Below are 57,671 nucleotides of genomic sequence, written 5' to 3' on the forward strand. Positions count from 1 at the left end.
CATCCGCCCGCTCGACCTTGCGCCACAGCTGCCAGCGGACGGCGCCCTCGCGCACCGGCTCGCGCGGACCGTCCACGCATCGGGCATGGATGCCACGCTGCACCTCGCCGCCGAACCGAGCCGCCGCGCGCTCGGCGTGGCGGCAGGCGCCGCGGCGGCCCTCGGCCTCCTGCCCTTCCATCTGCCGCTCGCCCGCCTCACGCCGGAGACGGAGCGCGACGGCTTTTTCCGACTGTGGCAGCGCGATCGCCTCGCGCTGCGCGGTGCGCTGCTCCTGTCCTTCGAGGAGCCGCCGGGCGAGTTCCAGCTGAGCGCGATCTGCCGGCTGATCGGCGAAGGCACCGGCCCGCTGTTCCTGATCGGCGCGGCGGGCCAGGCCATTGCCGAGCGGGCGCCCGGTGCGGTGATCCGCATGTCCCTGCCCAAGACCGACCCGCATGAGGTCGCCGACCATCTCGCCGCCAAGCTGGGCCAGGATGCCACGCCGGCGCTGCGCGACATCGCCGCCCGCTTCCGCCTGCCCCTGCCGACGCTGGAGAGCTGCGCCACCGTGGCGCGCACCAAGGCGGAGGAGACCGAGGCGCCGGCATCGCAAACGGCGATCCTGGACGAGATGCTGCCGCTGCTCCGCGATCAGGTGCGCGAAGCCATGAGTGGCCTCGCCGATCCGGTGCCGGTGCGGATGACGCTGGACAACCTCATCCTGCCCGAGGCCGCGCGGGCGGTATTGGGCCAGATCATCGCCCGCCAGCGCAACCGGGCGCGCGTGATGGAGGAATGGGGATTCGCCGAAGCGGGCGGCGGCGCGCAGGGCATGAGCGTGCTGTTCGCCGGCCCCAGCGGCACCGGCAAGACGATGGCGGCGGAGGCGCTTGCGCATGCGTTGTCGCTCGACCTGTTCCGGGTCGACCTGTCGCGGATCGTCGACAAATATATCGGCGAGACCGAGAAGCGGCTCGCGGCGCTGTTCGACGCCGCCGACATGACCGACGCGATCCTGCTGTTCGACGAGGCCGATGTGCTGTTCGGCCGGCGAACCGAAGTGAAGGATTCGCACGATCATTACGCCAATCTCGAAGTCGGCTATCTGCTCCAGCGGATCGAGGCGTTTCGCGGGATCGCGGTGCTCACCACCAACCTGGCGAACGCGATCGACGATGCGTTCGCGCGCCGCTTCGCCTTCAGCCTGCATTTCGAATTCCCCTCGCTCGACGAGCGCCAGCGTATCTGGCGGGGTGCCTTCCCGGCGGCGGCGCCGGCCGCCGGGCTCGATTGGGACCGGCTCGCGCGGCTGACGCTCACCGGCGGCCAGATCCGAGTCGTCTCGATCAACGCGGCGATGCTCGCCTCGGAAGAGGAGACCGCGATCTCGATGGGCCATATCGCCCGCGCGCTGGAAAGCGAATATGCCAAGCAGCGTCGGCGCGTGCCGCCGGCCGAGCTCGCGGACTGGCCGGCATGACCCGCCCGCCGCGCCCGCCCGCAAATCTCTCCGCGCCGATCGACGCGGCCATCTCCCGCGACCCGCGCGTGCGCGCCGCGCTGGCCCGGCTCGATGCCGGGCAGCGCGATCATGTCCGCCGCGCGATCGCCCAGGCGATCCGGGTAAAGCTGCGCGAACGCGGAGGCCCGCAATGACGCCCTATCCCAACAGCCCGCACATCCTGAAGGCCGCCCTGATCAGCATGGGCGGCACCATCCCCGTTCCCCGGCTGATCCTGCTGCAATATAATCCCGCCGAGCTCACCCGGCAGCTCCATCCCGATTTCGAGAAGACGGGGGACACGCCCACCGGGACCAACCTGCTCGCCGGCCCCGCGGTCGAGACGATCCAGATGACCGCGCGGATCAGCGCGGTCGACCAGCTCGAGAGCAACGACGCGACGGCGATGGCGTTCGGCATCCATCCCCAGCTCGCCACGCTGGAGATGATGCTGTTCCCGACGACCAGCTCGATCGTGCAGAGCCTCGCCCAGATGGCGCTCGGCGTGCTCGAGATCGTGCCGCCGGAATCCCCGCTCACCGTGTTCGTCTGGGGTCCGCAGCGCGTGATGCCCGTTCAGATCACCAGCTATAGCGTCACCGAGACGATGCACGACACGCGCCTGAACCCCATCGACGCGAATGTGACGATGGATATGAAGGTGCTGACCTATCAGGACTTTTCGCCGAGCCAGACCGGCTTCTACCTCTATCTCGCCAATCTCGCCGAGCGCGAGCTGATGTCGGCGGTGGGCACGGTGCAGAGCGGAGCCAGCATCATTTCGGGGGCGCTCTCGCTATGAACGGCCGCCGGCTCAGCCGCTACCCGACGCAGATCGAACATGCCGCCCCCGGCAAGCTGGTTCGCGTCCGCACGCGCCATGTGCCCGCGGCATCGTCCGCCACGTCCGGCGCCGATGCCGCGACGGACGCCGAGGATGCCGTTCCCTATCTCGCGCGTTCCATCCTGCCGCTTGCGACGACGTTCCAGCCCCAGACCAGCTACACGATCCAGGCCGGCGACCGGCTCGACAATATCTCGGCCAGGCTGCTCGGCGATCCCCTGCTCTACTGGATGCTGCTCGAGGCGAACAATGTCAGCGACCCCGCGACGCTGTGCGCGGTGCCGGGACGCAAGATCATCGTTCCCGCCGTGGTGGGCCAGGCCAATGATCCGTTCGACCAGCCCAAGGCCTCGCGCCGCGGCACCGCCGCCGCGCCCATTGACCAGACCGACGACCGCGAGGAGAGCCCATGAGCTTTCCCGTCGGCATCCAGCTCGCCGTGCTGGCGGGCACCCAGGAGGTCCCCACTCCGATCGGGCCCGGGCTGGCCGATCTGCTGATCGAGGCCGAGGTTACCGAAGTCGCCGACGGCCAGGCGGCATTCCGCCTCACCTTCGGCGCGCAGCGGACCGACAATGGCAAGGGCATGCAGGTCCAGGTGCTCGCCGACGGGCGCCTCTCCACGGGCAATCGCGTGCTGATCATGGCGATGCAGGCCGCGCTGCCGACGGTGCTGATCGATGGGCTGATCACCGATATCTGGCTCGATCCCGCGCGGAATCCGAACCAGAGCCGGGTCGTGATCAGCGGCGCGGACCTGAGCGTCGCGATGGACCTGACCGAGAAGATCCGCGGCTATCCCGACATGGACGACGAACTGATCGTGCTCGAGATCCTGGCCCAATATGAGCGGTTCGCGATCGTCCCGGAGACGATCCCGCCGGTCGAGGCCGATTTCCCCACGATCGTCCAGCGCACGCCGATCCAGTACGGCACCGATCTGGAGTATCTCTATACGCTAGCGAACCGATATGGTTATGTGTTCACGCTGCGCCCGGGCCCGGTGCCGCTCACCAACACCGCCTATTGGGGCCCGCCCAAGCGCGTCGGCATCCCCGCGCCCGCGCTCACCGTCGGCAACAGCACTTTCGCCAATGTCGACCAGCTGACCTTCACGCAGGACGGCCGCTCCGCCTTCCAGGTCTCGGGCCTGATCCCGGGGCCGCTCGAGGCCACGCCGGCATTGCCGGTGATGGCGCTCGAGCCGACGCTCCTGCCGCCGCTCGCGCTCAAGAGCCCGTTCCCGATCTCCTCGCTGCTCGGCATGAAGCTGCCGGCCGGATCGGACGGGTTCGACGAGATCCGGGCGATGGGCTTCGCGCAGGGGCGCGTCAACCGGTCGTCCACCACCGTGGCCAAGGCCGAGGGGGAGCTCAACGTCGAGAAGTACGGCTCGATCCTGCGCGCCGGCGGCCTTGTCGGCGTGCGCGGCGCGGGCACCACCTTCGACGGCAACTGGAGCGTTGCCGAGGTGCATCACAAGCTCAAGCGGAACGAATATAAACAGGCATTCAAGCTGGAGCGCGACGGCACCGATCCCCTGTTGCCGGTGGTCGTACCATGAGCGCGCGGCACGGCCAGGGAGGCAGGGATGAAGCAGTTCTGGGGCAAGTATCGCGGCGTCGTCGTCGACAACGAGGATCCGCTGATGCTCGGCCGGCTGCAGGTGCTGGTGCCGATGGTGCTCGGCGAAGTGGCGACGGCATGGGCGATGCCCTGCGTTCCCTATGCCGGGCTGCAGGTGGGCTTCTACATGATGCCGCCGGTGGGCGCGGCGATCTGGGTCGAGTTCGAAGGCGGCGACCTCGACTATCCGATCTGGGCGGGCTGTTTCTGGCGCGAGGGCGAACGCCCGATCGAGGCGGAGCTGCCGACGATGCGCATGATCCAGACCAGCTCGGGCAAGCTGCTGTTCAACGACCTGCCCGGCGAGGGCGGCTTCACGCTGACGGTGACCGATCCCGCAGTGGCGGTGCCGGTGGTGGTGAGCGGATCGAGCACCGGCGTGGTGATCAGCCTGGCGGAAATCCGCATCACCATGAACGAATCCGGCGTCAACATCCTTGCCGAGCCGGGCACGCTGGCCGTGACCATGGAAGGCTTCACGATCGCGCACGGCTCGGCGATGGTGGGCGGCGTCGAGCCCGAGGTCTCGATCAACGAGGGCGGGCTCACGGTGCTGTAGCCGCATCGATGGCGGGCAGCGGGCGGGAGGTGCGCGGATGACGGGCTATCTGGGCTTTCCCTATCAGATCGACGGATCGGGGCAGACCGCGACCACCGATCTCCCGACCTATGTGCAGAACCTGATCCTGCTCGTCTTCGAGACCAATCCGGGCGAACGCGTCAATCGCCCCGATTTCGGTGCCGGCATGCGCCAGCTGGTCTTCGGGGGCATGGACGCCGCGCTGGCCAGCGCGGCCGAGACGCTGGTGCGCAGCAAGCTGATCCAGTTCCTGGGCGACGCCATCTCGATCAACACGCTGACCGTGACGATGGGCAACGAGACGGTGACCGTCGACCTGACCTATTTCGTCACGCATACCCAGACCACGGCGGGCACGTCGATCACGGTGCCGCTGCCCGGCTACAGCGCGACGCCGCAGGGCGGCAGCACCACCGCCACCGCTTCGATTCCGGATTATTGAGCGATGGCGGACGACACCCAGCCCACCGTCGTGCATTCGGTGCAGAGCGCAGGCTCGCTGCAGCTGGTGGTGCAGGTTTCCCCGGCATCGGCGATTCCGGCCGCGCAGGTACGGGCCGCCGCTATCGCGATGGACGCGGTCACCGGCGACCCCGCGCCGGCCACGCTGCCCGCGCCCGCCCCCGCGCCCGACACGCCGCCGGTCACGATCGCCGACCTGTTCGGCACGCCGGCCGAAGTGGTGCGGGTCCATGCGCTCGACGCGGATACCGGGCTTCTCCACATCCAGGCGATCCCGCCCCCGGCCGATCCCGCGGCGGACGCACCCGCCTATCGGCTCACCATCGGCGAGGTCTCGACCTGGTTCGCGCCCGAATCCAAGGCCAATGTCGCCACGCCGAGCCGGCCGGTACAGGCGCCCCCCGGCCAGGCCGCGATCAACTATCTCGGCCGCGACTATGCCGCCTTCACTTCGCTGATGCGCTCGCGCGTGTCGCAGATCGTGCGCGACGATTCCGCCTGGGCGCTCGATCATCCCGCCGATCCGATGACGACGCTGATCGAGGCGCTCGCCTATGCCGGGGACCATCTCTCCTTCCGGCAGGATGCGGCCGGCACCGAATCCTATTTGCCCACCGCACGCCACCGCCTCTCGCTGCGCCGGCATGCCCGGCTGCGGGACTATGGCGTCAATGACGGGTGCAACGCGCGCACCGCCCTCGTCTTCACGGTGAAGAGCAACGGCGTGATCCCCGCCGGGCTGCAGGTGGTGACCCAGCAGCCGGGCATCATGACCATGAACCTGGCGGCGACGCAGGACCTGGCGGCGAGCACCACCGTGTTCGAGACCATGGCCGATCTCCCCGTATCGCTGCTGCGCAACAACCTTGCCTATCCGCTGTCGCGCTCGGCCGCCTACACCTTGCCCCAGGGCGCCATCCAGGCGCAGCTCAACACCACTCAGACCGGCCTGGTGCCCGGCCAGCTGGTCGCCTTCGTCCAGACCGCGGCGCCCGCCGGCGTCGCCCAGCCCTTCGGCGCACAGGTCGTGCGGCTGATCAAGGTCGAGCTGCTCCCCAACGGCAACAACCCGCCCTATGCCACCATGATCACCTGGCATCCCGAGGACGCGCTCACCAAGCCGCTGACCATGGCCGTGCAGAACCAGACGGGCATGGTGCAGCTCTACGGCAATGTCGGGCTGGCCGATCATGGCAGGACGATCGCCGTGACGCCGATGCCCGATACGGCGCCTGCCGGCCGCGTCTATCGCCCGATCATCGAAGTGGAGGACCCGGTGTCGGCGGCGCCGATGCCCGCATCGGTGGCGGCGTTCGACGGATCGCAGGACATCGCCGAGGCCGCGCTGCTGGTGCCCTCGGCCAAGGCGAGCCTCGCTCCCGATCCGGGGCAGGCGAATCTCTGCGTCAAGATGCTGGGCGAACGGCCCGGCATGGCCAAGGTCGCCGATCTATGGACCGCTAGGCAGGACCTGATGAGCACGCCGCCGGCGGGGCGCGCTTTCGCCGCCGCTCCCGAGGACGGCTATGGCGGCAACCGGCGTCACCTGTTCCTGCGCTTCGGCGACGGGGCCCAGGGCGAGGCACCGGCGCCGGGAACGACGTTCACCGCCACGGTGCGCGTCGGCGACGGGCAGAGCGGCCGGGTGCGCGCGAACGCGCTGGTCCAGATCGTGGGTTCCACTCCGATGATCAGCTGGGTCTCCAACCCCCTGCCCGCGACGCCCGGCCAGCCGGAGCTGAACGAAAGCGTCCGCCTGTTCGCGACGACCAGCTTCCGCACCAACCTGCGCGGCATCGATCCGGACGATTGGGAACGGCTGGCCCAGAGCGATCCGCTGGTGACCGAGGCCGATGCCCGGCTGGTCGACGGCTATGCGCCCTGCATCGTGGGCATCGCCACCACCACCACCACGCCCGACGGCTATACCTATCCGATCGCCAAGGCCCGGCTGATGGAATATGCCGTGCTCGGCGCGCCGCCGACGATCGAGCAGGAAACCGACGTGCCGATCAACGTCTCGCTGGTCGTCTATTGCTCGAGGAACGCCAATATCGGTGCCGCGCGCGAGCGGTTGCTGCGGCGGATCGGCGCCGGCGCGAAGACCGATGGCGGCCCGGCCCATTTTCACCCGACCGCCTGGCCGCTCGGCCGGCCGGTGGTGCTCGCCGATCTGATCGCCCTGCTGGGCGCGGATCCGACGGTGTCGCTGGTCGTCAGCGATCCGGCGATGGATCCGCGCGTGGTGTTCCAGACGGTGAGCGGCCGCGACAACACCGCGGACAACATCAAGGCCGGCCGGATCAGGATCGGCTCGAACGAGCGCGCGCGCGCCGGCAATGACAGCTTCCATCCCGAGCTCGGCATCGTCCGGCTCTTCGTGGCGGCGGCGAAATGAGCGGGAGCGGGAGCGGCCCCGACGACGAGATCTCGGCCGGGCTGGGCGACTATGCCAGCTTCAAGCAGGAGATGCTCGACCTGATCCCGCGCGTGGTAGTCAACAGCGGCGGGGAATCGGTCTCGCAGCCGCTGGCGCGGCTCGACCGCAATGTCCCCACCGATCCCACGCTGGCGCTGGTCGATGCCTTCGCCGAAGTGGCGGACGTGCTTTCCTTCTATCAGGATCGCGTGCTCAACGAGGGCTATCTCTCCACCGCGATCGAGTATCGCAGCCTCGCGCTGATCGGACGCGGGCTCGGCGAGACCACCGGCATGCATATCGGCGCGACGGCGGAGATCGCGGTGTTCGCACAGCCGGGCGATCCGGTGATCGTGCCCAAGGGCTCCGCGATCCAGGCCACGCCCCCCGCCTCGCGCGGATCGAACAGCGCGGCGACAAGCGGCCCGACCGGAAGCAGCGCCACCGCATCGACGGCCACGAGCAACCAGGCCACGGCAACCACACCCACCACCGCCGCCAGTTCCGGTAGCGCGGCGGCCGTCGCGGCGGCACCGGTATTCGAGACCGCGTCGCAGCTTACCGCCGTCTCGTCGCTCAACCAGCTCACGCCCCTGCAGACGCGCCCGGCCTGGGTCACCGCGGACGCGACCGAATTGCTGCTCGCCGGCACCGGGCTCGGCCTGCAGGTCGGCGACTTCCTGCTCTACAAGCGCGTCGACCCGGCACCGATCCAATGGGTGCGGCTCACCGTGTTCTCGGTCAGCGAGAACCATGTCCTCTCGACCACCACGATCGGCATCGGCGCGCCGATCGGCGAGCAATGGGCGGCGAGCGGCGCCACCGACCCGCTGCCGCCGAACGAGGCCAACGGGCTCGAGCTCTACGCCTTTGATCTCACCTGCCGGCTGTTCGGCTACAACGCGGCGTCCTGGTCGTCTCAATCGGCGGCGGTGCAGCGCGCCAACACGCCGACCGGCATGGTCCCGTCCGAATTCTCCGAATGGCCGGGCTATGCCATCGACCTGAACCAGCTCGATCTCCAGGCGGTCTATCCGAAGGTGCTGCCCGGCAGCCAGTTCCTGCTCGAGACGCCGGAGGACAAGACGCTCGGCATCATCGACGCGGTATCGCGGCAGAACATCTCCGAATTCAACATGTCGGGCCAGGTCACCCAGGTCGAGCTGGCGCCCGATCCCGCCACCCTGCCCACCGGCTCCGCGCTGATCCCCTCGCGCATGGGGCACAGCGCCACCACGCTCAGCGATGGCCGGGTGCTGCTGGTCGGCGGCATCGGCGTGCAGGGCGTGCTCGACAGCGTCGAGATCTACGATCCCGCCACCCAGCTCGTCAGCCAGATCGACCCGCTTCCCGAGCCGCGCGCGCTCCACACCGCCACGCTGATCGACGGGAAGGTCTATCTCGCCGGCGGCGTGATGAAGGACTGGTCGCTGGCGACGGATCTGCTCGTCCTCGATCCCACGTCCATGCGCTTCAGCGCGATCCCGAACGTCACGCTCGCGATCCCGCGCGTGGGCCATGCGGCCACGCTGCTCCCCAACAACCGCATCATGCTGAGCGGCGGCCTGACCCAGGCGTCGAACGATGCGCACGACAAGATCGAGGCGCTGTTCGCGGTATTGGAAGCCACCAAGTCCGTCGCCGTCTTCGATCCCGTTGCCGCCGACTGGCAGCCCTGTGCCGATCTTGCCCGGGCGCGGGCCGGGCACAGCGCGACCGTCTGCCCGGTGGTGAAGAATACGGCCGATGGCGGCGGGCCGGCGGTGCCGCCGGTCGCCAACACCGTGATCTTCGTCGGCGGGCATGACGGCGGCGCCGCGCCGCCGGGCTTTTCGGGCGCGGGCGCTGCCATCGGCACGGTGTGGGACGATGCCGAGGTCACCAATACGACCGACTGGCAGCCGACCGGCACGCTCTATCCGATCCCGCCGGGCCAGGGAGGCACGCAGGGCCGCTACGACCAGGTCGCGGTGGCGCTGCCCAACAACATGGGCTTCCTGATAACCGGCGGCCAGTCCGCGACCGGGCCGGTGGGCGAGGACTGGCTGATCGGCGCCTTTGCCGCGTATCAGGCCGATGGCAGCATCGATGCGGTGCCGACCTTCGTCGTCGCCCCGCCGCTGAGCGAAGCCCGCTCCAACCATGCCGCTGCGCTGCTGCCCGGCAGCAAGGTCGCGGTCGCGGGCGGCGTCGCGGGCACCAGGGTGCTTGCCACGGTCGAGACCTTCGCGGTGAGTCCGGGCGTGAGCATTCCCTTCAACGGCGGCAAGGTGCTGGCGCCCAGCATCGTCGGCGCGCCGCTGCCCAATCCACAGGGCTATCCCGCCTTCGCCGCGCTCGCCCAGGACTTCCTGCTGCTCACCGGCGGCATCTCGGCGCTGCCCGCCGAGCCCGACACCCCGCCCACCTATACCGGCGCCGTGGTCGCGCTCGATGCCGATGTCGGCACGTTCCAGACGCTGCCCGGACCAGTGCTGACCACGCCGTTCACGCTCGCGCCGACCGGCACGATCCTCCTCGCCGACGGCACGATCCTAATCGTCGGCGCAACCCAGCCGGAGCCCTTTCCGCAGCCCACGACGAGCATGACCGGCTTCGCCTGGACCTTCGACCCGACCACCGGCCTGTCGACCGCGGCCGGCGCGCCCATCGCGCCGCGCATCGGCGCGACGCTGTCGCTCCTCGCCAACGGCACCGTCCTCTATGCCGGCGGCTACGGCCTGGGCGATGACGGCTATGCCGTGCTCGATACCGCCGAGGTCTATGATCCCAAGAGCCGCACCTTCCGCAAGGTAGGCAACAAGATGACGACGCCGCGCTGCGGCCACAGCGCGACCGTGCTGACCGACGGCTCGGTGCTGCTCGCGGGCGGCTTCGCCGTTCCGCCGATCACCTATGATGTGCCTGGCCTCGAGGCGATCTACGTGCCCTCGCTCCATACGGCCGAGACCTTCGCCACCGCCACCCAGACCTTCACTGCGATCACCACCGTGCTCGACAAGGGCTTCGCCCTGCACTCGGCAACGCTGCTCGCCAATGGCGATGTGCTGATCGCCGGCGGTTTCAGCGCATTCCAGTCCGAGGCACCGTTCGACGAGATCCAGATCTGGCCGATCACTCAGGCCGCGGTGTTCAACATCGCCGCCCAGGCCTTCGCGACCATCGCGGACATGCCGGTGCCGCGCGCGATGCATTCGGCAACACTGCTGCCCGATGCCCGGGTGCTGATCGCCGGGGGCGCGACCGACTGGACCATGGAGCCCAGCGCCAGCAGCGTCCTGTTCGATCCCACCAGCTTCGCCTTCTCCGCCGGTCCCATGCTCGCCGCCGCACGCCGGTCGCAGGGAGCGGTGCTCGTCGAGCAGGGCGTGCTGATGCTGGGCGGCGACACCAATTCGACCTATGAGACCAATTCGACCTATGAGATCGTGCCCCCGAACGGCGGCGGCGCCCAGCCGGTCTATCCGCTGCCGATCGTGCTGCCGTCCCCGGGCTATCCCAATCTCGTGTCGCTCACCGAGGGGGTGAACCCGATCCCGCTCGCCAATCACGGCGTCTATGCCTTTGGCGGCCAGGTCGACGGCAACGGCAATTCGACCTGTACCGCCGTGCTCTATGTCGAAGCGCCGCCGCCGGCGGATTCGGACGCCCGGCGCCAGGCGCTGGTCTATACCCAGAGCCAGCAGCTGAGCCTCGCGCCGCCGATCGACGACGCGCCACTGCCCGGCAACACGCCGACGCCGGGCCATCCGGCCGTACCGGACGACACGCTGGTGCTCACCGGCCTGATCGATCAGATCGTGGTCGGCCAGGCGCTCCTGCTCGCCGGCAACCCGCCGCTTGCGACGACGGTGGGCAAGGTATGGCCGATCGGCGCGCCGGCCGCGCTGGCGGAAGGCACGCTCGTCATGGTCTACGGGCCCATCCCGCAGGGCAGCGCGAACCAGGACGGGAAATGGTGGTGGGCCAACATCCCCGACATCGGCAACCTCTCGCTCCAGACCGATCCGGCGGGCGAGCCGCCCTCGGACTTCGCCTATCTCTCCGGCAACGGCACCACGATCGGCAACGTCTCCTCGGAGCAGCTCGCGCTGTTCACCCGCCCGGTCCAGAGCGAGGCGGTGACCGTGAAGGCGATCGCGAAATCGTCCGGCGACAATACCACCACGCTGACGCTGCAGGAGCCGCTGCGCTACCTCTATGACCGCACGACCACCACCGTGTACGGCAATGTGGTGGAAGTGACCCAGGGGAGCACCGTCGCGGGCGAGGTGCTCGGAAGCGGCGACGGGCAGAAGCCGTTCCAGCAGTTCCTGCTCAAACAGGCCCCGCTGACCTGGCTCGAGGAGGCCGACGGGTCCATCGCGCCGCAGCTCAGCGTGACCGTGAACGGCGCGGTCTGGCAATGCGTCGAGGCGCTGGGCAGCACCGGCCCCGATGCGCGCGCCTATCAGCTCACCCAGGATGCCCAGGGCCGCGCGCAGATCACCTTCGGCGACAGCGTCCACGGGCTGCGACCGCCAACGGGCACGGACAACATCGTCGCCACCTATCGCGTCGGCGCGGGAGTGAACGGCAATGTCGCCGCCGGGAGCATCACGCGTGCGCCAATGGGTGTGGGCGGGATCAAGAGCGTGCTCAATCCGGTCGCCGCGAGCGGTGGGATCGGCGCGCCGCCGCGCAGCGCGCTACGCGACCTGATTCCGACGGGCGCCCAGGATCTGGGACGGATCGTCACGCGCCAGGACATGGTCACCTTCGTCCTCAACCGTCCCGAAGTGAGCGCGGCGGTGCTCACCGTCGCCCAGGGCGACGGCACCCTCCCGCGGGGCCGCCACTCGGTCTTCCTGCTCACGCTCGCCGCGCCCGACAATGCGGTGCCGGACATGGCGTCGCCGGCATTCAAGTCGCTCTCCGCCGCCGTCGACGCGGCCCAGGCAACCAGGCTCGACATTCGCCTGCTTCCCTTCGAGCCGCTGCCGTTCAAGGTGCAGGGCTGGTTCACCGCCGCTACGGGAGCGGACATCCATGCGATCCAGCAATCGATCAGCGATGCGCTTCGGGCAGCCTATGCGCTGCCGGCGATGGCGTTCGACGAGCCGGTCCGGGCCAGCGAGATCATCCGCATCGTGGAAGGCGTCAACGCCGTGACGAAAGCCGGTGTCGACAAGCTCTGGGCCCCCACCGAATCGGGCGGCTCCTCCGGCGCGCCGGACCAGCAGGTGCTGGCACCCAAGCCCGCCCAGCTCGATCCGGTGACGGGCGCGCAGATCCTGTACATCAGCGCCGATGCCGACGCGGTGACCTTCACCGAGCGGACGGGGGGCAAGCAATGAGCGACGACACCGAAGGCGCGCCGATCCCCGATGCGCTCTACGACCTGCTGCCGCCGATCTTCCGCATGGCGGACATCACGCAAGGCTATCCGCTGCTCGCGTTGTGCAAGGTCTTCGACCATGTGCGCGAGCAGATCGGCGATTCGGTCCGCGAGCTTGAGGACGACTGGTTCATCCAGACCTGCCCGCTCCATCTCGTGCCCTATGTCGCTGCCCAGCTCGGCCTCGAGGTGGCGCAGCCGGTGCGCCCCGAGCATCGCGCGCTGGTCGCCGACGCGCTCGGCTTCCGGCGGCGCAAGGGCATCGCCAGCGCGATCCCGCGCCGGGTGCGCGACGGCAGCGGCTGGTATTCGATCTACGCCCCGAACGAGACGACCCCGTCCGGAAGCTGGCCGCTTCCCGATGCCGCGCCCTCGCCCACCCCCACGCCTGGCCCCACACCCACACCGCCCTCGGCCTCGCCCGAACCCGAAGGCGAACCGGAGGATCCGTCGCGCACCTCGGTGGGCCTGTTGCGGGTCTGGCGGCTGCCCAGCTTTGCGATGACCGGCATCACCCCCATGGGCACGTCGACGCCCCGCCTATCTCACTTCAACCCGCTCGCGCTCACGCAACCGCTCTACAATCTCGCCAATGCGCCGCTCGATTGGGTCGCCGCGCCGCCGGTCACCGCGCTGCCGGTCCGCCTCACCACACAGATGCTGGCGGCCGACCTGGAACAATATAACCGGATCTGGACGACGCCGGGCACCGGGCCGGCAAGCTCGATGCTCTATGGCTCGGCACGCGGCTTCGTGATCCGCTACAAGCCGAAGAGCACGTCGGATTGGATTGCGCTGGGGGCGGATGGCGTGCGGGCGATGCCGCTCGACATCGGCGCGATTCAGCCGCCCGCGCCGGACTATCCGGTGCTCGAAGGCGGCTCGATCAACCTGCAGTCGATCACCGCGCAGACCAGCACGCTCAACCTGAATTATGGTGACGCATCCGCCGTGCTCGCGATGGACGTGCCCGCCAACCCCGCGATGAGCCAGTTGCTCGAGCTGCTCCAGAACGCGATCGCCACTTGCCCGGTGAAGGCCGGCACCCAGGTGACCGAGGCGGACGTGCGCGCGCTGATCTGCGGATCGCTGGGCAATACGCTGCTGATCGTGCCGACGGTGCCGACCGCATCGCTCTCGTTGCTGACGGCACCGTCGAGCACGGATCCCCTGCTGCTCAGCGGCAGCGCACGCACGGGCATCGCCGCAGCCACGCTGCCGCTCGACCAGAAGCGGCTCGACCTGCTCAATGACGCGGCGCCCGGCACGGTGATGACCTTCACCACGCCGACCGGAAAGGTGCTGAACGTCAGCCTGCCCTTCTCGCCGGCGGTCACCACGCCGGCCCAGGCCGAAGCGGCCTTCGCGGCGAAGCTCACCAGCTGCTTCGTCTGCCTGGTCAGCGATCGCGTGGTGATCGTGGCGCCAGCTTCGTCGCAGGCGCCGATGTCGCCGACCGCGCCGGCCTGGGAGCTGGGGCTGGTGCCCGCCGCCACCATCGACCCCGATCTCGGGCTGTTCAACTGGCCCGCGGCCTGGGCGGCTCCGGCCGCGCTGAGCGTCGACTATGGGATCGCCATGCCCGGCGCGATCGGCGGGATCGGCCTGCGTGCGTCGCTGCCTGCACCGGCGAATGCGGTGACCCTGTACGATGCGGGCAATACCGGCTGGATCGTCACTCAGCTGAGCCTGTGGGAAATGGCGCCCCAGCCCTGCACCGTGCTGGTGCTGCAATCGAGCGCGACCCGCTATCTCAATGCGCAGACCATCGTCCCGCCGCCGGGCGACAAATTGTGGATCGCCTCGGCGGCCGGCAGCCAGGCGCTGCTCTCGGTCTCCTATCCCGGCTCCTTCTCGCTGACCGGGCCCAGCTCGGGCACGCCCGGCACCTTCGGCATGTCGGCCATCCTGTTTCAGGGCGCGATCTGGCTCAACGGCGGCAATCTCGACCTCCAGCTGCTCGACATGACGCTGATCCCGAAGAGCGGCAGCGCGATCATGCCGGCGCCGCCACCTCCTCCTCCCCCACCTCCCCCACCGCCACCCACGCCTACCCCGGCACCAACCCCCACGCCGGCACCAACGCCGGCACCGGCACCCACGCCGACGCCGCCCTCCCCTCCGCTGCCGCCCCCGCCGCCGTTCAACGGCAGCGCGCGCATCGCGCTCGAGCGGACGATCGCCGCGCCGCTCGATTTCAGCCAGGTGCAGGGCGATGTCCGGTTCGACAGCTGCGTGCTGAGCCCGCTCCTCACGCCTCCGGCCGACATGGCGACGCCGGTACTCATGGTGCCGCTCGCCGCCGTGCACATCGCCCGGACGACGGTGATGGGCACGGCACAGCTCGGCGCGGGGGGAGAAGCGCTCGATTCGCTGTTCGCCGGCACGCTCACCTGCTCGGGGGCGATTACCTTCTCCAATTGCTATGCGGCCGAACTGGGCTACCTCTCCGGGGGAGGGGGAAGCGCCGCCGCCGCCGCGACCCTGGCCGCGCTGGCCGCTGCCCCGGCGACCGATCCGCCCAGCCTGATGGTGGCACGCTGCAAGAGCTGCGGGAAGATCGGCGGCGTCGGCGGCCGCAACGTGATGCTGCGCCACCTCGTGCTCGGCACGCCGGCCGACAATTACTGCGCCTGCACCGACGCCGCCGACATCGCCGTCACCGCGTGCACCACCTGCACCGACGCCGCCTGCGCCCTGACCTGCCCGGTGCGCTCGACCGGCGCCAGCTTCCAGTTCGGCACCGCGCCACCGGTCTTCGCCCCGGAAAACGCCTATCCGCTGCCCGGCTTCGCGCGCCTCGAGCCCTTTCCGCACAATCCGCGCATCATCACCGAAGGCGCGACCAACCGCGACGAGCTGGGAGCCTATAATCTGGCCGTACCGACCGCTCGGAGCACTGAATTGAAGGTCGCGCTGGAAGATGCGCTGCTCGAAGGCGTCACCCTCGACCTGCGCTACGAGAGCTGAACGCTATTTGATCCGGATGATCGGGATGAGCGCGACATAGCCCGGCGGGGGCACCGTGAACGCGCCGGCGGCAACGGTGTGATGATGGTTGCCGTCGTTCAGCCCGTCATTCTTGGCCAGCTCATAGCGCCAGGACGTGGTCGGTTGCTGCGCCTGGATGATGTTGTTCAGCACATCGTCGGACGATGACGCCGCGGTGGGCGAAGTGGCGAAGCTGCCATTCTGCCAGCCGCCGATGCCATATCCCCCGCTGTCGCCAACGGCGATATTGGCGCCCGAGCCGAGGATGAAGCGGTTGACGAGGTTCGGCAGCGCGGCGCCGTTGAACGGACTCTCCGGATCGTTGACGGTGCTCCCGTCGCACATCCGGAAGCCGGGCGGATAGACCAGCATCTTGGGCCCGGTCGGATCGTTCGGATTGGTCTGGAAGGCGGTCGGCGACGGATACCAGGAGATCACCGTGCCGACGGGCACCGCGTAGAGGATTTCCACGGGCGGCTGCGACGGAGTCGGTGTGGGGGCGGGTGTCGCCATGGCCCGGAGGCTATGGAGCGCACAGCGCGGCGGCAAGGCGAATTGCGTCCGAAAAGGCCCTATGATCGCGGCGCCCGCCGCCTTGCCATGGACAAGTTCCGGCACCGTCCATAAAGAACGCGCATCTCCCGCATCGAAAGTTGCCCGGTCCCGATGTTCCGACCCTTGTACGACTGGGTGCTGCGCATGGCGCATCACCGTCACGCGCTGCGCGCGCTGTTCACGGTCTCGTTCGTCGAGGCGAGCTTCTTTCCGATCCCGCCCGATGCGATGATGATGCCGATGGTGCTCGCCCGCCGCGATCGCGCGTTCCTGATCGCGGGCATCTGCACGCTCGGGTCGGTGCTGGGCGGCATGTTCGGCTATGCGATCGGCTATTTCCTGACCGACTTCGCGAACCAGGTGCTCGAATTCTTCAAGCACAACGCGTTCCAGGAATTCACCGAACAATACAACAAATATGGCTGGGCGATCATCCTGGTGAAGGGCGTGACGCCGATCCCCTTCAAGCTGGTGACCATCGCCAGCGGCCTGTCCCACTATCCGTTCGCGCTCTTCGTCCTGCTCGCCACGATCACGCGCAGCGCCCGCTTCTTCCTGGTCGCGACGCTGCTCAAGATCTATGGCGCGCCGGTGCAGGAGTTCGTCGAGAAACGCCTGGACCTGTTCGCCTGGGGTTTCCTCGGCCTCATCGTGCTGGGTTTCGTCGCCGTCGCGCTGTTCTGAACGGGGTGGTTTCTTTTCCTGAGCGCGCCAGCTTGCACGCCCGCTCGCAACTCGCTAGATACAGCCCCCAATCCGACAGCGTGGGTGGGTAGCGCCGGTTCCTTCGAGAAGGACCGGGCAGCGGACCCGTGCCCCGCAGCCGGCGAACTTTGAAGCGAGGGTGCCCAAGTGGCGAAGACCAGTCCGATCGAATTCGTGAAGCAGGTGCAGACCGAAGCCCGCAAGATCGTGTGGCCGACGCGCCGCGAGACCGTCATGACCGGCATCATGGTGATGATCATGACGACGCTGCTCGGCGTGTTCTTCCTCGGCATCGACTCGATCTTCGATTTCATCGTCAATTCGCTGCTGCGCCTCGCGCAGTAAGCCGCACCGCAGATAACGAGAGAAAGAACGAACGCATGGCGCGCTGGTACATCATCCACGCCTATTCGGGCTTCGAGGGCAAGGTTCGCGACCAGATCCTGGCCGACGCCACCCGCATGGGCCTCGATCGCCTGGTCGAGGCCGTCGAGGTTCCGACCGAGACGGTGACCGAGGTTCGCCGCGGCAAGAAGGTCCAGTCCGAGCGGAAGTTCTTCCCGGGCTATGTCCTCGCCAAGCTCGAGATGAACGACGACGTCTATCACCTGGTGAAGAACACGCCGAAGGTGACGGGCTTCCTGGGCTCGTCGGGCAAGCCGCAGCCGATCAGCGAGGCGGAAGCCGCGCGCATCCTGAACACCAAGGACGAAGCCGCCACCGCCGCGCCCAAGGCGAAGGTCAAGGTGGACTATGACATCGGCGACACGGTGAAGGTGACCAGCGGCAACTTCGCGACCTTCTCGGGCGTGGTCGAGGAACTCGATTACGACAAGAGCCGCGTGAAGGTCTCGATCTCGATCTTCGGCCGCGCGACGCCGCTGGAACTGGGCTTCGAGGATGTCGAGCGAGTGAAGTAAGCGCGCGCTTCGACTATCGGGATTTCAAGAAGGCCGGGGCGAAAGCTCCGGCCTTTTTTGTCGTCTGGTCGGCATCGGCCAGGACTGAAGAAAATGGCCAGCGATCGCTGCCGCCCTCGACCTCGCGCACCACATCATAATATTGAAATAGTTTTCGTAGATGAAATCTATTGCATCCGAAGGGCAATCCCCCTTTCGGGTGCCCAACGGTATTTCGCGAGACGCAACCACGCCGATCGGCACGGAGAATCATCCATACGCGCCGTGACTTGGACTGGCTCGCATCGACAAGGGACGAGGCCGCGCAGGGACTTGCATCATCCGTCAATCTCGAAGGAGACTGCGCATGTGGCATGAACTGACCGTAAATGAACTCGATCTGGTGGCCGGCGGACGCATCGCCGATGGTAAAGGCCATGTATGGCTTCCCGACGGCACCGTCGTCGTTGGCGACCTCGACTCCTTTGGCAGCGGTGGCGGCGGCCAGAACGGCGGCGCCGTCGACCCCGACACCGGCTGGGACCCCGATGGCGACGACAACGGCAATGGCGTCCCGAACCAGTACGAACCGATCGTCGTGACCGCCAACAAGATCAAGGTCGGCGACGACTACTTCGCCTATCACGCCGAAGGCGTCTACGTGATGTTCAAGGAATCCGACTGGCCCTGGAATTGGGGCGGTGATGGCTATGTGGGCACCTTCGTTCCCACAAACGCGACTGGGAGCCAGTTCACCGTTAGCAGCGACAGCCGCGTCGAGATAGACGGCAAGGCCGAAGGCGGCAAAGGGCCAGCATCGGGCAGCGCAGAGGTCAAAGTAATCGAAAACGACGGCACCATCAGCTACTGGAAGCGGGTTGACTAATAAGCGGTCCGTTCGCCTTGGCCTGGCCTTGGCAACGGTGGCGGCAACCCTCGCGGTTGCCGCCACCGCATTCCATTTCCTCGGGCGTCCGCGCATCTCTTGCGCATCCGGGATCGCCAGCCTGCGCCTCTCGGGCGCTGCAAGCTGCGAAACCGTCTCCAGCGGCTGGTGGCTCCGCTATGCCGGCTCCGAGGGCCTGTGGCTGCGCTATGCCGACGCCGACGGTCGCTCCAAATTCTTCGTCTTCCGCCCCGCCCTCCCCGCCCTGAGCGGCAAGGTGATCGTGCGCATCCCGGGCGGCCCTGGCGATCCGGTCCAGACGCCCTGGAACAAGGCGAAGGCCCGCTATCCACGTTGGCTGGTCTCGCTCGCCAGCCGCTGCCGCGCGCCGATCGTCAACCTTGCCTATACCGGAACCGCACCACGGCAGAATTATCCGAAAGAAGGCTTCTCGGCCGGCATCGCGGACGTGGCCACCCAGCGCGCCGAAATCGAGCGTGTCTATGGCGCGGAGAACGTCATCGTCGTGGCGGAAAGCATGGGGGGCCTGATGTATGCGGCATCCCGGCCTGATCCCGGAGCGAAGGCCATCCTGATCAACCCGCTCCTGATGAGTCCCGTTGGCTGGGACAAAGCGATGGCACTTTATGACGCGAAATATGATGCAAAGATCGTCTTCGGCAAACGCCTGCTGATATTGGATGATCGGACCGGCCGGTATGAGTGGAAGACAATCCGAAACGATGACCTTTGGGCATCCTATTTCGATCTTTCCCTCCCGATCGCGCGCAAATCCGCCTTCGATTATCTCGATGGTAAATATCCAAATATCCATGTGGTTTACAGTTCGACCGATGGGATACTGGGCGGAGACTATGTCGCGGATTTCCACGCGCGCGGCATTCGTGCCTTTCCGATCAGAGGCCTCGATCACGACCTTCTCTTCGACGGCAAAGCCACCAATCGCGCCTTTGCGATCCTGAACGAAATCACCGCGCGCTGGTGTCCTGCCGATTAGGGCGATGCACGACGATCTTGCCCGCTTTGTGGATAAGGCACGGATTGCCCTGAGATATTGCCCAGATCCTCGAGATCGTAGCGCTAGTGCAATGAAATTGCCCCATCCGCCCGCCATGACGCGCCCGGTCGCCTCACAAGAACAATGTTCGTTTCATCTTCGAATAGTGAGGATTGCATCGTGAGAATGTTGAACGCGTATGAAATCGATCTGGTGGCCGGTGGCTGGGGCACCACCGGGGCAACGCTCGACGGGATGATCCTGGCCAATGGCGACGAAATCACTGTCACCGGACGTCGCCTTGGTGGCTTTCCCGACTTCGGCTTCAGCTTGAGATATACGGAACCCGCAACCGATGTGAACTACTTCGCCGGCGGTGGTGGTGGGCAGCCCCCGGCACCGCCGGCCGGCCCCGCTCTCGAGATCGCCAAGTTCGTCGCCGAACTGATCACCAAGCTCCCCGTGGATATCTACTCGCAGGCCGAGATCGCCGCTCGCAATCTGACCTATTACTACAGAGGCGGGATCAATGGTGAGAGCGTGCGCCCCGATAGCCTGAATACCGTCACGACCTTGAATGGCGTGACCATCTATCAGCACACCAAGAGCGGGAATCTCTATGCCGATCGCGACGGCGAGGGATCGGTCGACACCGCCATCTGGTACAAGCCGTCGACCGGCATGGTGGGCCTGGACAAGGATGCGGACGGCAATCCGGACCAGATCCTGGGTGACGTCACTCCATAAGCTCCGTTTCCGACAACCCATCCGAAAACCGGGGCCGGCGGCGCGTTCGCCGGCCCCCCTCTCAAGGACCGGCCATGCGTTTCTGGTTCATTTTCGCGGCCTTGATCGTGTTGATGAGGGCAGGCCCAGCCTCGGCACAAGGCGCAGAGTCCGCCGCCACGGCCTTTGTCGGCGTTCAGCAGCTCAGCCTGTCGCCCGGGGGCAAATATGTTTTCGCAGTCGATGAATTCCACACCATTACCGTCGCCGAAACCGCATGTCTGGCGACCTCGGGCGGCGCATGCCGGGTGTCCCGGCTCTGGACCGAGAATTATTTCGAGGTGAACGAACCATATTTCAGTCACGACGACCGGTATCTCTACATGGGCGCGATGGGGATAACGCCCGAGAAAACGCCGAATGGAACGCTCACCATCAGCGAGATCGAAGTCGCCGCCCTGTTGCGCGGTGAGCGCACGCCACGCCGGACCTTCACGCTTCAACTGCCGTCGAGCCTCAAGCACAGCATGGATATCGAGACCGATGTCAGCGGCTGGTCGACGACAGCCGCCAATGCCTATTTCACCCGGATCACGCCGATCGTAGCGGCGGCGGTGCGCGGCGACAGCAAGCGGCCCGACAATGTGAGCAATGTGTTCGGACGCCTTTCGGGCGATCGCGCGATCGCCCTGCGCCGCGACGACCAGGACTATTTCGTCCATTGCAGCCGCAATGGCGGGCCCGAGCGACTGTTGTGGAAGAACGGCTCCGCATTTGAATCACGGCGCACCAATCTTCCCATCCGCTTCGACGGCAAGGATGCGATGGTACTGACGCGTGGCAGCGTGCTGCGCCTCACCGGCTGCTCGGTGCGCGACGAGACCAAGGGGTTGCCGCGTGCGCTGCTGATCCAGGGCGACGATCCTTCGGGCTATTACGGCTTCGCGACTGCCTTTGGAGCACGCCCCCGTCATGTCACCCCCCGGCTCGCCAGGCTCGTCGAGCGCGCGGTCGAAGCCGTGGCGGGCGAGCATGTCATGGGCATCGCGGTGAGCAACCGGCACGGATCGGCGATCGTCAGTCACGGCCCCTTCTTCCGCCAGGAACAGCGCCAGAGACCGAACGGAACTAATTTGGAGATCACCGTGGCCGGCTATCGGCACGATCTCTATTTCGGCGGGCGCAAGATATCGCTGATACCGCCGGGCAAGCCGATCGCCACCCACAAGGTGATCGCGGTGGATGGCGGCAAGCTGTTCGTCGAGCGCTATTCGCGCCCCGAGAACCGCAAGAACGTCGTCTTCCTCTATGGCGGGCCGGGCCTGTACGCCAATTTCGAGCAATATGCCTTTTCGGACATGCTGGCGATCCTCGACGCCGGGGCGAATCTCGACATCTTCCATTATGGCGGATCGAGCTACACCTTCGCACTGAAGGACCATCTCTATCGGGGCGGCACGGCCTCGCTCGCGCGCGACAGCCAGAGGCTCGAGGACTATGTCTTCGCGCACTACAAGCCGCGGGACTTCGTTTCGCTGCATCTGCGCAGCTTCGGCGGCACCTTTTATCGCTTCATGAGCCCCAAATTGCTGCACCGGTTCAACAATGTCGTGCTCGACGCGCCTGCGGGTTCCTATTCCGACTATCCAGGGTCGCTGACACCGCTTGCCTACAAGTTCAACCAAATGAACCTGGGCCAGGATACCGCCGCCGAAGCGCGGAAATATTATGCCGGTCTGACCGGCTGCCAGCTGGTGCGCAAGGTTACGCTCATCGTGGGAAAGAAGGACGACCTCGTCGATCCCGACTATGCCTATCGCTTCTGCAAGGAGACCGACAAGCTGGAGATAATCCGCCATGATGGCGACCATATGGAAGCAACACCGAACGCTTCGCCGGCCGACATGCAAGTCTATCGCCTCAACGCGGCGAAGCTGACCGCAGATTCCTGAAATCGTCGCGCTAGTGCAATGAAATTGCCCCATCCGCCCGCCATGACGCGCCCGGTCGCCTCACAAGAACAATGTTCGTTTCATCTTCGAATAGTGAGGATTGCATCGTGAGAATGTTGAACGCGTATGAAATCGATCTGGTGGCCGGTGGCTGGGGCACCACCGGGGCAACGCTCGACGGGATGATCCTGGCCGGCGACTCCGATATCGAAGTCAGAGGATTCCGCTATGGAGTGCCCGGCTTCGGATTCAGCCATGGATATGGCGGGCCGGAGACCGGGAACTCCTATCCGGGCGATCCGGCGGATCTTGGGGCAGGCGGCGGCGGCCGGGACTTTCCGCTGAGCGTGAACATCAACATCGACCTGGACAAGGTGCTGCCACTCGAGGTTATTCGTAACGGCATCGAGAATGTCCTGACCAACAAGAATCAGGAAACCACCAACAACCTCGCCAACTCCAAGCCTGGCGTGCCGATCGACGCGAACAACTATTGGCTCCAGAGCTCCGACGGCAAGCTTTATGGCGACCTGAACAAGGACGGCAAATATGACGCCATGTACGTCGACAGGGGCTATGGCCGCTGGACGGTGAGCTTCGATGGCGGCGCGACTTCGACCAACATGAACGGACCGCCGAACTGGGTTGCCCATTCCTACGGCGGCTGATCCGACCCCAATATAGAGGCGAGTTCATGCATAGAAAAATCATCTGCCTGCTGGCCGCTATATCGGGCTGGCCGCAACCTGCCGCCGGGCAGGTTGCGGCTGGCGAACAGGATTGGCGCAGCAAGCTGCAACTACACTATGCCGAGGGCAAGGGTTTCGGCCCTTGCGGCTTCAACAGGGTAACGATGGACCCCGGCTTCGGGAGGGCCACGCTCTGGTATCAGGAAAAGAAGCTCTCGGGCGCCTATGACCCCAGGCACCCCGGTTCCTTCGTCACGTTCGACCTGACCCGATATGGCGAGGAGCGCGCGAAGTCGGGCTATTCGGCCGATTGGCTGCTCGAGCCGATCCGCTATACCGAGGCGGGGAATCTGGTGGCACGGATCGGGCCGCTGATCCTCGAGATCGCATCCGACAAACCCGGCCAGGTGTCGGCCGAATATCTGCCGATGTCCTGGGCTTCGGTTCGGCTGACGGCCGTCAAGTTCGGCGGCACGGCGCCGTTCGTCGACAAGGGGACGCTCGCGCGGCTGGCATCGATCGAAGCCGGCGCGCCATTGCGGGTGTCCGCCACGGCGGCGGACGGCATCGACTTCGCCTTCACTGCGCCCGCCCCGTCGATGATCCATCATCCCGAGGGCGCGCCGTCCGGCGGCCTGGTGATGTCGATGGAATCGCCGGTCTCCGATCCCGCGCGGCCGGGAAGCCTGATCGTGCGGGGCGACCAACTGGCCGCGCAATTTCCCGGCGCCCCGTTCCTGGGGCATGCCCGCCCGCTCTTCGATCTCAAGACCGGGCGGATCGTCGGGCGCTATGGCATCGGCACGCTCGAGCGGTGGAACCCGGAGCTCTCGCGCCTCGAGACCGTGCCGCTCTCCGCCACTCCGGACATGTACATCCTCGAAGCGATCGCCAACGGCGACAAGATCGCCGTGCTCGCCGAGACGCAGGGCAAGATCGACCTGCTGCGGCTGGACGCCGGCGGGGAGCGCAAGTTCGCCATCTGCGACAATGCCGAGTATCTGCGCCACCTGGGCTTCACGCCATGGCCGCGGATGGAGGCCCCGATGGAACGCCGGCAGGTTCTGCTGGGGGATGCGCGGGCCGGCGACCGGACCTTCGGCTATCTCTATACGCCCGCCAAGGCCAATGGGCGGCTGTTCGTCTATTTCCATGGCGGGCCGCAGGGCGCGCTGGAGGATAAGTTGCCCATGCCGGTCTGGCGGCTGGTCCCCCTGGGCTATAGCGTGCTCGCGGTCGAATATCCCGGCAGCATCGGCGCGGGCCTCACCCATTCCGATCTGCTCGCCGAACAGGGGATCGGCGCCATCGCGCAATCGGCTTCGCGCATTGCGGCATGGACGCGAAAGCAGGGATATCGCGACGCGTTCGTGATCGGCTACAGCTTCGGCGCGGTGCCCGCCGCGATCTCGATCGCCGATCACCCGGACGTTTTCCGCAAGGCGTTCTTCCTCGCCCCGCTCATCACCTGGCGCAAAGCCACCATCGCCACGGTCGACCTGGGCATGATGGAGAAGGTCAGCGTGGAGAGCCAGACTCGCGCGGATCTCGCCATCTTCGGCGGGCAGGACAATATCGACCGGTTCAACCGGAGCCTCGCGCGGACATGGGGCCGGATCGTGCCGGGCAACGCCCGTTTCTATTTCGGATCGCTCGACACCATTTCGATGCCCGGCGACCTGCCCGCCCGGCTCCGCGCCGGGGCGGGCATCCTGTTGCAGGACAGGATGCAGCACGGGCTCATCGGCAACTTCGACGAGAAGGGCGACGAGGTCTGGGCCGACATCGCGGGCACCGCCCGGGTCGCGCGCGCCGCCCATCTGGACGATGCCGACCAATAGCATCTGATGTCCACGGCGCCATGGATCCTCGGTTTACTCCTCGCAGCATCGCCGAGCATCGAAGTTCATCGCAATTTCGATATCGCGAAAGCTCATATCGAAACGAATGACGCATTCTCCAGCAACGACTTATGCTTCGAGAATTCCCTGTTCATGGGCGATGGCGGCCGCCGGCTGATTGCGTTCTACAGGTCGCCGGGCAATTTTACCGATATTCAGGTGGTCAATCGCAACGGCGGGCGCCTCTCCTATTTTGCGGACATGCGCGCGCCCCTGCCCGGCGGGCGAACCTTCGTGTCCATCAATTCGCTACTGCCGGTCGCGATCACACCGGATGGCTTCGTCTCCAGAAGCGCCAGCGCGATCTTCGTGGCGTTTCGAGAAGCTGGTGACAAAATAACGGCGGATTCGGTTGAGGTCACGGATTTGCCGAGGGCACAGTTCCTGCGCGTCTTCGCTACCGATACCGACCGGTCGTCATTGGAATATGGCCAGGATCTCGCCAGGAATATCATCGAGAACTATCGCACCCCCGATCCCCATACGGACGCATCCGCAGGATTGGTGTCGAATATCGGCGCATCGTTCCACTGGTACAAATATCCCAGCCTCGACGCGCCGGCCGATGCGGCGGAAAGCTATTTCAGGAACTATGATTTCGTGTTCCGGCAAATCTACGATCCCAAAGTCGCGATGCGCAACGGCAAGGCCGCGCTGATCGGACTTGGCGAGCTCGCTGAGAACGACGATCCTGCCGCATCCGGGATTCCGGGATCCAGCGCGATCATCGATTCCCGCACCGGAATGCTGGCCGGGTCCTTCAGCGAGAAGAGGATGCGGGTACGGGCGGGCGGAAAGCTCGTCCGTTTCTCGGCGCCGAGATTCGGCAGGATCCTCGACGTGGCAGCTTCAGGACGGAGCGTCGCATGGCTGCATCAGGAAGCCGACCGCAGAATCCTGACCTGGCGGAGCGGCGCCAGGGAGGTCCGGATACGCGCGCAATGCCCCGTCAAGCCACGCGAAGACCAAGGCGATCTGGATTTCTGGACGGGCCAGGAGGCAACAGCCTGGTCTCCTCCCATCGTTCGGGAATACGCGTTGTTGGACCTTCGCCGAGATTCCGGGTACTTGCCGGCGCAATTTGCCGAGAATAGCAGCCAGTCCCTCATCGTCTTCTTTGGCGGAGGACCCGCGAGCCCCCTCAAGGCGTCCGGCCAGATCGATCGGTTTCCCGAGCTTGGCAACCAGTCGATATTGTCCGTGTCCTATAGCGGGCAGCTCGGCGGCGGACTTGGGTTGCAGCACCGGCTGCTGGGCGGAGGAAACATGCTCTCCGAGGATGCAGGGCAGGTGCTCCACTTCATAAGAGCGCGGCGTTTCGAGAAGATCACCATCGTGGGAGCAAGCTTCGGCGCGCTGCCCGCCATGGCCCTGAAGGCTCTCCTGGGGAAAGATGGCAAGCTTGTTCTAATCAGCCCGATCGTTTCGGTCGGCGCCGATCAGAAGGATCATGCCGACTTCGGAAGCACCAGCAAGACCGGGCAATGGAGATTCATGCTGGAAACCTTTGGATCCCCCGGCAAGGTGGCGAATTTCCAGTCCTGGATCGAAGATCTGTACATGAATACGCCATGGTCGGATCGCGATATGCTACATATCTCGACCTATGATCAGCCCTTCCCGGATCCGATAATGCAACGGATTTCGCGGAGCGGCGCGCGCGTGCATTACGTGTCGCTTCCCCATGGCTGGCTGTTTTCCGGAAAGGGCGTGTGGAAGTCCGTTTTCTCCGACTGACGGGAAGCATTTCGCGTCGATCCGTCACGACAATCTCACATTGGGCGGCGCGGTCCGGATCGATGGCGAAACGGCACCGCTCCCGATCCCGATATCCTTCCTCAAGTTCGGCGCCTTCTTGTATGGCCCGGGCGGCACATGGCGCGTATCGGGCGTGGTCGAGGAACTCGATTACGACAAAAGCCGCGTGAAGGTCTCGATCTCGATCTTCGGCCGCGCGACGCCGCTGGAACTGGGCTTCGAGGATGTCGAGCGAGTGAAGTAAGCGCACGCTTCGACTATCGGGATTTCAAGAAGGCCGGGGCGAAAGCTCCGGCCTTTTTGTCGTCTGGTCGGCATCGGCCAGGACTGAAGAAAATGGCCAGCGATCGCTGCCGCCCTCGACCTCGCGCACCACATCATAATATTGAAATAGTTTTCGTAGATGAAATATATTGCATCCGAAGGGCAATCCCCCTTTCGGGTGCCCAACGGTACTTCGCGAGACGCAACCACGCCGATCGGCACGGAGAATCATCCATACGCGCCGTGACTTGGACTGGCTCGCATCGACAAGGGACGAGGCCGCGCAGGGACTTGCATCATCCGTCAATCTCGAAGGAGACTGCGCATGTGGCATGAACTGACCGTAAATGAACTCGATCTGGTGGCCGGCGGACGCATCGCCGATGGTAAAGGCCATGTATGGCTTCCCGACGGCACCGTCGTCGTTGGCGACCTCGACTCCTTTGGCAGCGGTGGCGGCGGCCAGAACGGCGGCGCCGTCGATCCCGACACCGGCTGGGACCCCGATGGCGACGACAACGGCAATGGCGTCCCGAACCAGTACGAACCGATCGTCGTGACCGCCAACAAGATCAAGGTCGGCGACGATCACTATGCCTATGAAGCAAAGGGCATCTACGTGATGTTCAAGGAGTCCGACTGGCCCTGGAACAAGGGCGACGACGGCTATGCGGGCACCTTTGTACCCAGCAATGAGTCAGAAGCCCAGTTTGTCCTCAAAAGCGAAAGCGCCGTAGAGATTGGCGGGAAGGCCGAAGGTGGCAAGGGGCCGGCTTCGGGCAGCGGTCAGATCCAGATAACGCACAACGGCGGCGTCACGAGCTACTGGAAGCGCGTTGACTAACAATCGTTCAGTTCGCCTTGGCCTCGCCTTGGCAACGGTTGCGGCAACCCTCGCGGTTGCCGCAACCGCATTCTATTTTCTCGGTTGGGGACGCATCTCCTGCGCATCCGGCGCTGCCGGTCTGCGCCTCGCAGGCCTCGCAAGTTGCGATACCGTCTCCAGCGGCTGGTGGCTCCGCTATCCCAGCTCCGAGGGCCTGTGGCTGCAATATGCCGACGCCGACGGTCGCCCGAAATTCTTCGTCTTTCGCCCCGCCATGTCCACCTTGAGCGGCAAGGTGATCGTGCGCATCCCGGGCGGCCCAGGCGATCCCGTCCAAACGCCGTGGGACGAATTCGAGGCGCGCTATCCACGCTGGCTCGTCTCGCTCGCCAGCCGTTGCCGCGCGCCGATCATCAACCTTGCCTATACAGGAACCGCGCCGCGACAGAGCCATCCGAAAGAAGGCTTCTCGGCCGGTATCACGGACGTGGCTGCCCGGCGCGCCGAGATCGAGCACGCCTATGGCGCGGAAAACGTCATCGTCGTGACGGAAAGTCTCGGAGGGCTGATGTATGCGGCCTCCCGGCCCGACCCCAAGGCGAAGGCACTCCTGATCAACCCGCTCCTGCTGAGCCCCGTTGCATGGGACAATGCGATGGCACGGGACAGAGCGGAACACGATGCGCACATCGTCCGTAACAAGCGTTTGTATTTGTTTGACGATCAGACCGGCCGCTATGAATGGAAGGCGATCAGCGGCGATGACCTATGGGCCACCTACTTCGATCTTTCCCTGCCGATTTCGCGCAAATCCGCCCTCGACCATCTTGATGGCCACTACCTGAACATCAATGTGATCTACAGCTCGACCGATCGCGTCCTGGGCGGAGATTATGTCGCCGATTTCCGGGCGCGCGGTATCCATGTCTTTCCGATCGAGGATCTCGACCACAACCTGCAATTCGGTAGCAAGGCCACCGACCGCGCCTACGCGATCCTGGACGAAATCACGGCGCGCTGGTGCCCAGTGGTCAGAACCAGATAACTCAGAACGGGGCATCACGAGCTATTGGAAGCGCATTGACTAACAACCGGTCAGTTCGCCTTGGCCTGGCCTTGGCAACGGTGGCGGCAACCCTCGCGGTTGCCGCCACCGCATTCCATTTTCTCGGTTGGGGACGCATCTCCTGCCCATCCGGAGTCGCCGGGATGCGCCTGACAGGCCTTGCAAGTTGCGAAACCGTCTCCAGCGGCTGGTGGCTCCGCAATGCCGACTCCGAGGGCCTATGGCTGCGCTATGCCGACGCCGACGGCCGCTCCAAATTCTTTGCCTTCCGCCCCGCCGTGTCGATCATGAGCGGCAAAGTGATCGTGCGCATCCCGGGCGGCCCGGGCGACCCCGTCCAGACACCTTGGAACAATATGAAGGCCCCATATCCTCGCTGGCTGGTCTCGCTCGCGAGCCGCTGCCGCGCGCCGATCGTCAACCTTGCCTATACCGGAACCGCGCCGCGACAAAATCATCCGAAAGAAGGCTTCTCGGCCGGTGTCGTGGATGTGGCCGCCCAGCGCGCCGAGATCGAGCGTGCCTATGGCGCGGAAAACGTCATCGTCGTGGCGGAAAGTCTCGGAGGGCTTATGTATTCGGCGTCCCGGCCCGATCCCAAGGCGAAGGCCATCCTGATCAATCCGCTCCTGATGAGCCCCCTTGGATGGGACAGGAGGCTTGCATGGTCGCAAACGAAACATAATGCGCGCATTGTTCTGGGCGAGCGCCTGCTGCTGTTGGACGATCGGACGGGCCGGTATGAATGGAAGACGGTCAGAAGCGATGATCTACGGACATCGTATTTCGATCTTTCCCTGCCGATCTCGCACAAATCCGCCTTCGATCATCTCGACGGTAACTACCCGAATATCCATGTGGTTTACAGCTCGACCGACCGAATCCTGGGCGGAGACTATGTCGCGGATTTCCGCGCGCGCGGCATCCATGTCTTCCCGATTGAAGATCTCGATCATGGCCTGCTCTTCGACGGCAAAGCCACCAATCGCGCCTTTGCGATCCTGGACGAGATCATTGAGCGCTGGTGCCCTGCGGATCAAGGCTAGGGGCTGGCCGCACGGGCGCGACCGGCCCCGTTCCCTCAGATCGCGATCTCGGTCCACTCGATCGTCGAGCCGCCACCACTCTGGGACTGGTTGCTGCTCGTGTTGTAGGCGCCCATCTTCGGATAGAAATAGCGGCCGCTCTTGAGGCTGCCGTCATAGACGGTGCCGGCCTTGTCTCCATCCGGGTTCGATTTCTGGCAGACGACGCCGTTGATCCGATATTGCGGGCTCTGGCCGGTGCTCACCGAGACGCTCACGTCATAGGTGCTGCCCACCACCACCGTCGGCGCGCCGCTGCACACCTGGCTGCCCTGCACGACGTAGAATTCGTAATTGCCCCCGGATTTGGGCCGCACGGCAAGCTGGGTGATCGGCTCGGAAGGCCCCGAGGTCGCGCCTGCGGCGACGACGTTGAGCACCTGCATCACGCTCACATATTTCCCGCCGCTCACCAGCTTGAACCGCCCGCTCGCCGAAGCACCGGTGGTGCTGGACGTGCCGCGCAACTCGGCGCGGCCGGGCGTGCTGTCGGTGCGCTGCTGGATGACGAAGCGCTTGCCGCCGCTGATGTTGGTGATGCTCCCGCCGGAATCGGTGTCGGTCGTATAGGCCCAGGCAACGCCGGTAGTGGCGAGGATCAGGCCGGCCGCCGCGAGCGCGGCGGCGCGATTGCGCATGAACATGGCATCTTTCTCCATCGCCTCCTTGGTTGCTCGGCAGGTCTCGTGGGAGCCGAAGCCCGTGCCGCCGATAGGAACAGCGTGTCGCGTGTCAGGCCAATTGGCAAGGCCGATATGCGCCGAAATGAAGGGGCCGGCACCCATGGCACCGGCCCGCCCGATCGCCCGGGCGATTATTTCGTCCCGCCCATCACCTTCTTCTGGACATATTCGACAAAGTCCTTGGCATAGGCGTCGCGCAGCTCGACCTTGGCGGCTTCCAGCTTCTCCGGCGTCTTGGGCGGAAAGTCCTCCAGGGGGTTCTTCACCTGGCCGGTCGCCGTCTTTGTGGCGATCTGCTTGTCGCCGAACTCCCGGTAGATCCAGCCGGTGAACAGATTGGAGCCGTACATCATCGCCTTGTGATAGAAGATGTGCGTGGTGATCAGCTCGGCATAGCAGCCATGCGTCGAATCGGTGAGCCGCTTGCCGGCCTTGATCCGGGCATTCAGCGCCTTGACCTGGGCCTTGAGCGCGGGATCCTTCTTCAGGTCCTCGTTGAACGGCGTCGGCTCCTCGACGATGATCCGATAGCCCTTGAGCTTCAGCGTTTGCGCGATGCCGAGCTTGTTCAGCTCCGCCATCTGGACTTCCGGTCCCAGATATTCACGCATCAGATCCTTGACTGTCTTCACCCGCCCCTCGTGCGCGGCGTCATCGGCCAGCATACCGACAAGGCCGAAGCCCGAAAGCAGGCCCGAGTTGAAGCCCAGATAATTGTGCGTCGGCCAAACGTGCAGTTCGCACGGCATCGCCGCGTCGGATGCAGCCGTTTCCGCAGCGACGGGCGCAGGCGCAACGCCCTCCTGCGCCATGGCGGGCACGGCGAACAGGGCAGCCGCGCAGGCGGCCGCCGAAAGCAGCTTGGTATTCATGCATTCCCCCTTGTTAACCCCAGCCGGTTTGAACACGGCGCGGCACGTCCGGCAAGGGAAGACCTGTACGTCCCGCACCGGCATTGCCTTTCGCGTAGGAATAGGCTAGGCGCGCGCCCTTCCAAAGCAACAGCAATGGAAATCCGCGGGAGGCCGTGTCCGCACGGCCGCTTTACCGCTCGACTTGATCAGGGGCCCGAGCTTCACGACGGCCCCGCGAAAGAGAGTGACATGGCAAAGAAGATTACCGGCTATATCAAGCTGCAGGTGCCTGCGGGCTCTGCCAACCCCTCGCCGCCGATCGGCCCTGCCCTGGGTCAGCGCGGCGTGAACATCATGGAATTCTGCAAGGCGTTCAACGCCCAGACCGGCGACGTGGAAAAGGGCACCCCGCTCCCCACCGTCATCACCGTCTATGCGGACCGTTCGTTCTCGTTCGAGACGAAGACCCCGCCGGCGACCTATCTGATCAAGAAGGCCGCGAACCTGAAGTCGGGCTCGAAGGAGCCGGGCAAGGTTTCGGCCGGAAAGATCGCACGCTCGAAGCTGAGCGAGATCGCCCAGGTCAAGATGAAGGACCTGAACGCTAACGATATCGAGGCGGCCACCCGCATCATCGAGGGCTCGGCCCGCGCGATGGGCCTCCAGGTTGTGGAGGGCTAAGGACATGGCGAAGCTGACCAAGAAGCAGAAGACCTGGACCGTCGACAGCGAGAAGCTGCACGGCATCGACGAAGCGATCGCACTCGTGAAGTCGGGCGCCACCTCGAAGTTCGACGAGACCATCGAAGTCGCGCTCAACCTGGGCGTCGATCCGCGTCACGCCGACCAGATGGTCCGCGGCGTCGTCACGCTGCCCAAGGGCACCGGCAAGACCGTGCGCGTCGGCGTGTTCGCCAAGGGCGCCAAGGCCGATGAGGCCCGCGAGGCCGGTGCGGACATCGTCGGTGCCGAGGACCTGCTCGAGATCGTCCAGGGCGGCAAGATCGAGTTCGACCGCTGCATCGCGACCCCGGACATGATGGGCCTGGTCGGCCGTCTCGGCAAGGTGCTGGGCCCCAAGGGCCTGATGCCGAACCCGAAGCTCGGCACCGTGACCATGAACGTCGCCGAGGCCGTCAAGGCTGCCAAGGGCGGTCAGGTCGAGTACCGGGTCGAGAAGGCCGGCATCATCCACTCGGGCATCGGCAAGGCGTCGTTCCCGGCGGAAGACCTGCGCGCGAACTTCGACGCGCTGGTCGACGCGGTGGTCAAGGCCAAGCCGTCGGGCGCCAAGGGCAAGTATCTGAAGAAGGTCGCGCTCAGCTCGACCATGGGCCAGGGCGTGAAGGTCGACGTCGCGGAAGTCGCGACCGCCTGATCGGGAGCACTGCCGAACAAGGAACGGGCCGGGGGAGCGATCCCCCGGCCCGTTCCTTTGCGCGCGCCCGCGGGAAACGAAAAAGGGCCGAAGGCACAGCCTCCGGCCCCTTTCTGCCTCCCCAACGAAAGGGGCGGCTCAGACTACGGGATCGCCCGGCAAGGGCGTTTCCGCCTTCCACACGCTCCGCACCCGGCGGGCCCAGTCGTCGACGCGGCGAATCGCCTCTTCGGTGAGCGTGACGATGCCTGCCCGATTGTCCATCGGGTTGGGTGTGCGCACCACCAGCCCGGCGCTCTCCAGCAGGGCAAGGTGGCGGATCGCGGTGGTCTGCGGCGCGCCGCTGCCGATGCAGGCACTGCTCACCGATACCGGGCGCCCCTTGGCGGCGGCGAGGTACAGGTCGAGCAATATGTCCCAGGTCGGCTCGCGGAACTGCCCCGCGATCGGTCCGAACGCATCGTCGCGCAGCCGGCGGGCGCGGTAGACGCCTTCCACCAGATCCGCTGCGGTTCCGGTGAACGCCACGCCTCCGCCAGCCGGCTTGGGCGGGATCATCGGCCGGTCCCGCAGACGATATACGGAGTCGTCCGCCTCAGCCATGATGAGCCTCCTTCGTCAGGACCAGGCGGGATCCGCCCCGTAGCGCTTCAGCCGCTGCCGATGCCGCGCGGCGCCGATGGCGATCAGCAGCGGACCGGGATAGTTCCACGCGGCGTTCGCCACCGCATAGGACCATGGCATCAGCGAAGGCGTGAGCATCAGCAGATGCGTCACCACGATGTTGAGATACACCGCGGACAGCCACATCGGCCAATAGCGCTGCGCCCGCAGCGACAGCAGCATGGTGCTGAGGAACATGCCCGAATCGACCGCGAGCAGCCCCACCTCCATCTTCTGGAAGCGATATTGGCCGGCTACCGGCGCGAAGTGCGAGGCGATGATCGCCACCACCAGGATGAGCACTGCGAGGCGCTCCGGCAAGCCGCCACGCGTGACCGCGTAGAGACAGCAGAGGAGCAGCACGACCAGATAGACGAGCACGTTCATATGGCGCGACCGCACCAACGAACCCCAGCCAAGTCAAGGCCCCCCTCATGCTGCGACGGTGAGCGGAAGAATTTCCGCCTCGCCACGGGGGTCGTCATGACCCGGAGTCTCGAAGATATCCCCTGCCCCGAGCACCTGATGCCGCATGCCGACGCCGCGCAGTTCGCCATGCGCCTTCTTGATGTCCGACATCGCGCCGAACACCTTGGCCGTGGCCGCGCCGACATAGTCGACCGCGTCCTGCGCCTCGAGCGGATGGAAAGTGCCGTCGGCCCGGGCGGTGAGAACCGCGGTGCCCATCGCGAGCACCTTGAGCGCAGCTTCGTTCACCGCGACTTCCGCAGGCCGCAGCGAGCGGGCGATACGCACGGCGGCAATCTTCTTCGGAGACGTCATGAGTCCTCCTTCGCGCAGCGGAAGGGCTGCGACGGATCTAGATTGAGTGGTTCGAAAAGAGGCCGGAGCTAGCCGGTAATGCGCCAGAGCGCCCCCAAACCATTGAGGAAATTGGCCACCGCGATCAGCATCAGCAGCGCGAGACCGAAGATCCACATCAGCCGGTTGAACGGGTCGAGATCATTTGTTTGCTTCCCCTGCCTCAGAAACGGGACCCGAAAACGCGGTTCGGCTTCGGACCGTTTCGGAGGCAATGGAACCTCGGAATGCACCGTTTCGGCAAGGTCCACCGGCTCGGCCCCCAAATTTTGGGGGGGCTTTTCCGGGGCCTGGGGAGAGAGATGTTCGTGCGCGGCCAGGATGCGCGCGGCCTCACGCCGGCTCGAAACCCCCAGCGTGCGCGCCGCTTCCTTCAGATAGCCATCGACCGTGAGGGGCGAGAGCCCAAGCGTAAGGGCGATTTCCTTGGACGACATGCCGCGCGCGACGAGCCGCAGGCAATCGCGTTCGCGCGCTGTGAGTTGATCGATCGTCCCGGTCACCATCGCTGCCAGCTTTTAGCCATCGCGCGCGCGAATCCAACCGAGTTGGTGCGATTTTCAGCGGTTTCCCTTGTGAAAGTTGAATAGGAAAAATTGACCGCAGCCGGCTGGGAATCCAGCCGAAATGGCTTTCCCCTCCACTTCCGGACCGCCCGCGATTCCGGGCTCGGCCGAACCGCCATAGTGCGCTTCCTTCCCCCCGACGTAACAAGCATAGTAACGTACTGACAACGAAGGGGGAGAGGCGATATGCGTTATGCCCACGCGATTTTGATGCTCGCCTCGATCATGGCCACCGGAAACGCTGCGGCGCAGGGGGAAAACCCTCCCGGCCAGGACGCGGCGATCGTGGTGCAGGGCCAGCGCGACCGGGCCAGCAACTGGCTTCAGGCCGAGACCGATCACGTCGTGGTCATCAGCAACGGCGGCGAGAAGGAACTGGCCCATATCGCCCATGACCTGGAGCGGCTCCATTTCCTCCTCTCGGTGCTGCTGGGCCGGATCGACAAGCCGGACGGCACCCGCAAGCTGCGCGTAACGCTGGTCGGCGACGGCGCGGAATTCGATGCGATGGCGCTCAGGAACCTGCGTTATTCGCCCGGTCCGTATAGCCGCGCCTTTCCCGGGCCCGCTTATTACGATCCCCGCGAGGACGGCGCGGTATTCGCCGCGAGTCGCTTCGATCAGAAGGCCGTGATCGAGCAGGGCCAGGATCTTGCCGGCATCCTGCCCGACCTGGTGCGCGCCACCACGCCGGCCGCCACGGAAGCGCCCGGCGTCACGGCCATAAACCCCGGAGCGGGCACCATGCTTCCGGCCAGCCCGGCCGCCCGGTTCGGCCGCAACGATCCCTTCGCCATCTCGGTGAACGAGCTGGCGGTACCGATATCGGCGGAGGGGCGCATCCTCGCCGGCTATGCCCGCCATTTCCTGCTCTCCTATTTCCCCCACGCCTATCCGCGCTGGTATGTCGACGGGTTCGGCGAGCTCTTCGCGACCCTGGCAACCCAGGGCGACGGCAGGATGGAATATGGCCGCGCCCCACAGGGCTATCGCAAGGTGCTCGATCGCTACCGGCGCTATCCGGCCGCGGACATCGTTACCGGCCGCTACCTGGCCGATCGCGACGCCGGCGAGCGCTGGACGCCGTTCCACGCCTGGACACTCACCCATCTGCTGTTCTTCTCGAACGAACGAAAAGGGCAGCTCCGCGCCTATCTCGCGACGATCGCGGCCGGCGGCTCGATGGAGAAGGCGGCGGCAGCGTTCGGCGACCTCGGCAAGCTGCAGGACGAACTCGTCGCCTATGCCCGGGGCAAGCTGCCGTTCGAGCAGATATCCTATCCGGCCGAGCGCGCCGCCGAGCCGATCGTCCGGCGATTGAGCGAAGGGGAGGCCGCATTCGTCAAGGGGCGGCTGGAGCTCGGCGCGCGCCTGGCCATCCCGCCCGCGTCCGTGGACCCGCAGGCCGACCGGCAGCGCACCGCCGCGATCGCCCGGCGCGACGATTGGCTCAAGGGCCTGCGCCGGGACGCCGCGCGCTATTCCGCGAACCGTGATGCCCAGCTGCTGCTGGCCGAAGCCGAATGCCGCAGCGGCAACATGCCGGAATGCGCCGCCGCCGCCGCCAGGGCATTGACCATCGCACCGGGCAATAGCGACGCGCTCGCCTGGCAGGGCGTCGCGCAAGCCGGGATCGCCCTTGCCGCCCCGGCGAACGAACGCGCGGGCCGGCTCAAGGCAGCGCGGATCACCATCGCCCGCGCCAACCGCGCCGACAGCGAAAGCCCGCTGCCGCTCCTGGCCTATTATCGCAGCTTCGCCGCCGCCGGCGAAACCGCGCCCGACATGGCGGTCGAAGGCCTGATGAAAGCGGTCGACACGGTTCCCGCCGCGCCAGGCCCCAGGCTGTTGCTGGGCGAGGCGCTTGCGAAGCGCGGCAATGCCGCGGCGGCGCGCAACGCGCTGATCCCGGTGGCCAACGGCCCGTATGAGACGCCCGAAGCGGCACCGGCCCGCACGCTGCTATCCGGGCTCGCGCAATAGGAAAGGGCCGGGCGCCAAGCCCCCGGCCCTTCGCCATGCTGGTCGTCAGAAACCGGCCGAGTAGGTGAGGAACCACTGGCGCGGCGGGATCGGATAGGCCGAATAATTGTTGGTCGCCGAGCCGACCGAAAGGGTCGAGACGCCCTTGATGTCGCCCAGGTTGGTGATGTTGAGGCTGAGCTTCGCCTTCTTCATCCCCAGCATCTCGGCCGGCAGGTCCACACCGACGCTGAGCGAGGTGAGGAAATAGGAACCGACACTGGCGTCGTTCGAATAGGTCGCGAAGCGCCTGCCGACATAGTCGCCGACCAGCTGTGCCTCGACCGGGCCGACATTGAGCGTCGCGACGGTCTTGTTCATCCACTTCGGCGTGCCCGGCAGCTGCTTGCCGCAGGTCGGAACCACGCCACCGACGACCAGATAGCCGCCGATGCAGCTATTGGTGGCGCCGCCGATTCCCGTCGCCGCCGAGGTATAGTCGCTCCGGTACTTGGAGAGGTTGTACGACGTGGCGTTGTAGAAGGAGAAGGTCCGGCCGAAGCGCAGAGTGAAGGCGGCGTCGACGCCGTTGGTGCGCACATCGCCGACATTGACCAGGATCGAGGTGCCGCCGGCGATCTGGCCGCCCGCGATGCCGCCCGGATTGGTCGAGATCGCCAGCAGACGGTCGCTGAAATCGACGCGGTAATAGTTGATCTGCGCGTCCAGCCCGATGCCGCCGCCGAAGCTGCGATGGGTGCGCAGACCCGCCTCATAGGTCCAGCTGCTCTCCGGCTTGCCGTCATTGGCGAAGGCGTTGAACGCGGTCTGGCTGCCGGTGAACCAGGGGCCGCCACCGCCGGCCAGATAGGCCTGATACTGGCGCAGGTTCTTCTGGACGTTGAAATAGACTTCCTCGTGCCCGTTGAAGTCATAAGTCGCGCCGACCGCCGGCAGGAACCATTTCAGCGTGTTGATCTTGCCCTCCGGCAGGCCGCCGGTCAGACCCGAGAGCGAGCCGAGCCGGGGCTGCACGGGATACCAGCCATTGGCCCATTGCGCGCTGGTCTTGAAGCCGAACTGGACGAGCAGCGGCTCGAACACGCGCCAGGTATCCTGGACATGGAGCTGCAGCTGGTTGATCCGCGCTTCGCCCTGATATTGGGTGAACAGCGGCTGCATCACTTCGAGCGGGCGGATGTACGGCGTGCTGAGCCCGGGGTTGCCGGCGGGCACGGCGTACCAGCGGCGCCACTGGGTGGTGCTGTTGTGCTCGAACCAGCCGCCCAGCTCGAGCTGGTGATCGCCCAGGTCCATGTTGAGCGCGGTGATCGCGCCGCCGCGGTCGATGCGATACTCGGTGGTGCGGGTGATCATCCCCGAGCCGCCGGTGGCGGCGACCAGCGCCGCGCCGCGCGCCGCCGCCTGGGCGTCGGTCAGCGCCGTGCAGGCCGCCGGGCGCACGCCGTTGCCATTGGCGCCGAAGCGGCAATTGGTCGGCAGGCTGGCATAATTGGGATCGAGATAGGGCTGCGCGGTCGTGATCGACTGGCCGAGCGGACCGGCAACGACGCCCGCACCGTCATTGTGGTGGAAATAGATCGTGTTCGACAGGGTGACATTGTCGGCGATCTTCGCGTCATAGCGCGCATAGGTGAGGTAGTCGGTGCGCTGCGCATCCGAATAATAATTGCGGTAATTGCCGCCCTGCGCCGCCGGGGAATTGCCCAGCGCATTGATGTAGCTGCGATAACCGTCGAAATCCGAATAGAAGAACGGCTTGGTATAGGGCGTGTAGAGCTGCACCGGCGTGGCGGTGCCGCCGGCCGACGGCTTGAAGAAGACGGTGGCGTCCTCGTTCGGCTGGGTCATGTCGTTATAGTCGAAATAGAGCGTCAGCTTGCCGACCGAATCGTCATGAACGAACTTGGCATTGGCCTGCCAGCCGCCCTGCCAGCCGTTGAAGTCCCAGGCCTTGGCCTTTTGCCGCGCGACCGAGACATAGCCGGCATTGGTGCCGCCGCCGCCGAGATTGCCGGTGTCGAGGCGCAGGAAGGTGCGCGACGTGTGGTAGCTGCCCGCGGTCTGGTTGGCGGTCACGCCGAACGCCTGGGTGGGATCGGACGAATAGGTCTCCACCGTGCCGCCCAGGTTGCTGTTCGAGGCGGTGGCGAGATCGCCGGCACCCGTCGCCACGACGACGCGGCCGACATTCTCCGAGATCACCGCGCGCTGCGGCGAAAGGCCGTTGTAGTTGCCATAGCTCTGGTCGCCCAGCGGAATGCCGTCCATCGTGTAGCCGAGCTGGTTGCCGGCAAAGCCATGGATGAAGATCTGGGCGTTCTGCTCGTTGTTCCCCCAGGGGTCGGCCGTGACGTAGAGCACGCCGGGCAGCGTCTGGATCGCCTTCAGCGGCGAGACGCCGGGCAGGATCTTCTGGATCTCGCTCGCCGGGATCGCGGTGGCCGAGCGCGTCTGCTTGGCGGTGACGAGGATCGAGCCGTCACCGGCATTCTCGGGCGCGTTCTCGCCCGTAGCGGGCGAGGTCTGGTCCTGAGCCAGCGCAGGTGTCGCCATGGCGGCGGCGGCAAGAACAGCGGCACAAACGGTAGCGCGAAGCGCGTGACGAACGGTCATGATACCCCCCTGGAGTCACGGCGTCGCTGCGCCGCAGCATCGCCGCCTAGGCGCGGTATGTGGCAGTCCTGTTGTGGTTTGGTGAAACATCCGGGAAACGCCGATGAAGCGCCGATGGCAATGGGGGCCGCCTCTCCATCGGCGCTCCACGCTTGGTTGACTTATCCACAAACATCGCTATTGGCGCGCCTTCCTCCCTCGGGAGGAGACCGTCCGAGACAGCAAGCGCGGGGAATTTGCCCCGCTTAATCTCTTGCCTAGACGGGGACAGATTTTCACCGGCGGCTCCCTGCGTGGAGCGCGCGGGTCATGCCCAGGGATAACCGGGCACGACGATCCTTCCCCTCGGACATTTTGTAACCGGGCGCTTCCCGCAAGGGATGCGCTCATAACGAGGAGACCGGCATGGATCGTTCCCAGAAGGCTGACGCCGTTGCCGAGCTGAACCGCACCTTTGGCGAGGTTGGCGTGGTGGTCATCACCCGCAACCTCGGGATGACCGTCAAGCAGTCGACGGACCTCCGTAACAAGATGCGTGAGGCCGGCGCGAGCTACAAGGTCTCGAAGAACAAGCTTGCCAAGATCGCTGCCAGCGGCACCGATTACGCGGCGATCGCGGACCTGCTGACGGGTCCGACGGCGCTCGCCACCTCGATCGACCCCGTGGCTGCGGCCAAGGTGGCGGTCGAGTTCGCCAAGACGAACGACAAGCTCGAGATCGTCGGCGGCGCAATGGGCACCCAGGTGCTCGACCAGGAAGGCATCAAGGCGCTCGCCTCGCTGCCATCGCTGGACGAACTGCGCGGCAAGCTCGTGGGCCTCATCGTCGCTCCGGCGACCAAGCTCGCGACCGTTACCCAGGCACCGGCCGCGCAGCTCGCGCGCGTGTTCGGCGCCTATGCGGCCAAGGACGCCGCATAAGCGGATCTTGCAAGTTTATTTATCCCGAAACATCTGATTTGATTGGAGTTTATCATGGCTGACCTTAACGCGCTTGTTGACCAGCTTTCGGAGCTGACCGTTCTCGAGGCCGCCGAGCTCTCGAAGCTTCTCGAAGAGAAGTGGGGCGTCTCGGCCGCCGCTGCCGTCGCCGTTGCCGCTCCGGCTGGCGGCGCCGGCGCCGGCCCGGCCGTCGAAGAGAAGACCGAGTTCGACGTGATCCTCACCGGTGACGGTGGCAAGAAGATCAACGTCATCAAGGAAGTCCGCGCCATCACCGGCCTGGGCCTGACCGAGGCGAAGACCCTGGTCGAGTCGGCTCCCAAGGCCGTCAAGGAAGGCGTCAACAAGGACGAGGCCGAGAAGATCAAGAAGCAGCTCGAGGAAGCTGGCGCGACCGTCGAGGTCAAGTAAGCTTCTTAGCTTCTCGCCATCGGCGAACAGATCGGGGCGGTCCGGCAACGGGCCGCCCTTTTCTTTTGGGCGATCGGGCACCAAATCCACGGCCAGCGAACAGAGAAGCCTGGAGATGAGTGGCTTTGATTGGGACAGGAAGGGGCCGCCACGGCCGGGCCCAGGATCGGCAGATCATCCTGGCGGAATGGCGCGCCCCTATGTCCACGTGACGGAAGCGGAGAGGTCGCGAAGGAGGAAAGCCATTCGCGACGAAGCTGAGGCCAGAGGACGAGCAATTCGCGCGGCGGAATGGAACGCTCGCTTTGGCACGGAATATCCGGGTCAGGCCCCAGGCCGCGACCGCAGCCTTGCCGAGATGGTGCCTTGCACGGAACAGCGTGCAGCGCCGGTTGCAATGCTTGCAATGTGGGATTTCGCCTGCTTGGCTCCCACCGCCGGCCCCAAGGCCAGCCGCTCTTTCATTCTGTTGGAACAATAGGATTACGCCCGCGCAAGGATGTTGCGAGATGCGTCGCCTTACCGAGAAAATAGGGAATTTAAGCGCCGCAAAGACTCGCCGTCGGTGGGGACTTTGTGAACTTTGACGATCCGGCACGACGGTCGCCGTAGGAATGCGGTACTAAGCCGCGACCAGGTGCCTGGCAAAATAGCGATTCGCCGCCAGCGGCCCCACCGGTGCCGGGCGGTCGAGCCAGATCGGGCCGAGCTTGTCGCCCTGCCCCATCGTGCCGAGGATGAAATCGGCACCGAAGCGCCGGATGCTCAGGCCGCCGCGCCAGCGGATATCGATCAGCACCATCGGCACGAACATCGGCCGGCCGCCAACCTCGACCACGTTCACGCCCGAGCGCGGAATCGCCAGGCGCACCGGCATCCGCCCGCCGCCGCCGGCCGCCAGGTCAAAGGGTGCCGCGCCCGGCTCTCCCGGCGGCCCGCCATGAAAGCCGGCGATCACTTCGTCCTGCCGCGCCTGCGCGCTCATCGCGGCGAAGGCGATGCGGATATTCTCCGCCGAAGCACCCGAGCCATTGGCGATCAGCAGCTCGAATTCGAGCTGCACCTCATTCTCGGCAAAGACGATCCGGCGAGGATCAAGGCCAAGCTCGAAAGGATCGGAGCCCGGCGCGGGCGACGGAGGCCGCTGCACGGGCGCCGCCGGGACAGGCGCCGCCGGCGGAGCGCCGCGGTCCAGGCCGGGCGGGGCCTGGACGGGCGGGGCCTGGACGGGCGGGGCCTGGACGGGCGGGGCCGGGGTCGAGACGGGCGCGGTCTCGGTCTCGAGAATCCCTTCCTCCCCCACTTCACGCCGACGGCGCAGGAGCAGCCAGCCGCCCAGCCCGAGCAACGCGGTTCCCACCGCGCCGGCCAGGGCCCAGATCCAGGGCGAAACGGCGGGCGCTGGCGCGGGCACGGGCGCGGCGGTCGCGACCGGTTGCGGCGTCGGCGATGCCCCGGCCAGGGGAGATGGCGCGACGCTCGGCAACGGTGCCATGGCCGGCGCAGGCGCGGTTGCGGCGGGCACCGTCTCGCGCGGGGCCGGTGTAGCACGCGGAACGGGCGCCGCGCGCTGGGCCGCGGGAGTGGCATGGGCAGTGGGCGTGGGCGCAGGTGCGGGCGTGGGCGTCGGGGTCGGGGTCGGCGCGGGACCGATGCTGAAACGTTCGGGGATCACGCCGGGCAGCTGCTGCTGCGGCCGGACGCTTGGCGGCGGGGTGATGATCGGAGCGCGGCTCGGGGCCGGGGCCGGGGCGTCCTGCGCATGCGCGAGCGGCGCGGCCAGCACCGCCGCCGCGGCGAGGCCGCACAGCAACCCGGTCCTGAGCCTCCCTGTGTTCACTCTCATTTCCTGGCCCTCCGAAGATGAACGCCAGCTGCACGCCGCGCGCCGTTCGCCGCAGGGCCAGGGCGGATTGTCCCTGCCGGTTCCGTCCCTTACAGGGCAAACGATCTGGGGAGACATTGGTGGCAGGCGAGCGAACGGGGCAAGGCCCCGGCTATATTCCGGCGATCGACGGGCTGCGCGCCATCGCCGTCACCTCGGTGATCCTCTTCCACCTCTGGCCCTGGGCCCTGCCCGGCGGCTTCACGGGCGTGGACATCTTCTTCGTCATCTCGGGCTTCGTGGTGACGGGCTCGCTGCTCGGCCGCGAGTTCGCGAGCTTCAGGCAGCTCACCGCCTGGTTCTACGCGCGCCGCCTGATGCGGATCATGCCGGCGCTGATCGCGATGCTGCTGGCCACCCTGTTGGCCGCGCAGCTCTTCATCCCCGATGCCTGGCTGAGCAACAGCCTCGCCCAGGTCGCCCGCTTCGCCTTTTTCGGGCTCAGCAACATCGTGCTGGCGACCGACACCGACAGCTATTTCGGCCCGCAGGCAGCCTATAACCCCTTCACGCACAGCTGGTCGCTCGGCGTGGAGGAGCAATTCTACCTGTTCTTCCCGTTCATCCTCTGGTGGCATCACCAGCTCCAGGCCGGGGCGAAGGCGGTGCGGCTGGTGGCCATTCTTTCCGGCCTTTCGCTGCTGCTCTGCGCGGTACTGGCCCTGTTCGCCAACAAGTTCGCCTTCTACCTGATCTTTCCGCGCTTCTGGGAACTGGGCGCGGGCATGCTACTCTGCCTGACCCGCGCGCGCTGGCAGCCCTGGGCCGCGGGCAAGGCGTGGCTGGCGCCGCTGGGCGCGCTGGCGATCGCGGCCGGCTTCGCCCTGCCCGAGGGCCCGTTCTTCCCCTTCCCCGGCGCGCTGCTGCCGGTCGCCGGCACCGCACTCGTCATCATGGCGATCCTGGGCGGCACGGCGCCCCGCGCGCTCGGCGGCCGCCCGATGGTGGCGGTGGGGCTGCTCTCCTACTCGCTCTATCTCTGGCATTGGCCGGTGTTCGTGCTGTTCCGCTGGACCATCGGCCTGCATATGCTGAAGCTCCAGCTCGCCGCGCTGGCCATCGCGGTGACGCTCGCGATCCTCTCCTATTTCCTGGTCGAGAAGCCGCTGCGCGCGAGCCGCCGGCTGGACGGCTGGCCGCGCGGGCGCGTCGTCACGGCGGCGCTGGCCGCTGTGCTGGCCGCTGCGCTCGGCGGGCAGTTGCTCATCGCCGCGCACAACCGCATCACGCTCAGCGCCACCCGCGATCGCTTCGCCTGGTATGCCGAGCCCGGCCGCCCGCTGCCGCTCGACCTCACCGGCTGCACGCCGATCGACGGCGAGGAGCGCCTGGCAGGCGGCAAGGTGACGCTATGGTCGCCGCGCTGCGCCCGGCCGGGAAGCTTCACTCTGTTCGTGCCCGCGGACTCGCACGGCTTGGCCTATGCCCCCGCGCTGCGCCGGCTCGTCGCCGAGACCGGCGCGAGCGTGCGGCTCTATTTCCGGCCCGCCTGCCCCTATCTCAAGCTGATCCTGAGCCACGCCGCGCGGCCGCGCTGCGCCGACTGGTACGCGGCAGTGGAGCGCGACATCGTGCGCCGTTCGCGCCCGGGCGACGTGGTGTTCCTGCCCGGACTGCGCGTCACGCGCCTCGCCAACCAGTTCGAGAAGGACCGCGACCTGGCCGGCCGGCACGACGACAGGGTTTCCGCCGCGGCGCTCGCCGAGGCTCAGGGAATCACCGGGCGCCTCGCGGCCAGGGGCGCGCGGCTGGTGCTGGAAGCGCCCAAGCCGGTCTTCCCCAGCCCGGTCTTCCGCTGCACCGACTGGTTCAATCGCACCAATCCCGCCTGTCACGGGCTCACCATCGGGCGCGAAGCCATGCTCGAGCGCCGACGCGACGTGATGCGCGCGATGAGCGTGCTGGCCGCCGGCCAGCGCAGCACGATCCTCTGGGACCCGCTGCCGATCTTCTGCCCCGCCCGGACCTGCGAGGCGGTGCCGGGTGGCCGCCCGCTCTTCTTCGACGGCGACCATCCGAGCGGGCTCGGCAACGATCTGATCTATGCCGATCTGAAGCGGACGATCCTGGGGGTGCGGTGATGGAGTTCCCCTCCCCTGCGAGGGAGGCGTTGGGGTAGTTCCTTGCGCGCGATACCGTATCGGCACCACGATCAATCACGGTATCGCCAGGACACCCCCCACCCCTCGCCCCCTCTCATTCGGGGACGAGATGGGTGTTAGGTTGAGAACCCAAGCAAGCCTTTGAGATTACTTCCGTCACCCCCCGCGCAGGCGGGCGCGGGGGGTGACGGTTGAAGATTGAATCCCCGACCTGCGGCACCGTCACCCTACGGCACCGTCATCGTGGTCATCGGCACGTTCGCCAGCTCGGGCTGGGCCTTGAGCTGGGGCACGACCGTCTTGAGGTCGCCGACCACCACCAGGGTGAGCTTGCCCAGCGGATAGCCGGCATTGGCCGACGCCATCATCTGCTCCGGGGTCACCGCCAGCACCGCGGGGACATAGCGCTCCGTCCAGTCGCCCGGCAGGCCGAGCAGGTCGCGCGTCGCCAGCGTGCCGACCACTGCGCCCGACGTGGAATTAGAGATCGCGAACAGGCCGGCCAGATAGGTGCGGATGCCCTTGGCCTCCTCGGCCGGCACCGGTTCGGTCTGCATCCGGCGGATCTCCGTGAAGACCTCCTTCAGCGAGTCGCCGGTATGCTCGGTGGTCACGTCCGCCTGGAAGGTCCATAGCGCCTGTTCGGGAGTGAACTCCACGTCGGAATCGGGCGAATAGGTATAGCCCTTGTCCTCGCGGATGTTGCGCGTGATCCGCGAGCTGAACGCGCCGCCGAGCAGCGCATTGGTCACCCGCTGCGGAATGTCCGCCTGGGTGCCCGCGCGGTTCGCGTCGAAGCTCAGGCGCAGCGTCGTCTGCGGCGCACCGGGCCGGTCGACCAGCACGATCCGCGGGCCAGGCTGGTGCGGGCTTTGCAGCCCCACCGGATCGGGGCCGGCCGCCCAGCCGGCGAACGCCTTGTCGATCGCCGCCTTCACCGCCGCCGCATCGAAGCGGCCGGCGACGTAGAGATGCGCGCGCTTCGCCCCGAACTGGCCGGCATGGAAGGCCTTGACCTGCGCGATCGTATAGCCCTGGAGCTGCGCCGCGCTCGGGATGATGCGGCCATAGGGATGGTTCGCGCCATAGATGGTACGGCCCAGCGCCACATCGGCCAGCGTGCCCGGCTGCGACAGCGCGACCGAGAGCTGGCGGCCGAGATTGGCCTTCACCCGGGCAAGCTCGCTCGCCGGCAGCGTCGGCCGGATCGCCACGTCGCTCACCAGCGCGACCGCGGCCGGCGCATATTCGGAAAGCACATTCACGCCGACCGAGGTCGACTGCATGCCGGCGCTGACCGCAAGCTGCCCGCCCATCCCGGCCGCGGCGGCGGCGAGATCGGCGGCGGTCTTGCCCGCGGCGCCTTCCTTCATCAGCGCCCCGGTGACCTCGGAGAGCCACACCGCATCGCCTTCGTCGACCGCGCCGGCGCGCACGCGCAGCGACACCACCGCCTTGGGCGCGATGCCATAGGGAATCAGCGTGACCTGCAGCCCGTTGGGCAGCGCATAGGTCTCGGTCGCCGGCAGCCGGAACGGCTTGGGATCGGCGATCGGGGGCGCCGGCGGGAAATTGTCCTGCGCCAGCGCCGGTGCGGCGGCCAGCACGGCCACGAATGCGAGGAGCGCGCGCTTCATCACTTGCCTCCCTTGGGCTGGGCGCCGGGCTCGATGACATAGACCGAGCGGTTGGTCTTGCGGAGATATTCCTGCGCGGTCTTCTGGATCAGCGCCGGCGTCACCTTGGCGAAGCCCTCCTCGATCCTGTTCACCGCGGCGGGATCATTGTCGAACAGCGCATAGACGGCGAGCAGGTCGATCAGGCCGACCCGGCCGCCACCGTCGATCGTGCCGTACAGCTCCGAGCGCATCTTGGTGCGCGCGCGCTGCAGCTCGGCGGCGCTGACCGGCCGGGCGCGCAGTTCCTCGATCACTTCGTCCACCGCCTGGGTGATCTGCGCGGTCGAATGCGCCGTGTCGTGCGTGAAGCTGAAGCTCCACAGCATCGGCCCGCGATAGTTGAACATGTTGCCCAGATCACCGTTGATCCCGCCCGAAAGCTCGCCGGCGATGCCGGTATCGGACACCAGCTTCTTGAACAGCCGGCTGTCGTCGCCCTGGAGCAGGATCTGGTCGATCAGCCCCATCGCATACCATTCCGGCGTGCCGCGCGCCGGCACGTGATAGCCCGCGGCATAGCCGGGCTTGGGGGCGAGCGCGTCGATACGGCTCTTGAACTTCTCGGCAGTCTGGCGCGGCTCGGAAATGTCCGGCTGCTTGACCGGCGCGGCCGAGGGGATGGGCGTGAAATATTTCTCCACCATGGCCCGGGTCGCGGCGTAATCGATATCGCCGGCGATCACGAGCACGGCGTTGTTCGGCCGGTAGAATTCCTTGGAGAAGGCCTGGGCGTCCGGCACCGTCGCCGCCTCGATCTCCTTGAGATCGCCGTAGAAATTATGGCTGTTGTACCAGTTGACGTTCGCCAGCATCGGCAGGTCGATCCACGGCCAGGTGCTATAGGGCTGGTTGAGGACATTGACCTTCACTTCGTTGCCGACCACGCCCTGCTGGTTCTTCAGCACGACGTCGTCGATCACCGGATTGGCCATGCGATCGGCCTCGAGCCACAGCATCCGCTCGAGCGCGCCCGAAGGGACGATCTCGAAATAATTGGTGAAGTCGAACCGGGTCGAGCCGTTGTTGATGCCGCCGGAATTGGTGATCGTCGTATCGAACACGCCCTTGGGCGCATGCTTCGATCCCTGGAACATCAGATGCTCGAACAGGTGCGCGAAGCCGGTGCGGTCCTTGGGCTCCACGCGGAAGCCGATGCCGTAATAGACGCCGACCGTCACCGTCGGCGCGATCGTGTCCCGTGTCAGCACCACCCGCAGCCCGTTGGGCAAGGTGAAATATTGCGTATCGACGTGCAGCGTGTCCGCCGCCGCAGTGCCGGTCTGGGCATGTGCCGCCGCCGGGAGCGCCACCGCCGCAAGGGCAAGCGCCAGGCTCAAATGCTTCATCGTTCTGGACCCCCTGGGACTCGGGAACTGTATTGCAAGGTTAGTACGGCAATGGGCATCGGGCACAAGAGCGGATCAGGCCAGCCAGTGCACCTTGCAGACCCAGAAGGACCGCATCGGCTTGCCCTGCGCGTCAAGCGCGGGCCGGAGCCGGGCGCGCTTGGAGATCGCCCGGCAGGTGATATCGGCAAAATCGTCCGGATTGGTGCGCGCGAGCACGTAGCAGCCCGCCACCTTGCCCTCCGGATCGACGTCGAGGCGGAACTGCACCAGCCCGTTATGCCCCTGGAACAGCGCGCCCGAGGGATAGTCGCCGGAATTGAGCCATCCCTGCGGCTCGGTGACAGGGGAAACGGGCCGCGTCGCCGCGGCCTGCTGGGCCGGGTCATAGCCCCAGCTCTTCACCAGGCTGTCCACGCATTTGCGCATCTCGGCGAACGGCTTGGCCAGCGAGCCGAATTCGAGCCGGACCGGCCGCTTGCCGCGGATGTCGAGCGTCACGCCGGTGACTCGCGCTTCCTGCTCGGGCGCCAGCGGCGGCGAGGCTTCCGCCGGCTCCTTGGTCCAGCCCTTGCTCCGCCAGCCGTCGAGCCGCATCCCGCCGAAGAAGACCGCCTTGAGCTTGCCGACATTGCCCGAAAGCCCGTCGATCGCGATCGGTTTCCCGCCAAGGCCGAAATCGGCCGTCCCCTCGACCTTCACGGTGTTCATCCCGAAACGGTCGCCGAATACCGACAGGTCGAAAGCATCGCCCGGCTCGTAGCGGACGAAGCGCACCACCACGCTCGACTTGCCCTCGCCCATCTGCGCGGCGAGGTTGCAGGCATCGCGGCTATAGTCGACCAGCCATTTGCCTTGGCGCGTGAGCGTCTCCACCGGCTTCCCGTCAGCCGGCCCGGCCGCGAACGCCGGTGCGCCGGCGCCGGCAAGCGCCAGGCAAAGAAACAATGTCCTGATCATCGACATCCCCCCCCCCGAATTGTCGGGCATTGATCTCAGCCACATGTGTCCGGAGCGTTACGGCTGCCCGTAACGCTCCGGTCCGGTTCGATTATTTCTGCACGTTTGCCGACTGGTCGAGCGGCACCACCGGCAGCAGCACGCTGCTCGACTGGGCACCGCCATACATCAGCGTCACCGTCGCCTTCTGATAGTCCCCGGGCTTGGCGAAGAAGATGTTCGGCACGAACTTCTGCGGGTTGCGATCATAGACCGGGAACAGGCTCGACTGGACCTGCACCATGATCCGATGGCCCGGCTGGAACACATGGTTCACCGTCGGCAGGCGGAACTTGTATTCCTGCACCTTGTTCGCCGGGATCGCGGTCGGATGCTCGAACGAGTCGCGATAGCGGCCGCGGAAGATGTCCATCGCGATCGGCAGCTGGAACCCGCCCATCTCCTTCTTGGTGACATAGTCGTCGGGATAGACGTCGATCACCTTGACCACGAAGTCGCCATCGGTGCCCGTGGTCTTGGCGAAGATGTCCGCCAGCGGCGCCCCCGAGACGCGGACCGGGGCGGTGAGCGGCTCGGTCATGTAAGTCATCACGTCGGGCCGGCCGTCGACGAAGCGCTGGTCGGTGACGAGATAGGTCGACCAGCGGCCGTCCTGGAAATTCACCGGGCGCGGCAAATGCGGGACCGGCTTGGCCGGATCGGAGACATAGGAGTCCGAACCGGCGCCCGGCTTGTCGAAGCCCAGCCCCTCGGCCGGCTTGAGATAGATCGGCGTCAGCCTGGTGCCGCAGCCATCGTTACAGGCCAGCGGCCATTTGCTCAGATAATCCCAGCGATTTTCGCCGGTATTGTAGAAGCTCGCCTTGGCCGGGGTGAAGGGCGGCGCGCCGTCCTTCAGATAGGCGTTGAAGAACGGGAGCAGGATGTCGCGGCGCGCCTGGAGCGCGGTGTCGCCCTCGAAAGCGAGCTGGCCGAGCGTCGAACCGTTATAGTTGAAGCCCGAATGGCGCCACGGGCCCATCAGCAGGAAGTTCTTGTCGGCCTGCGGCGTCTTCTGCAGCGCTTCCCAGGCATGGATCGCACCGTACATGTCCTCATGATCCCAGATGCCCTGCTCCCAGAGCGTCGGGATGTTGGAGGGGTTCGCGGCGAGCAGCTTGTCGAGCGCCTGGCCCTGCCAGAAAGCGTCATAGGCCACGTGCTGGCTCATCTTGTTCCAGGCGGGCAGCTGGTCATAGCCGAACTGCTTGGCCCAGTCGCCCGCGCTGCCCACGCGGCGGAAAGTGTCGTAATCGTCCCAGTCCGGACGCGGCGGCGCCTTGCCGGCGCCCTTGTAGCCGGTCTGGGCGCCGATCCAGCCGATGTTCGCCAGGCGGAAGGCGCCATGGTGGAACCAGTCGTCGCCCATCCAGCCGTCGATCATGGGGCTCTCGGGCGCGGCGACCTTGAGCGCGGGGTGCGGGCCCATCAGCGCCATCACCACCGTGAAGCCCTCATAGGAGGAGCCGAGCATGCCGACCTTGCCGTTGGTCTCCGGCACGTTCTTCACCATCCAGTCGATCGAATCATAGGCATCGGTGATGTGATCGACCTTGGTAGGGTTGAGCGGGCCGACCGGCGGGCGGGTGATCACATAGTCGCCCTCCGACTTGTACTTGCCGCGAATGTCCTGGAACACGCGGATATAGCCTGCCTTGACGAACACCTCGTCGCCTTCGGGCAGCGTGTTGATCATCTTGCCGCTCTCGGTGCGGACGACGCGACCGGCGGCGTTATAGGGCGTGCGGGTGAACAGGATCGGGGCGTTCTTCGCGCCCTTCGGGATGATCATCACCGTGTAGAGCTTCACCCCGTCGCGCATCGGGATCATCACTTCGCGCTTGATATAGTTGGCCGGCAGCGCGGGCGGATTGAAGTTGGCGGGGATGTCGTTGAAGGCCGGTGCCGCCCCCGTCGCAGGGCTTTCCTGCGCCTGGGCGGCGGCGGTGGCGAGGAGGGCGGTTCCGGCGGCGAGCGCGAGCAGCGACTTCTTCATGTGATGTTATCTCCCTGAGGATGGCGTTCGATAGGCCCAAAACCGCGTGCATGAAAAGAGCCCGCCCCTCCCTTTCGGAAGAAGCGGGCTTCGATGTCCCCGATGTTTCGGGGATCAGGCGTGCTCGGGCTGGCCGTAGAGCTCGGCGGCGAGATCTTCGGTCATATGCGGCCGCGACGCGCCGATCCCGCCGATGCCGCCTTCATAGGCCGGGCGGCCGATCCGGAACGCGGCGGCGGTACGCGCCTCGCTGCCGTCGGGCAGCGTATAGCGGGCCTCGGCGACCACCACCGGGTTGAACACGCGGCCGAGATCGCCCTTGGGCACCGCGAGATGCGCGTCGACGCGGGTGCCGTCGCCCGGATCGATCGAGACCGGCGGCACGATCGTCTCGCTGCGGCGCTCGGTGAGCATCCGCTCCATTTCCGTGCCCTCGGCCTCGTCGGCGAGCATGAAGCTGGAGATGCGGACGTTGCGCGCCGCGGTATCGCCGGCATTGCCGACAGTCAGCTCGAAATCGACCATCGCCTCCTCCTCGGTGGTGCCGGCACTGACCGGGCGCAGGCCGAGCTCGATCCAAGGACGGTGCGAGACCGGGGCAGTCGTGTCGGCGACGCCGGCAAGATCGTCCTTGCCCGCCTCGGCGATCTCCGCCTCCTGCTCGGTGGCAACCGGCTCGATCGCCGGCGGAACCGCGCGCGGATCGATGCGCGCATCGATCCGCGGCGCCTGGGCGATCACCGCGGCATCCAGGGCAGCGACCGGCTCGACCACCGGCTCGCGAGTCACGATCGGCGCCGCGGCAACGCGGGTCGGCTCGACAGGCGCCGGCTCGGTGGTGACCGCTTCGTCATTGCGGCGGCGCGAAAGCAGGAACGCGGCAAGGCCCGCGATCACCAGCGCCAGCCCGCCGAGCAGCCACGGCCAGGCGATGCCGGTGCTTCGCGTGGTGCTGGCGCTGCTGTCGGCCGTCACCGGCGCGGCGGCCTGGGGCGCAGGCGCGGCATCGACCTGGGGCGGAAGCGGCTCCGGCACCGTCCGGACCGGCGGCGACGGCAGCGTCAGCGGGGTTTCGGCGGCCGGGGCGGCGGGCGCCGCCTGGCGCACCGGCGCGGCCTCGCGCACGGGCACCGGCGCCGGCGCCGCGCGGGTGGTAGTCACTCGGGTGCTGGTGGTCCGCGTCGCGGTGGCGCGGCGCTCGGCCGGCGCGGGAGCATCGGCCGCGGCGGCACCGCGCTGCTGCTCCTCGACCGAAGGAACCGGCTGCACCACCGGGCTCGAAGGCTGCATCACCACCTGCGCCTGCGGCGCCGGTGCGGGAGCGGGCGAAGGTGCCGGCGTCGTCATGATCGGCGGCGGCGTCACCTGTTGGGGAGCGTCCTGCGCATGGGCAGGCAGGGCGAGGAAAGCGGCGCCGAGAAACAGCGCGGCACGGATGGTAGGCATTGCGGGTCTCTCCTTCATATCGCAGGTTCAATGAATGGAACCCGGATTCCGTCGCGAAGGAGGCTCGAAACTGCGGCGAACGGGGCCGCCGCGGCGACGAACAACCGCGTTCATTTGCAGTTAATCGCAAATTTTCCCAGCACTTACGGCGCGCAAAAAGGTTCCGCCGGCCATTTGACAGAATCCAACAAGCTACCTATATCCCGCTCTCCACCACGGGTCCGGGAAATGATGCGTCGTCGCGCAACGCATCGGGCGAATTGGGGTCGTGGTCTCATAAGACGCTGAAAGCTGCCGAAACCCGAAATGGGAGTCGTGCGGCTTTTTCTGCGTCTTTCCATGCGTCCCGGCCCCGGACAGGGGCACCGAAATCACGGCTGACGAGGCATTATACACCCATGGCAACCAAGGCGATCGAGGAAGGCGCGCAGACGCGCGCAGGCTCAGGCGGCACGTTCAAGCGCCGCATCCGCAAGGTGTTCGGCGACATCCACGAAGTGGTGCAGATGCCGAACCTGATCGAGGTCCAGCGCGAATCCTACGAACAGTTCCTGCGGTCGAACCCCTCGATCGGCTATGTCTCCGGCCTCGAGAAGACCCTGCGCTCGGTCTTCCCGATCCGCGACTTCGCCGGCACGGCCGAACTCGACTTCGTGAACTACGAGCTCGAGAACCCGAAGTTCGACGTGGAAGAGTGCCGCCAGCGCGGCATCACCTATGCCGCGCCGATGCGCGTCACGCTGCGCCTGATCGTGTTCGAGGTGGATCCGGACACGGAAGCCCGTTCGGTGCTCGATATCAAGGAGCAGGACGTCTACATGGGCGACATGCCCCTGATGACGGGCAACGGCACCTTCTTCATCAACGGCACCGAGCGCGTGATCGTGTCGCAGATGCACCGCTCGCCGGGCGTGCTGTTCGACCATGACCGCGGCAAGACGCATGCTTCGGGCAAGTATCTCTTCGCGGCGCGCGTGATCCCCTATCGCGGCTCGTGGCTCGACTTCGAGTTCGACGCGAAGGACATCGTCAACGTCCGCATCGACCGCAAGCGCAAGCTGCCGGTCACCACGCTGCTCTACGCCCTGGGCCTGAGCGGCGAGGAGATCCTCAACTATTTCTACAACCGCGTGACCTTCGTCCGCGGCCCGAACGGCTGGCAGATTCCGTTCCAGCCGGAAAACTGGCGCAGCGCCAAGCCGATGTTCGACATCGTCGACGCCAAGTCGGGCGAAGTCGTGTTCCCGGCCGGCCAGAAGATCTCGCCGCGCGCCGCCAACAAGGCGCAGAAGGACGGTCTGGAGACTCTCCTGATCCCGACCGAGGAAGTCTTCGGCCGCTACTCGGCCTATGACCTCATCAACGAGTCGACCGGCGAGATCTACATCGAGGCCGGCGACGAAGTCTCGGCGGAGAATCTCGAGAAGCTCGACAAGGCCGGCATCGACCGCCTCGAGCTGCTCGACATCGATCACATCGCCACCGGCCCCTGGATCCGCAACACCCTCGCCGCCGACAAGGCCGAGGAGCGCGAGCAGGCGCTGGCCGACATCTACCGCGTCATGCGCCCCGGCGAGCCGCCGACGCTAGAGACGGCAGAGTCGCTGTTCGCCGGCCTGTTCTTCGATCCGGAGCGCTACGACCTCTCGGCCGTGGGCCGCGTGAAGCTCAACATGCGCCTCGACCTCGACGCCGAGGACACCGTGACGACGCTGCGCACCGAGGACATCCTCGCCGTGGTGAAGACGCTGGTCGACCTGAAGGACGGCAAGGGCGAAGTCGACGACATCGACAATCTCGGCAACCGCCGCGTCCGCTCGGTGGGCGAACTGCTCGAGAACCAGTATCGCGTCGGCCTGCTCCGCATGGAGCGCGCCGTGAAGGAGCGCATGAGCTCGGTCGATGTGTCGACCGTGATGCCGAACGACCTGATCAACGCGAAGCCGGCGGTCGCCGCGGTTCGCGAGTTCTTCGGCTCGTCGCAGCTCTCGCAGTTCATGGACCAGACCAACCCGCTCTCCGAAGTGACGCACAAGCGTCGCGTCTCGGCGCTCGGGCCGGGCGGCCTCACCCGCGAGCGCGCGGGCTTCGAGGTCCGCGACGTCCATCCGACCCATTATGGCCGTATCTGCCCGATCGAGACGCCGGAAGGCCCGAACATCGGCCTGATCAACTCGCTGGCGAGCTTCTCGCGCGTCAACAAGTACGGCTTCATCGAGACGCCGTACCGCAAGGTCGTCGACGGCAAGGTTACCAACGAGGTCGTCTATCTCTCGGCGATGGAAGAAGCGAAGCACACGATCGCTCAGGCTTCGGCCGAGGTCGATGCCGATCACCGCTTCACCGAGGAGCTGATCTCGGCCCGCCAGGCCGGCGAATTCCTGATGGCGCTGCCGGAGACGGTGACGCTGATGGACGTGTCGCCGAAGCAGCTCGTCTCGGTCGCCGCCTCGCTGATCCCGTTCCTCGAGAACGACGACGCGAACCGCGCGCTGATGGGCTCGAACATGCAGCGCCAGGCCGTGCCGCTGGTGAAGGCGGAAGCGCCCTTCGTCGGCACCGGCATGGAAGAGACCGTCGCCCGTGACTCGGGTGCCGCGATCGCCGCGCGCCGCGGCGGCGTGGTCGACCAGGTCGACGCGACCCGCATCGTCATCCGCGCGACCGGCGAGGTCTCGGCGGAGGAGAGCGGCGTCGACATCTACACGCTGATGAAATTCGAGCGCTCGAACCAGTCGACCTGCATCAACCAGCGTCCGCTGGTGAAGGTGGGCGAGACGGTCAATGCCGGCGACATCATCGCCGACGGCCCCTCGACCGAGTTCGGCGAGCTGGCGCTGGGCCGCAACGCGCTCGTCGCGTTCATGCCCTGGAACGGCTACAACTACGAAGACTCGATCCTGATCTCCGAGCGGATCGTGAAGGACGACGTGTTCACGTCGATCCATATCGACGAGTTCGAAGTGATGGCCCGCGACACCAAGCTCGGGCCGGAGGACATCACCCGCGACATCCCGAACGTCGGCGAGGAAGCGCTGCGCAACCTCGACGAGGCGGGCATCGTGTACATCGGCGCCGAGGTCGAGCCGGGCGACATCCTGGTCGGCAAGATCACTCCGAAGGGCGAGAGCCCGATGACGCCGGAGGAAAAGCTCCTCCGCGCCATCTTCGGCGAAAAGGCCTCGGATGTCCGCGACACTTCGCTCCGCCTGCCCCCGGGCGTGTCGGGCACGATCGTCGACGTGCGCGTGTTCAATCGTCACGGCATCGACAAGGACGAGCGCGCGCTGGCCATCGAGCGCGAGGAGATCGAGCGCCTGAAGAAGGACAGCGACGACGAGCGCAACATCCTCAACCGCGCGACCTGGTCGCGCCTGCGCGAGATGCTGCTCGGCCAGGTCGCCACGGCGACGCCGAAGGGCCTGAAGAAGGGCTCCGAGATCGACGCCGACCTGCTCGACAGCGTGGATCGTCACGAATGGTGGAAGTTCGCCGTTCAGGACGACAAGGTCCAGGGCGACCTCGAGGCGGTGAAGGGCCAGTATGACGAGGCCGTGAAGCGCATCAAGGAGAAGTTCGAGGACCGCCGCGAGAAGCTGGAGCGTGGCGACGAGCTGCCGCCGGGCGTGCTCAAGATGGTCAAGGTCTTCGTCGCGGTGAAGCGCAAGCTGCAGCCGGGCGACAAGATGGCCGGCCGTCACGGCAACAAGGGCGTCATCTCGCGCATCCTGCCGCAGGAAGACATGCCGTTCCTCGAGGACGGTACGCCGGTCGACCTGGTGCTGAACCCGCTCGGCGTGCCTTCGCGCATGAACGTCGGCCAGATCTTCGAGACGCACCTTGGCTGGGCTGCCCGCAACCTGGGCATGCAGGTGGCCAGGCAGCTCGAGGAATGGCGCGAGAGCAATCCGGACGCGGTGGCGGGCGAGATGCCCGATGCCGTCAAGGATCGCCTCAAGACGGTCTATGGCGATCACTATGCCGCCGAGATCGAGGCGCGCAGCCCCGAGCAGGTGGCCGAGCTGATCCAGAACGTCCGCACGGGCATTCCGATGGGCACTCCGGTGTTCGACGGCGCGCGTGAGGCGGATGTTTCGGACATGCTGGAGCTGGCGGGTCTCGACACCTCGGGCCAGTCGACGCTGTTCGACGGCCGCACCGGCGACGCGTTCGACCGCAAGGTGACCGTGGGCATCATCTACATGCTGAAGCTCCACCACCTCGTGGACGACAAGATCCACGCGCGTTCGATCGGGCCGTACTCGCTCGTCACCCAGCAGCCGCTGGGCGGCAAGGCGCAGTTCGGTGGTCAGCGCTTCGGCGAAATGGAGGTCTGGGCCCTGCAGGCGTACGGCGCTGCCTATACGCTGCAGGAAATGCTGACGGTGAAGTCGGACGACGTGGTCGGCCGCACCAAGGTCTATGAAGCGATCGTCAAGGGCGACGACACCTTCGAGGCCGGCATCCCCGAGAGCTTCAACGTGCTCGTCAAGGAAATGCGCTCGCTGGGCCTCAACGTCGAACTCAAGGCTATCGACGAAGCCTCCGAGGAAGACGGCCTGGCCGAGGCGGCGGAGTAACGGGATCGGGCGCTGCCTCCGGGTGGCGCCCTCCCCTCCCCGCCCAGAAGATTTGACCCTCCTGAGGGACGAAAGAATATGAACGAACTTACCAACTTCGCGAACCCGCTCGCCAAGCCGGAAACCTTCGACCAGATCCAGATCGGCATCGCATCGCCGGATCGGATTCGTTCGTGGTCGTTCGGCGAGATCAAGAAGCCGGAAACCATCAACTATCGCACGTTCAAGCCCGAGCGTGACGGCCTGTTCTGCGCGCGCATCTTCGGTCCGATCAAGGATTACGAGTGCCTGTGCGGCAAGTACAAGCGCATGAAGTACAAGGGCATCGTCTGCGAAAAGTGCGGCGTGGAAGTGACCGTCTCGAAGGTCCGCCGCGAGCGCATGGGCCATATCGAGCTCGCCGCACCGGTCGCGCACATCTGGTTCCTGAAGAGCCTGCCGTCGCGCATCGGCCTGCTGCTCGACATGCAGCTCAAGCAGCTCGAGCGCGTGCTGTACTTCGAGAGCTATATCGTCACCGAGCCGGGCCTCACCCCGCTCGAGAAGTTCCAGCTTCTCACCGAGGACGAGCTGCTCGACGCGCAGGATGAATATGGCGAGGACGCGTT

General features: G+C 66.3%; 45 protein-coding genes and 1 pseudogene (2 of these 46 cut by a window edge). 32 read left to right on the top strand and 14 right to left on the bottom strand.

From position 1 onward, the window contains the following. The 10 genes in view from ACIQCS_RS12085 to ACIQCS_RS12130 are tightly spaced (at most 37 nt apart) and all read left to right on the top strand, a layout consistent with a single transcriptional unit that may run on beyond the window. On the top strand, positions 1-1,462 hold the 3' portion of the coding sequence (locus tag ACIQCS_RS12085; RefSeq protein ID WP_345847621.1) for an ATP-binding protein. It extends 506 nt beyond the left edge of the window; 1,462 of the gene's 1,968 nt are visible here — the last part of the coding sequence; its start codon lies off the left edge, out of view; its stop codon occupies positions 1,460-1,462. After that, positions 1,459-1,638: a hypothetical protein gene (locus ACIQCS_RS12090; RefSeq protein WP_345847622.1), complete on the top strand. Its 180-nt coding sequence runs from the start codon at positions 1,459-1,461 to the stop codon at positions 1,636-1,638. Before ACIQCS_RS12085 ends, ACIQCS_RS12090 begins: the two co-directional genes overlap by 4 nt. Continuing rightward, on the top strand, positions 1,635-2,285 hold the full coding sequence (locus ACIQCS_RS12095) for a hypothetical protein (protein ID WP_280279781.1): 651 nt from the start codon (positions 1,635-1,637) through the stop codon (positions 2,283-2,285). Before ACIQCS_RS12090 ends, ACIQCS_RS12095 begins: the two co-directional genes overlap by 4 nt. Then, a complete protein-coding gene (locus ACIQCS_RS12100; RefSeq protein WP_345847625.1) occupies positions 2,282-2,740 on the top strand; it encodes a hypothetical protein in 459 nt (152 codons plus the stop codon). Before ACIQCS_RS12095 ends, ACIQCS_RS12100 begins: the two co-directional genes overlap by 4 nt. Continuing rightward, a complete protein-coding gene (locus ACIQCS_RS12105; protein WP_345847627.1) occupies positions 2,737-3,891 on the top strand; it encodes a hypothetical protein in 1,155 nt (384 codons plus the stop codon). Before ACIQCS_RS12100 ends, ACIQCS_RS12105 begins: the two co-directional genes overlap by 4 nt. A gap of 27 nt (positions 3,892-3,918) precedes the next feature. Continuing rightward, positions 3,919-4,512, top strand: a complete 594-nt coding sequence (locus ACIQCS_RS12110) for a phage baseplate assembly protein V (RefSeq protein WP_086130271.1) — start codon at positions 3,919-3,921, stop codon at positions 4,510-4,512. Positions 4,513-4,549: 37 nt separating this feature from the next. After that, entirely contained in the window at positions 4,550-4,975 is a 426-nt protein-coding gene (locus ACIQCS_RS12115; RefSeq protein ID WP_345847630.1) for a GPW/gp25 family protein, read from the top strand. A 3-nt stretch (positions 4,976-4,978) separates the two neighbouring features. Continuing rightward, entirely contained in the window at positions 4,979-7,393 is a 2,415-nt protein-coding gene (locus tag ACIQCS_RS12120) for a hypothetical protein (RefSeq protein WP_345847631.1), read from the top strand. Continuing rightward, the gene (locus ACIQCS_RS12125; protein ID WP_345847634.1) at positions 7,390-12,750 is read left to right on the top strand and encodes a kelch repeat-containing protein; all 5,361 of its coding nucleotides are present in this window, start codon (positions 7,390-7,392) and stop codon (positions 12,748-12,750) included. The genes ACIQCS_RS12120 and ACIQCS_RS12125 overlap by 4 nt, the downstream gene beginning before the upstream one ends. Continuing rightward, on the top strand, positions 12,747-15,761 hold the full coding sequence (locus ACIQCS_RS12130) for a phage tail protein (protein ID WP_345847636.1): 3,015 nt from the start codon (positions 12,747-12,749) through the stop codon (positions 15,759-15,761). Before ACIQCS_RS12125 ends, ACIQCS_RS12130 begins: the two co-directional genes overlap by 4 nt. Before the next feature lie 3 nt (positions 15,762-15,764). On the opposite strand, the gene ACIQCS_RS12135 is transcribed toward ACIQCS_RS12130, so the two are convergent. Next, positions 15,765-16,253: a hypothetical protein gene (locus ACIQCS_RS12135; RefSeq protein ID WP_401530956.1), complete on the bottom strand. Its 489-nt coding sequence runs from the start codon at positions 16,251-16,253 to the stop codon at positions 15,765-15,767. A gap of 195 nt (positions 16,254-16,448) precedes the next feature. Here ACIQCS_RS12135 and ACIQCS_RS12140 point away from each other — a divergent pair, with 195 nt between their 5' ends. From ACIQCS_RS12140 to ACIQCS_RS12205, 14 genes and pseudogenes are all read left to right on the top strand, one after another. Further along, positions 16,449-17,021 (top strand): YqaA family protein, encoded by a 573-nt coding sequence (locus tag ACIQCS_RS12140; RefSeq protein ID WP_086130264.1) that lies wholly within the window; start codon positions 16,449-16,451, stop codon positions 17,019-17,021. Between the two features lie 168 nt (positions 17,022-17,189). Next, entirely contained in the window at positions 17,190-17,387 is a 198-nt protein-coding gene (gene secE / locus ACIQCS_RS12145; protein ID WP_280279789.1) for a preprotein translocase subunit SecE, read from the top strand. A 35-nt stretch (positions 17,388-17,422) separates the two neighbouring features. After that, positions 17,423-17,962 (top strand): transcription termination/antitermination protein NusG, encoded by a 540-nt coding sequence (gene nusG / locus ACIQCS_RS12150; protein ID WP_294049327.1) that lies wholly within the window; start codon positions 17,423-17,425, stop codon positions 17,960-17,962. Positions 17,963-18,308: 346 nt separating this feature from the next. Then, entirely contained in the window at positions 18,309-18,827 is a 519-nt protein-coding gene (locus ACIQCS_RS12155) for a hypothetical protein (protein WP_345847642.1), read from the top strand. Positions 18,828-18,864: 37 nt separating this feature from the next. Further along, positions 18,865-19,845 carry a hypothetical protein gene (locus ACIQCS_RS12160; protein ID WP_401530960.1) on the top strand — a complete coding sequence of 327 codons (981 nt, stop codon included), beginning with the start codon at positions 18,865-18,867 and terminating at the stop codon, positions 19,843-19,845. 186 nt (positions 19,846-20,031) lie between these two features. Then, positions 20,032-20,592, top strand: coding sequence for a hypothetical protein (locus ACIQCS_RS12165; RefSeq protein WP_345847644.1), 561 nt, complete (start codon positions 20,032-20,034; stop codon positions 20,590-20,592). Positions 20,593-20,705: 113 nt separating this feature from the next. Beyond that, positions 20,706-22,523 (top strand): hypothetical protein, encoded by a 1,818-nt coding sequence (locus ACIQCS_RS12170; protein ID WP_345847646.1) that lies wholly within the window; start codon positions 20,706-20,708, stop codon positions 22,521-22,523. A gap of 113 nt (positions 22,524-22,636) precedes the next feature. Continuing rightward, positions 22,637-23,191 (top strand): hypothetical protein, encoded by a 555-nt coding sequence (locus ACIQCS_RS12175; protein WP_345847648.1) that lies wholly within the window; start codon positions 22,637-22,639, stop codon positions 23,189-23,191. Positions 23,192-23,217: 26 nt separating this feature from the next. After that, positions 23,218-25,053, top strand: coding sequence for a hypothetical protein (locus ACIQCS_RS12180; RefSeq protein WP_345847649.1), 1,836 nt, complete (start codon positions 23,218-23,220; stop codon positions 25,051-25,053). Between the two features lie 6 nt (positions 25,054-25,059). Further along, positions 25,060-26,850 carry a hypothetical protein gene (locus ACIQCS_RS12185; RefSeq protein WP_345847650.1) on the top strand — a complete coding sequence of 597 codons (1,791 nt, stop codon included), beginning with the start codon at positions 25,060-25,062 and terminating at the stop codon, positions 26,848-26,850. Between the two features lie 148 nt (positions 26,851-26,998). Beyond that, a pseudogene (locus ACIQCS_RS12190) lies at positions 26,999-27,115 on the top strand (transcription termination/antitermination protein NusG); the annotation flags it as partial. Positions 27,116-27,460: 345 nt separating this feature from the next. Beyond that, positions 27,461-27,979 carry a hypothetical protein gene (locus ACIQCS_RS12195; protein ID WP_345847652.1) on the top strand — a complete coding sequence of 173 codons (519 nt, stop codon included), beginning with the start codon at positions 27,461-27,463 and terminating at the stop codon, positions 27,977-27,979. Continuing rightward, on the top strand, positions 27,972-29,006 hold the full coding sequence (locus ACIQCS_RS12200; protein ID WP_345847653.1) for a hypothetical protein: 1,035 nt from the start codon (positions 27,972-27,974) through the stop codon (positions 29,004-29,006). The genes ACIQCS_RS12195 and ACIQCS_RS12200 overlap by 8 nt, the downstream gene beginning before the upstream one ends. A gap of 35 nt (positions 29,007-29,041) precedes the next feature. Next, a complete protein-coding gene (locus tag ACIQCS_RS12205; RefSeq protein WP_401530964.1) occupies positions 29,042-30,073 on the top strand; it encodes an alpha/beta hydrolase in 1,032 nt (343 codons plus the stop codon). 35 nt (positions 30,074-30,108) lie between these two features. Here ACIQCS_RS12205 and ACIQCS_RS12210 read toward each other — a convergent pair whose 3' ends face one another. Together ACIQCS_RS12210 and ACIQCS_RS12215 are read right to left on the bottom strand one after the other, a co-directional pair. Next, positions 30,109-30,756 (bottom strand): hypothetical protein, encoded by a 648-nt coding sequence (locus ACIQCS_RS12210; protein WP_280279793.1) that lies wholly within the window; start codon positions 30,754-30,756, stop codon positions 30,109-30,111. Between the two features lie 170 nt (positions 30,757-30,926). After that, the gene (locus ACIQCS_RS12215; RefSeq protein WP_345847656.1) at positions 30,927-31,667 is read right to left on the bottom strand and encodes a hypothetical protein; all 741 of its coding nucleotides are present in this window, start codon (positions 31,665-31,667) and stop codon (positions 30,927-30,929) included. Positions 31,668-31,898: 231 nt separating this feature from the next. Between ACIQCS_RS12215 and rplK the strand changes: the two genes are divergently transcribed. Then, positions 31,899-32,330 carry a 50S ribosomal protein L11 gene (gene rplK, locus ACIQCS_RS12220; RefSeq protein WP_086130254.1) on the top strand — a complete coding sequence of 144 codons (432 nt, stop codon included), beginning with the start codon at positions 31,899-31,901 and terminating at the stop codon, positions 32,328-32,330. A 4-nt stretch (positions 32,331-32,334) separates the two neighbouring features. Next, entirely contained in the window at positions 32,335-33,027 is a 693-nt protein-coding gene (gene rplA / locus ACIQCS_RS12225) for a 50S ribosomal protein L1 (RefSeq protein ID WP_345847660.1), read from the top strand. 138 nt (positions 33,028-33,165) lie between these two features. On the opposite strand, the gene ACIQCS_RS12230 is transcribed toward rplA, so the two are convergent. The 4 genes from ACIQCS_RS12230 to ACIQCS_RS12245 all read right to left on the bottom strand — a co-directional run bounded on the left by ACIQCS_RS12230 (position 33,166) and on the right by ACIQCS_RS12245 (position 35,015). Further along, positions 33,166-33,630, bottom strand: coding sequence for a hypothetical protein (locus ACIQCS_RS12230; protein WP_345847661.1), 465 nt, complete (start codon positions 33,628-33,630; stop codon positions 33,166-33,168). A gap of 15 nt (positions 33,631-33,645) precedes the next feature. Beyond that, positions 33,646-34,092, bottom strand: a complete 447-nt coding sequence (locus ACIQCS_RS12235) for a hypothetical protein (RefSeq protein ID WP_280279797.1) — start codon at positions 34,090-34,092, stop codon at positions 33,646-33,648. 30 nt (positions 34,093-34,122) lie between these two features. Beyond that, on the bottom strand, positions 34,123-34,473 hold the full coding sequence (locus tag ACIQCS_RS12240; protein ID WP_280279798.1) for a hypothetical protein: 351 nt from the start codon (positions 34,471-34,473) through the stop codon (positions 34,123-34,125). Positions 34,474-34,541: 68 nt separating this feature from the next. Then, positions 34,542-35,015, bottom strand: a complete 474-nt coding sequence (locus tag ACIQCS_RS12245; protein ID WP_401530970.1) for a helix-turn-helix transcriptional regulator — start codon at positions 35,013-35,015, stop codon at positions 34,542-34,544. 249 nt (positions 35,016-35,264) lie between these two features. Between ACIQCS_RS12245 and ACIQCS_RS12250 the strand changes: the two genes are divergently transcribed. After that, entirely contained in the window at positions 35,265-37,061 is a 1,797-nt protein-coding gene (locus ACIQCS_RS12250; RefSeq protein WP_345847665.1) for a hypothetical protein, read from the top strand. Between the two features lie 45 nt (positions 37,062-37,106). On the opposite strand, the gene ACIQCS_RS12255 is transcribed toward ACIQCS_RS12250, so the two are convergent. Then, positions 37,107-39,677 carry a TonB-dependent receptor plug domain-containing protein gene (locus ACIQCS_RS12255; protein ID WP_345847667.1) on the bottom strand — a complete coding sequence of 857 codons (2,571 nt, stop codon included), beginning with the start codon at positions 39,675-39,677 and terminating at the stop codon, positions 37,107-37,109. A 405-nt stretch (positions 39,678-40,082) separates the two neighbouring features. On the opposite strand from ACIQCS_RS12255, the gene rplJ reads away from it, so the two are divergent. Next, a complete protein-coding gene (gene rplJ / locus ACIQCS_RS12260; protein WP_086130247.1) occupies positions 40,083-40,598 on the top strand; it encodes a 50S ribosomal protein L10 in 516 nt (171 codons plus the stop codon). A gap of 54 nt (positions 40,599-40,652) precedes the next feature. Beyond that, the gene (gene rplL / locus ACIQCS_RS12265) at positions 40,653-41,030 is read left to right on the top strand and encodes a 50S ribosomal protein L7/L12 (protein ID WP_116842077.1); all 378 of its coding nucleotides are present in this window, start codon (positions 40,653-40,655) and stop codon (positions 41,028-41,030) included. A gap of 622 nt (positions 41,031-41,652) precedes the next feature. Here the strand turns inward: rplL and ACIQCS_RS12270 are convergent. Beyond that, the gene (locus ACIQCS_RS12270) at positions 41,653-42,870 is read right to left on the bottom strand and encodes an LPXTG cell wall anchor domain-containing protein (RefSeq protein WP_345847669.1); all 1,218 of its coding nucleotides are present in this window, start codon (positions 42,868-42,870) and stop codon (positions 41,653-41,655) included. A gap of 125 nt (positions 42,871-42,995) precedes the next feature. On the opposite strand from ACIQCS_RS12270, the gene ACIQCS_RS12275 reads away from it, so the two are divergent. Beyond that, positions 42,996-44,996: an acyltransferase family protein gene (locus ACIQCS_RS12275; protein WP_345847670.1), complete on the top strand. Its 2,001-nt coding sequence runs from the start codon at positions 42,996-42,998 to the stop codon at positions 44,994-44,996. Positions 44,997-45,244: 248 nt separating this feature from the next. Here the strand turns inward: ACIQCS_RS12275 and ACIQCS_RS12280 are convergent, their stop codons facing one another. The 5 genes from ACIQCS_RS12280 to ACIQCS_RS12300 form a co-directional block, all read right to left on the bottom strand. After that, the gene (locus tag ACIQCS_RS12280; RefSeq protein ID WP_345847671.1) at positions 45,245-46,654 is read right to left on the bottom strand and encodes a pitrilysin family protein; all 1,410 of its coding nucleotides are present in this window, start codon (positions 46,652-46,654) and stop codon (positions 45,245-45,247) included. Further along, positions 46,654-48,042, bottom strand: coding sequence for a pitrilysin family protein (locus ACIQCS_RS12285; RefSeq protein WP_345847672.1), 1,389 nt, complete (start codon positions 48,040-48,042; stop codon positions 46,654-46,656). Before ACIQCS_RS12285 ends, ACIQCS_RS12280 begins: the two co-directional genes overlap by 1 nt. Positions 48,043-48,117: 75 nt before the next feature. Beyond that, the gene (locus ACIQCS_RS12290; protein WP_345847673.1) at positions 48,118-49,002 is read right to left on the bottom strand and encodes an energy transducer TonB; all 885 of its coding nucleotides are present in this window, start codon (positions 49,000-49,002) and stop codon (positions 48,118-48,120) included. 91 nt (positions 49,003-49,093) lie between these two features. Further along, positions 49,094-51,037, bottom strand: coding sequence for a CocE/NonD family hydrolase (locus tag ACIQCS_RS12295; protein ID WP_345847675.1), 1,944 nt, complete (start codon positions 51,035-51,037; stop codon positions 49,094-49,096). 114 nt (positions 51,038-51,151) lie between these two features. Further along, complete coding sequence (locus tag ACIQCS_RS12300; protein WP_345847677.1) at positions 51,152-52,483, bottom strand: hypothetical protein; 1,332 nt, start codon at positions 52,481-52,483, stop codon at positions 51,152-51,154. A 398-nt stretch (positions 52,484-52,881) separates the two neighbouring features. On the opposite strand from ACIQCS_RS12300, the gene rpoB reads away from it, so the two are divergent. Together rpoB and rpoC are read left to right on the top strand one after the other, a co-directional pair. Beyond that, the gene (gene rpoB, locus ACIQCS_RS12305) at positions 52,882-57,063 is read left to right on the top strand and encodes a DNA-directed RNA polymerase subunit beta (RefSeq protein ID WP_345847679.1); all 4,182 of its coding nucleotides are present in this window, start codon (positions 52,882-52,884) and stop codon (positions 57,061-57,063) included. Positions 57,064-57,141: 78 nt separating this feature from the next. Next, positions 57,142-57,671, top strand: partial view of a DNA-directed RNA polymerase subunit beta' gene (rpoC, locus tag ACIQCS_RS12310; RefSeq protein ID WP_345847681.1) — the 5' portion only. The gene runs 3,760 nt beyond the window's last position; the window shows 530 of its 4,290 coding nt (coding positions 1-530); its start codon is at positions 57,142-57,144; its stop codon lies beyond the right edge, outside the window.

The sequence above is a fragment of the Sphingomonas sp. NPDC092440 genome (genome assembly GCF_044754985.1).
GTDB lineage: Bacteria > Pseudomonadota > Alphaproteobacteria > Sphingomonadales > Sphingomonadaceae > Sphingomonas.

Coding starts and splice junctions, on each gene's coding strand:
- ACIQCS_RS12105 (WP_345847627.1), top strand. CDS start 2,737: ATGAGCTTTCCCGTCGGCATCCAGCTCGCCGTGCTGGCGGGCACCCAG.
- ACIQCS_RS12130 (WP_345847636.1), top strand. CDS start 12,747: ATGAGCGACGACACCGAAGGCGCGCCGATCCCCGATGCGCTCTACGAC.
- ACIQCS_RS12110 (WP_086130271.1), top strand. CDS start 3,919: ATGAAGCAGTTCTGGGGCAAGTATCGCGGCGTCGTCGTCGACAACGAG.
- rplJ (WP_086130247.1), top strand. CDS start 40,083: ATGGATCGTTCCCAGAAGGCTGACGCCGTTGCCGAGCTGAACCGCACC.
- ACIQCS_RS12120 (WP_345847631.1), top strand. CDS start 4,979: ATGGCGGACGACACCCAGCCCACCGTCGTGCATTCGGTGCAGAGCGCA.
- rpoB (WP_345847679.1), top strand. CDS start 52,882: ATGGCAACCAAGGCGATCGAGGAAGGCGCGCAGACGCGCGCAGGCTCA.
- ACIQCS_RS12290 (WP_345847673.1), bottom strand. CDS start 49,002: ATGATCAGGACATTGTTTCTTTGCCTGGCGCTTGCCGGCGCCGGCGCA.
- ACIQCS_RS12230 (WP_345847661.1), bottom strand. CDS start 33,630: ATGGCTGAGGCGGACGACTCCGTATATCGTCTGCGGGACCGGCCGATG.
- ACIQCS_RS12285 (WP_345847672.1), bottom strand. CDS start 48,042: ATGAAGCATTTGAGCCTGGCGCTTGCCCTTGCGGCGGTGGCGCTCCCG.
- ACIQCS_RS12175 (WP_345847648.1), top strand. CDS start 22,637: ATGTTGAACGCGTATGAAATCGATCTGGTGGCCGGTGGCTGGGGCACC.
- ACIQCS_RS12115 (WP_345847630.1), top strand. CDS start 4,550: ATGACGGGCTATCTGGGCTTTCCCTATCAGATCGACGGATCGGGGCAG.
- ACIQCS_RS12155 (WP_345847642.1), top strand. CDS start 18,309: ATGTGGCATGAACTGACCGTAAATGAACTCGATCTGGTGGCCGGCGGA.
- ACIQCS_RS12180 (WP_345847649.1), top strand. CDS start 23,218: ATGCATAGAAAAATCATCTGCCTGCTGGCCGCTATATCGGGCTGGCCG.
- rplK (WP_086130254.1), top strand. CDS start 31,899: ATGGCAAAGAAGATTACCGGCTATATCAAGCTGCAGGTGCCTGCGGGC.
- rplA (WP_345847660.1), top strand. CDS start 32,335: ATGGCGAAGCTGACCAAGAAGCAGAAGACCTGGACCGTCGACAGCGAG.
- ACIQCS_RS12210 (WP_280279793.1), bottom strand. CDS start 30,756: ATGTTCATGCGCAATCGCGCCGCCGCGCTCGCGGCGGCCGGCCTGATC.
- ACIQCS_RS12280 (WP_345847671.1), bottom strand. CDS start 46,654: ATGAAGCGCGCGCTCCTCGCATTCGTGGCCGTGCTGGCCGCCGCACCG.
- ACIQCS_RS12250 (WP_345847665.1), top strand. CDS start 35,265: ATGCGTTATGCCCACGCGATTTTGATGCTCGCCTCGATCATGGCCACC.
- ACIQCS_RS12170 (WP_345847646.1), top strand. CDS start 20,706: ATGAGGGCAGGCCCAGCCTCGGCACAAGGCGCAGAGTCCGCCGCCACG.
- ACIQCS_RS12185 (WP_345847650.1), top strand. CDS start 25,060: ATGTCCACGGCGCCATGGATCCTCGGTTTACTCCTCGCAGCATCGCCG.
- ACIQCS_RS12095 (WP_280279781.1), top strand. CDS start 1,635: ATGACGCCCTATCCCAACAGCCCGCACATCCTGAAGGCCGCCCTGATC.
- ACIQCS_RS12215 (WP_345847656.1), bottom strand. CDS start 31,667: ATGAATACCAAGCTGCTTTCGGCGGCCGCCTGCGCGGCTGCCCTGTTC.
- nusG (WP_294049327.1), top strand. CDS start 17,423: ATGGCGCGCTGGTACATCATCCACGCCTATTCGGGCTTCGAGGGCAAG.
- ACIQCS_RS12240 (WP_280279798.1), bottom strand. CDS start 34,473: ATGACGTCTCCGAAGAAGATTGCCGCCGTGCGTATCGCCCGCTCGCTG.
- ACIQCS_RS12100 (WP_345847625.1), top strand. CDS start 2,282: ATGAACGGCCGCCGGCTCAGCCGCTACCCGACGCAGATCGAACATGCC.
- ACIQCS_RS12300 (WP_345847677.1), bottom strand. CDS start 52,483: ATGCCTACCATCCGTGCCGCGCTGTTTCTCGGCGCCGCTTTCCTCGCC.
- ACIQCS_RS12140 (WP_086130264.1), top strand. CDS start 16,449: ATGTTCCGACCCTTGTACGACTGGGTGCTGCGCATGGCGCATCACCGT.
- rplL (WP_116842077.1), top strand. CDS start 40,653: ATGGCTGACCTTAACGCGCTTGTTGACCAGCTTTCGGAGCTGACCGTT.
- ACIQCS_RS12195 (WP_345847652.1), top strand. CDS start 27,461: ATGTGGCATGAACTGACCGTAAATGAACTCGATCTGGTGGCCGGCGGA.
- ACIQCS_RS12255 (WP_345847667.1), bottom strand. CDS start 39,677: ATGACCGTTCGTCACGCGCTTCGCGCTACCGTTTGTGCCGCTGTTCTT.
- ACIQCS_RS12125 (WP_345847634.1), top strand. CDS start 7,390: ATGAGCGGGAGCGGGAGCGGCCCCGACGACGAGATCTCGGCCGGGCTG.
- ACIQCS_RS12295 (WP_345847675.1), bottom strand. CDS start 51,037: ATGAAGAAGTCGCTGCTCGCGCTCGCCGCCGGAACCGCCCTCCTCGCC.
- ACIQCS_RS12090 (WP_345847622.1), top strand. CDS start 1,459: ATGACCCGCCCGCCGCGCCCGCCCGCAAATCTCTCCGCGCCGATCGAC.
- ACIQCS_RS12165 (WP_345847644.1), top strand. CDS start 20,032: ATGTTGAACGCGTATGAAATCGATCTGGTGGCCGGTGGCTGGGGCACC.